General features: G+C 66.7%; 50 protein-coding genes and 4 pseudogenes (1 of these 54 only partly in view). 27 read left to right on the top strand and 27 right to left on the bottom strand.

The window, feature by feature from the left end; all coding sequences use genetic code 11:
- The coding region (locus D571_RS0108715; protein ID WP_018935035.1) for a transposase at positions 1-191 on the bottom strand (191 nt) is incomplete at its 3' end.
- A 66-nt stretch (positions 192-257) separates the two neighbouring features.
- Here D571_RS0108715 and D571_RS13690 point away from each other — a divergent pair.
- From D571_RS13690 to D571_RS13930, 3 genes and pseudogenes are all read left to right on the top strand, one after another.
- Positions 258-860, top strand: a pseudogene (locus D571_RS13690) (transposase); the annotation flags it as partial.
- Between the two features lie 129 nt (positions 861-989).
- Positions 990-1652 (top strand): transposase, encoded by a 663-nt coding sequence (locus tag D571_RS13685; RefSeq protein WP_018936299.1) that lies wholly within the window; start codon positions 990-992, stop codon positions 1650-1652.
- A gap of 97 nt (positions 1653-1749) precedes the next feature.
- Positions 1750-2277 carry an ankyrin repeat domain-containing protein gene (locus D571_RS13930; RefSeq protein WP_198003801.1) on the top strand — a complete coding sequence of 176 codons (528 nt, stop codon included), beginning with the start codon at positions 1750-1752 and terminating at the stop codon, positions 2275-2277.
- Between the two features lie 137 nt (positions 2278-2414).
- Here the strand turns inward: D571_RS13930 and D571_RS13675 are convergent.
- A pseudogene (locus tag D571_RS13675) lies at positions 2415-2983 on the bottom strand (cytochrome c).
- Positions 2938-3378, bottom strand: a complete 441-nt coding sequence (locus tag D571_RS0108690; protein WP_018936296.1) for a LysR substrate-binding domain-containing protein — start codon at positions 3376-3378, stop codon at positions 2938-2940. Before D571_RS0108690 ends, D571_RS13675 begins: the two are co-directional and overlap by 46 nt.
- Positions 3379-3529: 151 nt before the next feature.
- On the opposite strand from D571_RS0108690, the gene D571_RS0108685 reads away from it, so the two are divergent.
- Positions 3530-4288 (top strand): NERD domain-containing protein, encoded by a 759-nt coding sequence (locus D571_RS0108685; RefSeq protein WP_369773859.1) that lies wholly within the window; start codon positions 3530-3532, stop codon positions 4286-4288.
- Between the two features lie 256 nt (positions 4289-4544).
- Positions 4545-5147, top strand: coding sequence for a GNAT family N-acetyltransferase (locus D571_RS0108680; RefSeq protein WP_018936294.1), 603 nt, complete (start codon positions 4545-4547; stop codon positions 5145-5147).
- On the opposite strand, the gene D571_RS0108675 is transcribed toward D571_RS0108680, so the two are convergent.
- Positions 5144-6181, bottom strand: coding sequence for an HDOD domain-containing protein (locus D571_RS0108675; protein ID WP_232196953.1), 1038 nt, complete (start codon positions 6179-6181; stop codon positions 5144-5146). The genes D571_RS0108680 and D571_RS0108675 overlap by 4 nt on opposite strands.
- Positions 6182-6803: 622 nt before the next feature.
- Here D571_RS0108675 and D571_RS0108670 point away from each other — a divergent pair.
- The gene (locus D571_RS0108670) at positions 6804-7928 is read left to right on the top strand and encodes a site-2 protease family protein (RefSeq protein ID WP_018936292.1); all 1125 of its coding nucleotides are present in this window, start codon (positions 6804-6806) and stop codon (positions 7926-7928) included.
- A gap of 121 nt (positions 7929-8049) precedes the next feature.
- Positions 8050-8766, top strand: a complete 717-nt coding sequence (locus D571_RS0108665; RefSeq protein WP_018936291.1) for a nuclease-related domain-containing protein — start codon at positions 8050-8052, stop codon at positions 8764-8766.
- A 68-nt stretch (positions 8767-8834) separates the two neighbouring features.
- Here the strand turns inward: D571_RS0108665 and D571_RS0108660 are convergent, their stop codons facing one another.
- The 4 genes and pseudogenes from D571_RS0108660 to D571_RS13670 all read right to left on the bottom strand — a co-directional run.
- Complete coding sequence (locus tag D571_RS0108660; RefSeq protein WP_198003799.1) at positions 8835-9458, bottom strand: PEP-CTERM sorting domain-containing protein; 624 nt, start codon at positions 9456-9458, stop codon at positions 8835-8837.
- A 304-nt stretch (positions 9459-9762) separates the two neighbouring features.
- Positions 9763-11274 (bottom strand): hypothetical protein, encoded by a 1512-nt coding sequence (locus D571_RS0108655; RefSeq protein ID WP_018936289.1) that lies wholly within the window; start codon positions 11272-11274, stop codon positions 9763-9765.
- Between the two features lie 115 nt (positions 11275-11389).
- Positions 11390-11779, bottom strand: coding sequence for a hypothetical protein (locus D571_RS0108650; RefSeq protein WP_018936288.1), 390 nt, complete (start codon positions 11777-11779; stop codon positions 11390-11392).
- Positions 11780-11987: 208 nt separating this feature from the next.
- Positions 11988-13106, bottom strand: a pseudogene (locus D571_RS13670) (alpha/beta hydrolase family protein); the annotation flags it as partial.
- 145 nt (positions 13107-13251) lie between these two features.
- Here D571_RS13670 and D571_RS0108640 point away from each other — a divergent pair.
- The gene (locus D571_RS0108640; protein WP_026287726.1) at positions 13252-13722 is read left to right on the top strand and encodes an aminoacyl-tRNA deacylase; all 471 of its coding nucleotides are present in this window, start codon (positions 13252-13254) and stop codon (positions 13720-13722) included.
- Positions 13723-13748: 26 nt separating this feature from the next.
- On the opposite strand, the gene D571_RS0108635 is transcribed toward D571_RS0108640, so the two are convergent.
- The 3 genes from D571_RS0108635 to D571_RS0108625 form a co-directional block, all read right to left on the bottom strand.
- On the bottom strand, positions 13749-14639 hold the full coding sequence (locus D571_RS0108635) for a patatin-like phospholipase family protein (protein ID WP_051076170.1): 891 nt from the start codon (positions 14637-14639) through the stop codon (positions 13749-13751).
- Positions 14640-14686: 47 nt separating this feature from the next.
- A complete protein-coding gene (locus tag D571_RS0108630) occupies positions 14687-15085 on the bottom strand; it encodes a globin (RefSeq protein ID WP_026287724.1) in 399 nt (132 codons plus the stop codon).
- Positions 15086-15199: 114 nt separating this feature from the next.
- The gene (locus tag D571_RS0108625) at positions 15200-15556 is read right to left on the bottom strand and encodes a hypothetical protein (RefSeq protein ID WP_018936283.1); all 357 of its coding nucleotides are present in this window, start codon (positions 15554-15556) and stop codon (positions 15200-15202) included.
- Between the two features lie 354 nt (positions 15557-15910).
- Between D571_RS0108625 and D571_RS0108620 the strand changes: the two genes are divergently transcribed.
- Positions 15911-16321 carry a CBS domain-containing protein gene (locus tag D571_RS0108620; protein ID WP_018936282.1) on the top strand — a complete coding sequence of 137 codons (411 nt, stop codon included), beginning with the start codon at positions 15911-15913 and terminating at the stop codon, positions 16319-16321.
- A 75-nt stretch (positions 16322-16396) separates the two neighbouring features.
- Here the strand turns inward: D571_RS0108620 and D571_RS0108615 are convergent, their stop codons facing one another.
- A complete protein-coding gene (locus D571_RS0108615; RefSeq protein WP_018936281.1) occupies positions 16397-17407 on the bottom strand; it encodes an MBL fold metallo-hydrolase in 1011 nt (336 codons plus the stop codon).
- A 203-nt stretch (positions 17408-17610) separates the two neighbouring features.
- Here D571_RS0108615 and D571_RS0108610 point away from each other — a divergent pair, with 203 nt between their 5' ends.
- Complete coding sequence (locus D571_RS0108610) at positions 17611-18810, top strand: methionine adenosyltransferase (protein ID WP_018936280.1); 1200 nt, start codon at positions 17611-17613, stop codon at positions 18808-18810.
- A gap of 6 nt (positions 18811-18816) precedes the next feature.
- On the opposite strand, the gene D571_RS0108605 is transcribed toward D571_RS0108610, so the two are convergent.
- On the bottom strand, positions 18817-19728 hold the full coding sequence (locus D571_RS0108605) for a complex I NDUFA9 subunit family protein (protein WP_018936279.1): 912 nt from the start codon (positions 19726-19728) through the stop codon (positions 18817-18819).
- Positions 19729-19805: 77 nt separating this feature from the next.
- Here D571_RS0108605 and D571_RS0108600 point away from each other — a divergent pair, with 77 nt between their 5' ends.
- Positions 19806-20372, top strand: a complete 567-nt coding sequence (locus D571_RS0108600; protein WP_026287723.1) for a DUF99 family protein — start codon at positions 19806-19808, stop codon at positions 20370-20372.
- Between the two features lie 21 nt (positions 20373-20393).
- Here the strand turns inward: D571_RS0108600 and D571_RS0108595 are convergent, their stop codons facing one another.
- Positions 20394-20627, bottom strand: a complete 234-nt coding sequence (locus tag D571_RS0108595; RefSeq protein WP_018936277.1) for a hypothetical protein — start codon at positions 20625-20627, stop codon at positions 20394-20396.
- A gap of 101 nt (positions 20628-20728) precedes the next feature.
- Positions 20729-21967 (bottom strand): MFS transporter, encoded by a 1239-nt coding sequence (locus D571_RS0108590; RefSeq protein ID WP_018936276.1) that lies wholly within the window; start codon positions 21965-21967, stop codon positions 20729-20731.
- A 98-nt stretch (positions 21968-22065) separates the two neighbouring features.
- On the opposite strand from D571_RS0108590, the gene D571_RS0108585 reads away from it, so the two are divergent.
- The 3 genes from D571_RS0108585 (at position 22066) to D571_RS0108575 (ending at position 23997) form a co-directional block, all read left to right on the top strand.
- Complete coding sequence (locus D571_RS0108585; RefSeq protein WP_018936275.1) at positions 22066-22416, top strand: rhodanese-like domain-containing protein; 351 nt, start codon at positions 22066-22068, stop codon at positions 22414-22416.
- Between the two features lie 508 nt (positions 22417-22924).
- Positions 22925-23413 carry a hypothetical protein gene (locus tag D571_RS0108580; RefSeq protein ID WP_051076168.1) on the top strand — a complete coding sequence of 163 codons (489 nt, stop codon included), beginning with the start codon at positions 22925-22927 and terminating at the stop codon, positions 23411-23413.
- 80 nt (positions 23414-23493) lie between these two features.
- On the top strand, positions 23494-23997 hold the full coding sequence (locus tag D571_RS0108575; protein ID WP_018936273.1) for a heme-binding protein: 504 nt from the start codon (positions 23494-23496) through the stop codon (positions 23995-23997).
- Between the two features lie 30 nt (positions 23998-24027).
- Here the strand turns inward: D571_RS0108575 and D571_RS0108570 are convergent, their stop codons facing one another.
- Together D571_RS0108570 and D571_RS0108565 are read right to left on the bottom strand one after the other, a co-directional pair.
- Positions 24028-24366 (bottom strand): DUF3634 family protein, encoded by a 339-nt coding sequence (locus tag D571_RS0108570; RefSeq protein WP_018936272.1) that lies wholly within the window; start codon positions 24364-24366, stop codon positions 24028-24030.
- Positions 24366-24785 carry a universal stress protein gene (locus tag D571_RS0108565; RefSeq protein ID WP_018936271.1) on the bottom strand — a complete coding sequence of 140 codons (420 nt, stop codon included), beginning with the start codon at positions 24783-24785 and terminating at the stop codon, positions 24366-24368. The genes D571_RS0108570 and D571_RS0108565 overlap by 1 nt, the downstream gene beginning before the upstream one ends.
- 129 nt (positions 24786-24914) lie before the next feature.
- On the opposite strand from D571_RS0108565, the gene D571_RS0108560 reads away from it, so the two are divergent.
- On the top strand, positions 24915-27080 hold the full coding sequence (locus D571_RS0108560; protein WP_018936270.1) for a hypothetical protein: 2166 nt from the start codon (positions 24915-24917) through the stop codon (positions 27078-27080).
- Positions 27081-27513: 433 nt separating this feature from the next.
- Here D571_RS0108560 and D571_RS13665 read toward each other — a convergent pair.
- Both D571_RS13665 and D571_RS0108550 read right to left on the bottom strand, forming a co-directional pair.
- Positions 27514-28542: pseudogene (locus D571_RS13665) on the bottom strand (esterase/lipase family protein); the annotation flags it as partial.
- 45 nt (positions 28543-28587) lie between these two features.
- Positions 28588-29241 carry a rhodanese-like domain-containing protein gene (locus D571_RS0108550; protein WP_018936268.1) on the bottom strand — a complete coding sequence of 218 codons (654 nt, stop codon included), beginning with the start codon at positions 29239-29241 and terminating at the stop codon, positions 28588-28590.
- Between the two features lie 180 nt (positions 29242-29421).
- Between D571_RS0108550 and D571_RS0108545 the strand changes: the two genes are divergently transcribed.
- The 3 genes from D571_RS0108545 (at position 29422) to D571_RS0108535 (ending at position 33800) form a co-directional block, all read left to right on the top strand.
- The gene (locus D571_RS0108545; protein ID WP_018936267.1) at positions 29422-30705 is read left to right on the top strand and encodes a FimV family protein; all 1284 of its coding nucleotides are present in this window, start codon (positions 29422-29424) and stop codon (positions 30703-30705) included.
- 135 nt (positions 30706-30840) lie between these two features.
- A complete protein-coding gene (locus D571_RS0108540) occupies positions 30841-32952 on the top strand; it encodes a molybdopterin-dependent oxidoreductase (RefSeq protein WP_018936266.1) in 2112 nt (703 codons plus the stop codon).
- 2 nt (positions 32953-32954) lie between these two features.
- Positions 32955-33800: a hypothetical protein gene (locus D571_RS0108535; RefSeq protein ID WP_018936265.1), complete on the top strand. Its 846-nt coding sequence runs from the start codon at positions 32955-32957 to the stop codon at positions 33798-33800.
- A 29-nt stretch (positions 33801-33829) separates the two neighbouring features.
- Here D571_RS0108535 and D571_RS0108530 read toward each other — a convergent pair whose 3' ends face one another.
- Both D571_RS0108530 and D571_RS0108525 read right to left on the bottom strand, forming a co-directional pair.
- A complete protein-coding gene (locus tag D571_RS0108530; RefSeq protein WP_019571070.1) occupies positions 33830-34252 on the bottom strand; it encodes a type II toxin-antitoxin system VapC family toxin in 423 nt (140 codons plus the stop codon).
- A complete protein-coding gene (locus D571_RS0108525; protein WP_018936263.1) occupies positions 34252-34494 on the bottom strand; it encodes a type II toxin-antitoxin system Phd/YefM family antitoxin in 243 nt (80 codons plus the stop codon). Before D571_RS0108525 ends, D571_RS0108530 begins: the two co-directional genes overlap by 1 nt.
- Positions 34495-34848: 354 nt before the next feature.
- On the opposite strand from D571_RS0108525, the gene D571_RS0108520 reads away from it, so the two are divergent.
- Positions 34849-35793: a LysR family transcriptional regulator gene (locus D571_RS0108520; protein ID WP_018936262.1), complete on the top strand. Its 945-nt coding sequence runs from the start codon at positions 34849-34851 to the stop codon at positions 35791-35793.
- An 11-nt stretch (positions 35794-35804) separates the two neighbouring features.
- On the opposite strand, the gene D571_RS0108515 is transcribed toward D571_RS0108520, so the two are convergent.
- Positions 35805-36563, bottom strand: a complete 759-nt coding sequence (locus D571_RS0108515) for a hypothetical protein (protein WP_018936261.1) — start codon at positions 36561-36563, stop codon at positions 35805-35807.
- Between the two features lie 166 nt (positions 36564-36729).
- On the opposite strand from D571_RS0108515, the gene D571_RS0108510 reads away from it, so the two are divergent.
- Positions 36730-38607, top strand: a complete 1878-nt coding sequence (locus D571_RS0108510) for a diguanylate cyclase (RefSeq protein WP_018936260.1) — start codon at positions 36730-36732, stop codon at positions 38605-38607.
- Between the two features lie 111 nt (positions 38608-38718).
- Positions 38719-39624, top strand: a complete 906-nt coding sequence (locus tag D571_RS0108505; protein ID WP_018936259.1) for a YgcG family protein — start codon at positions 38719-38721, stop codon at positions 39622-39624.
- Between the two features lie 139 nt (positions 39625-39763).
- Here the strand turns inward: D571_RS0108505 and D571_RS0108500 are convergent, their stop codons facing one another.
- The 3 genes from D571_RS0108500 to D571_RS0108490 all read right to left on the bottom strand — a co-directional run bounded on the left by D571_RS0108500 (position 39764) and on the right by D571_RS0108490 (position 43207).
- Entirely contained in the window at positions 39764-40342 is a 579-nt protein-coding gene (locus D571_RS0108500) for a Spy/CpxP family protein refolding chaperone (protein WP_018936258.1), read from the bottom strand.
- A 70-nt stretch (positions 40343-40412) separates the two neighbouring features.
- On the bottom strand, positions 40413-42821 hold the full coding sequence (locus D571_RS0108495) for a DNA/RNA helicase domain-containing protein (protein ID WP_018936257.1): 2409 nt from the start codon (positions 42819-42821) through the stop codon (positions 40413-40415).
- Between the two features lie 17 nt (positions 42822-42838).
- Positions 42839-43207, bottom strand: coding sequence for a nucleotide pyrophosphohydrolase (locus tag D571_RS0108490; protein ID WP_018936256.1), 369 nt, complete (start codon positions 43205-43207; stop codon positions 42839-42841).
- Between the two features lie 362 nt (positions 43208-43569).
- On the opposite strand from D571_RS0108490, the gene D571_RS14620 reads away from it, so the two are divergent.
- The 5 genes from D571_RS14620 (at position 43570) to D571_RS0108465 (ending at position 48048) form a co-directional block, all read left to right on the top strand.
- The gene (locus D571_RS14620; RefSeq protein WP_369773858.1) at positions 43570-43929 is read left to right on the top strand and encodes a YlcI/YnfO family protein; all 360 of its coding nucleotides are present in this window, start codon (positions 43570-43572) and stop codon (positions 43927-43929) included.
- 190 nt (positions 43930-44119) lie between these two features.
- Positions 44120-45961, top strand: a complete 1842-nt coding sequence (locus tag D571_RS0108480; protein ID WP_083916882.1) for a bifunctional diguanylate cyclase/phosphodiesterase — start codon at positions 44120-44122, stop codon at positions 45959-45961.
- Between the two features lie 131 nt (positions 45962-46092).
- Positions 46093-46626, top strand: a complete 534-nt coding sequence (locus tag D571_RS0108475) for a hypothetical protein (protein ID WP_018936253.1) — start codon at positions 46093-46095, stop codon at positions 46624-46626.
- A gap of 145 nt (positions 46627-46771) precedes the next feature.
- Positions 46772-47605, top strand: a complete 834-nt coding sequence (locus D571_RS0108470; protein WP_018936252.1) for an NYN domain-containing protein — start codon at positions 46772-46774, stop codon at positions 47603-47605.
- Positions 47606-47715: 110 nt separating this feature from the next.
- Entirely contained in the window at positions 47716-48048 is a 333-nt protein-coding gene (locus tag D571_RS0108465) for a DUF3634 family protein (protein ID WP_018936251.1), read from the top strand.
- A 9-nt stretch (positions 48049-48057) separates the two neighbouring features.
- Here D571_RS0108465 and D571_RS0108460 read toward each other — a convergent pair whose 3' ends face one another.
- Both D571_RS0108460 and D571_RS14445 read right to left on the bottom strand, forming a co-directional pair.
- On the bottom strand, positions 48058-48822 hold the full coding sequence (locus D571_RS0108460) for an SDR family NAD(P)-dependent oxidoreductase (protein ID WP_018936250.1): 765 nt from the start codon (positions 48820-48822) through the stop codon (positions 48058-48060).
- A gap of 51 nt (positions 48823-48873) precedes the next feature.
- Entirely contained in the window at positions 48874-49026 is a 153-nt protein-coding gene (locus D571_RS14445; protein ID WP_018936249.1) for a hypothetical protein, read from the bottom strand.
- 183 nt (positions 49027-49209) lie between these two features.
- Between D571_RS14445 and D571_RS13660 the strand changes: the two genes are divergently transcribed.
- Positions 49210-49327: the beginning of a diguanylate cyclase gene (locus tag D571_RS13660; protein WP_018936248.1), read on the top strand. The gene runs 1574 nt beyond the window's last position; only the first 118 of its 1692 coding nucleotides appear in the window; its start codon is at positions 49210-49212; the stop codon falls past the right edge of the window.

Raw genomic sequence — 49327 nt, 5'->3', positions numbered from 1 at the left:
CGGTTCTCCTCCTCCAGCTCCTTGAGGCGCTTGAGGTCCGAGGCGGCCATGCCGCCGTACTTCGACTTCCAGTTGTAGAACGTCGGCTGGCTGATCCCGTGCTTGCGGCAGATCTCCTTAACGGACTGCCCGGCATCCGCCTCCTTCAGGATCGACAGGATCTGGTTCTCGCTGAAGCGTGACTTCCGCATGGCTCCCCTCCCGGCGGCTCGACCTCGATTGTGCCAGAGCACTCTAATAACCACTGGTCCTCGTGGATGGGAAGCTTACGTTACCACTGCATTTGTCGCTGTGTTCGCCGCGCGTTTCTGTGCGGCGAGGATTTCTATTCGGGCAAGAATTACGAGCACCGGCGCGGCTGGGTGCTCGATCGTCTGCGCGAGCTGCAGGGGGTGTTCGCGGTGGACGTGTGCGCGTACGCGGTGATGTCGAACCAATATCACCTGGTGGTGCGGCTGGATTCGGAGCGGGCGGCGGCATGGAGCGAAGGCGAGGTGATGGAACGCTGGGCGCGGCTGTTCTCGCTGCCGGTTCTGGTCGCCCGGTATCGGTCGGGGCAGACGAAGACGGTGGCGGAGCGCGAGCGGGCGCAGCAGCAGATTGCCGAGTGGCAGGCGCGCCTGCAGGACCTGTCCTGGTTCTTGCGCAGCCTGAACGAACATCTGGCGCGGCGGGCGAATGCGGAGGATGGCTGCAAGGGGCGCTTCTGGGAAGGCCGCTACAAGAGCCAGGCGCTGCTGGACGACGCGGCGGTGCTGACCTGTATGAGCTACGTGGATCTGAACCCGGTGCGCGCCGGCATGGCGGATACGCCCGAGGCCTCCGATTTCACGTCGATCCAGCAGCGTATCCGGGCTCTGTAAGGAAAATAAAGGGGTCGGACTACGGTAAGTCCCGGAAAGATCCGAGGAAAATGGTCTATAAAGGGTGTAATTCGAGCTTATCGCGGCCATTTTGGTCAGGAAATGGGCCTTCCAGGGAGGGAAGCCATGCCACGGGCGCATCGCCATCACTTGCCGAGCCATGTCTGGCATATCACGCACCGGTGCCACAAGCAGGAGTTTCTGCTGAAGTTCGCGTGTGACCGCCGGTTGTGGCGGTACTGGTTGTATCAAGCGCGGCGACGCTACGGGCTGTGTGTGTTGAATTACATCGTCACGTCCAACCAAGTGCACCTGCTGGTGCGTGATGAGGGCCGTGGCGAGATCCCGCGGGGCATGCAGTTGATCGCGGGGCGGGTCGGACAGGCGTACAACCGGCGCGTGGGCCGTAAGGACGCGTTCTGGGAGGACCGCTACCACGCTACGGCGGTGGAGACAGGCACCCATCTGGCGCGTTGTTTGGTGTACATCGACCTGAATATGGTCCGGGCAGGGGTGGTGCAGCATCCGCGCGAGTGGGAAGCCAGTGGGTATCGAGAGATCCAGGACCCTCCGGGTGGGTACCGCGTGATTGAACAGCAGGCGCTGAAGGAATCACTGGAGATCGGTTCATTCCCAGAGCTGAGGAGATGCCATCGAATGTGGGTAGACGACGCGCTTGGGTCGGATCGTGCCAGCCGGGATGATCGCTGGACGACGTCCGTGGCCGTGGGCAGTCGGCCGTATGTGGACGAAGTGCAGAGGGCATTGGGGATACGCTCGGAGATTTGAAACCGTCAGGTAGCGAGGTCCGACCCCGCTTTTCATGAGGAGGCACCTGAAGGCAGGCTTTGTGATAGCGGTAAGGATCTCAGTAGTAGAGGAGCTGATGATGAACAAGCGAATGTCTGACGAGCACGGGAACGGTGCCAGCGGACTGCTTATGGCCGTAGCGATCATTATGGGTGGAATTATTCTGTCCGGCCTGTTCTCGGGGCCGGATGTTTCCCCCGAAGGACTGGATGACGCGGCCATACGGGGGGACCTGGACGATGTTGTGTATATCCTCGAACAGGGGGTGGATCCTAACGAACGGCTGGAGTTCGGCCAGACGCCGCTCCACAGCGCCGCCTGGCGTGGGCATGCTGACCTAGTGCAGACCATGATAGACCATGGGGGTGATGTAAATCGCCGCGACGGAGACAATGGCGAAACGCCCTTAATCGCTGCGGCCCGGGGGGATCGTCCGGAGACTGTGGATTTGTTGATGCAGGCAGGGGCCGATCCGGGTAAAGGTATTGAGAGTGCCAGTGTGCCGTGCGCCGGTGGAAACCGGTATACGGCGGGCTCCACGGCCGGGGATATCGCGGTGCAGTCCGGCTTCGAGGAGGTGGCCAACGTTCTTGAGTCATACTGACCGGGATTCGGTAACCCGACTGGGTTCCTCTTCGCTCCGCCCAGCACGTGAGCGATACGTTCTACGTTGGTTGTGGCGGTGTGCAGTCGGTGTGGCCCTGAGGTGCCCGGTTATTCGTCGCTGGCCGGCAGGGAGGCCTAGTAGGCCGCGAGGGCGGCCTGTTCTTCGTCTTCGACTTCGCTGACGATACCCTGCATCAGTCCGGCCAGGGACGTTTCGCGCTCACCTTCGGCATAGGCCTGTAGCTGTGCTATCAGGTACCGGGGCGGGTGGTCGGCGAGCGGGCGAGGCTGGGATTCCGTTCGCGTCCTTTCTCCCCGTGGCAGGGAATACAGGACTGAATGTTGCGGTTGGGTAGCCGTTCGAGGGCGATTTCGCGGCCTCGGCTGACCAGATCCTCCGGTACGTTGTGCGGGCCGCCCGCGGGTTCCATCTCGGCGTAATGCCGGCTGACGGCTTCGAATTCGTCATCGTCGAGATACTGCGCGATCTGCGCCATCGTGGCGTTCGGACGTCGGCTGTCCTGGTAGGCCTCCATCTGTTCGATCAGGTATTGCTCCGGGAGCCCGGCCAGGCGCGGGAACGGTGGCTGTGCCTGGCCCTCGCCCTGCGCTCCATGGCACTGGATGCAGGCGGTGGCACTGCGGTCGGTCGTTGCCCTCAGCTGACCCGCGTCAGGTAGGCCTCCAGCTGGTTGGCCAGCCAGGTCACCACGGGGCCGCCATGGGCCTGTTCGGATTCCAGCACGCAGAAGGTCTTCCACCAGTTGGCGTCCGGGTGCGGGATGGTGCGGAGCTGTTCCTGGCGCAGGGCGTGGCGGATGAGGGGGAAGGGCAGGTCGGCCCAGCCGGCGCCTTCGATCACGGCGTCGCGGATCAGTTTGTACTGGGTGAAGGCGAGGTAGTTGTCGGTCTCGGGGGACTCGGGGACCAGGCCGTCCCGGTCGAGGTAGGCCATGACGATCTCGGTGTGTCCGACCAGATCGTCCTGCGTGACGCGGGGGAGGGTCGCCAGCGGGTGGTCGGTGCCGGCGACCGTCAGCATGCGCACGTCCGCGAGTTCGCGGAACCACTGGTAGCCGGTGCGCCCGGTGGTCGTCATCCACCCCGAGGGCCGAGTGCCGAGGGCCGAGGCCCGGGGCGGCCCGTGGAGGCGTCGGGCAAGGGGTCGGCGTTACTCTGACCTTTTGGGGCGGGTGGCTACTGTCTCCGACATCGACAGGGAGGACGTAGTGGAGATCAATCTGGTTGAGATGCTCCTGGCGGCCGCGTCGCAGTTCTGGTGGGCGTGGCTGTTGCTGGCGCTGGTCGCGATTGCCCGCCTTCCACAGGTAAAGGGCTGGCTCGGCGAGCTGTGGATTCGGCTGGTTCTGGCGGTTGGCCTGGACGGCAAGTCCGGCCGGGTGGTACATGACCTGACGCTGCCGACCGCGGACGGCACCACGCAGATCGATCATGTGCTGGTGTCGCGGTTCGGGATCTTCGTCATCGAGACGAAGAACATGCGGGGCTGGATCTTCGGCGGTGAGCGTCAGGCCCAGTGGACCCAGAAGATCTACCGGCGGTCCTTCCGGTTTCAGAACCCGTTGCGCCAGAACTATCGCCACGAACGGGCGGTGGCCGAGGTGCTGGGTGTGGACCCGGAAATGATTCACTCGGTGGTCGTGTTCGTCGGCGGCAGCACGTTCAAGACGCCGATGCCGGACAACGTGGTCCGTGGCCTGGGGCTCCTGAGTTATATCCGCTCGTTCCGGGAAGAGGTGTGGAGCGAAGACGAGGTCGAGGACATGGTGGCCACGCTGGAGCATGGCGGCCTCGAGCGTTCGCGCCACACCCGCCGGGCGCATGTGGAGGGTTTGCGGGAGCGCCACTCGGCGCCCGCGGCACCCGGTTGTCCGAAATGTGGCAGTGCGATGGTGAAACGAAAGGCGCGCAAGGGTGTCAGCGCCGGCCAGGAGTTCTGGGGCTGCTCGCAGTATCCCGCGTGCCGCGGGACCAGGGCCCTGCAATAGGGCCGACGCGTCAAGGTGCGCGGTTCATCTCGGGCGGGTGGGGGCGCCCGTCTGTGGGCTATCCTCCAGTTAAGAGAACGGGTCACGGCCGGCATGCCACGCGTCGGTGTCGCAGGCAGAGGGTTATGTTGGAGTCCGGTCCGCCGACTTTGCGGGGCCGGGTGTATCGGGGGCGTCGCCGTTGCAGCCCTGCATGCTGAGCGACGTCGTTCTGTCGCGGGGAAGGGATCTCTGGGGCGCAGGGAGGGGATGCGAGATGGATCTGAAGATACGTGCGGCAGAGATCGGGGATGCGCGGCGACTGGCGGAGCTCATGGACTTCGCAGGCGAGGGGATTCCGATGTATCTGTGGCGGGAGTCCGCCGGTCCGGATGGGGATCCCCTGGAGTTCGGGGCGCGCACCGTAAGCGGGACAGACGGCGGCTTCAGTTACGTGAATGCCCATGTGGCCGAGATCGGGGACGAGGTCGTCGGGATGCTGCTCGGGTACCGTCTGCCCGATCCGCATGACGTCGAGCCGTTGAGCGAGGCCCCGGTCGTGGTGCGTCCGCTGCTGGAGCTGGAGGCTCTGGCCCCGGGGTCCTGGTACGTGAACGCCGTGGCGGCCGATCCGGCCTGGCGCGGCCGCGGCGTGGGAAGCGCATTGATGCAGCGCGCGGAGGAGGTGGCGGCCGGGAGCGGCGCGGAGGTGCTCAGCCTGATCGTGGCGGAAGAAAACCGGGGTGCACGGCGGCTTTACGAGCGGCTCGGTTATGCCGACGTGGCGCGCAGGCCGCTGTTGCCCTGGCCCGGTTGTCGGCATTCCGGCCACTGGGTCCTGATGACGAAGCCGGTCCCGGGAAGTGCCGGGCCTGTCTAGCCGGGCTCCGAGGGGGAGGTTTTCCACTCGTTCGCGAAGCGCGGCAGGGCGTCGAGGTAGGCCTGACAGGAGCTGGATTCCAGCTCACCGCGCCTGCAGAGGTTGTTGATCCGGGTGAAACCGATGGCATCGATCAGCAGCGCGGTTTCGAGGGTCGAGCGATCGGAATTGGCCCAGCCCTGCAGCATGCGGACGCTGTCTTCGTCGAAATCCCAGTGCTGCGCGATGGCGACGGAGGCGTTTCGTGCGAGGCTTTCCAGCTCGTCGATGAACCCGGATGACACGGTGGGAACCTCGAGGGTGTCCAGGTTGCGCAGCAGAACCATGAGTCCGCTGCTGTGAGTCAGGGCCGAGAGATGGAGCGCGAACCCTTCGACCCCGCCGCCGATTTGCCGGGCGCCGACCTTCACGTTCATGGCGGTTTGCAGCGTCTCCGGCCAGATCTGCCGCAGGCCTTCCGAGTTCAGGCGACGATCCTGCCCGAATTGAGCGATGGGACTGATGATGGCGGCGGCGACCACTTCGCGCATGCCCCGGTTGCCCAGAATCGTCACGGCCTGCTCGATGCTCACAATCTCCTTGCGGTTCGGTCGTACGGACGGACTGTTGACGACCTTGAGCATGTTGCCGGCCAGAACGGGATCGCTTTCGACCATGTTCGCGATCTCTTTCGATCCGTATTGCTCGGGGTCGCGCAGGGTGGCCATGAGTCGGGGCGCAATCCGGGGAAGCCGCGGCACCCTGGCGGTGAATGCGGTGGGATCCTCCATGAGCCGTTCTCGATGCTCGCGCAGCCAGGCGCGCTCCTCGGGGCCGGGCGAGCCTCCGGACTGGTGTCGGGTGGCGAACAGTCCGGCGCAGTACCGTGAGGAGAGTTCCCGTTCCGAGAGGAGCGGTTCCGTGCCGTCGCTTCCTCGCACTGCGTCGCTGCTGGCAGTGCCTTCGCGGGCATCCGAGTTCGGTGCGCGGCCGGGGGCCGGTTGGCTGTTGTCTCGCGCGCGAGCGAACCATCGCCGAAGCCGGGAGAGCATCATGGGTGGGGCGTCCTTGTATGCGGTGTATGGCTTGCGACGACCGGGCCAGGGGTGGGCCCGCGGCTGCCGTTGCGTGACCGCTGTTCGGCCATGACGGGGGTGAAAGGTAACCTGCGGAAAAGGTGAAGTAAACGGCGCGCGGAACGTGTGGCCGGCGAGGACACCTGCCGAAGGTGTCGGATCATCGGCCGATGCCCACCGCGTGCAAGAGAAGCAGCGCATCCGGGTTGCCGAACTGAGGCAATCCCCGGGCGCACGATGTGTATCGATCACTTTGCCGTTCAGCCCCGACAAGACAGGCGGACCGCGAAACCGGGCAGGTGTCCCTTAGCAACCGCCATGAGGGTCCTCCAACGCCCAGCGTCTGCACCAGCGGCATGGCCGGCATAATCAACCCGACAGACCCCGATGTGGCAGGGTCCCCGTCAAAGTCGGGATGCCACCGGCTGCGAGTGCGGAGGACAGGCACGGGGTAGTGCCGGCGGATGCAGTCGGTTGTCTTGCTCCACCCCGGGCCTGCGTCGAGTTTCCCTGTCCGGGAGGTGCTGCGGGGCCACATAATGGGCGTCAGGTGGTTCCGGCAGTTCGACACGGGGCCGCGCCCACTGCAAGGAGTGGAAGTATGTTCAAGAGGGTCCTGGTCCTCGGCCACATCAGCGGCATCCGCATCCAGATCCACGTGAGCTGGGTGTTCATCCTGCTGTTGCTGCTGACGGCCATGAGCACCGGCTTCCACTACCAGTTTCCGGAGTGGACCCTGCCGATGGTGGTGGGCACCGCGGCGGTGACGGCCCTGCTGTTCTTCGTGTCCATCCTGGCTCATGAGCTGGGCCACAGCGTGGTGGCCATCCGGCGGGGCGTGCCGGTGGAGTCCATCACCTTGTTCATCTTCGGCGGTCTGGCCCAGATGGGCGGGGACACCGAGCGCGCGGACGACGAGTTCTGGATCGCGATCGCCGGGCCGGCGGTCAGTGTGGGCCTGGCGCTGATCTTCGGGGGGCTCGCGCTGGTCACCGCCGGCTGGTACGAACCGGTGTCGGTGGTCATGGGCTGGCTGGCGTTCATCAATCTGGTGGTGGCGATATTCAATCTCATCCCCGGTTTTCCGCTGGACGGGGGGCGGGTGTTCCGCGCGCTGGTGTGGAAGTTCACCGGCGACCCGCGCAGGGCGGTGGATGCCGCCGTCCGGGGCGGTCGGATGGTGGCGTATCTCCTGTTCGGCTTCGGCTTCTGGAACCTCCTGGTGATCGGCAACCTGATCGGCGGCGTCTGGATCATGCTGATCGCCTGGTTCCTGCTGACCATGGCCGAAGGGCAGGGGCGGATGTACGAGATGCGCGAGCGGCTGGTGGATGTGCAGGCGCGGGATCTGGCCGATCCGGAGCCGCCTTTCGTCAGTCCGGATGCATCCATCCAGGAGTGGATCGACCAGGGCGTTCTACCGGGCGGGTGCCGTTCGTTTCTGGTCGGCGAGCCGGAGCGGGTGCAGGGGCTGGTGACCCTGAGTGACAGCCGCAAGGTGCCGCGGGAGCAGTGGGTGACCACCCGGATCGCCGATATCATGACCCCTGCGGATTCGCTGAGCCATGTCGGGCCGGATACGCAGGCCGAGGACATCCTGCGGCTCATGAGTGAGCACAACCTCAACCAGATCCCGGTGCTGGAGGAATCCGGCCGGGCCATCGGATGGATCGACCGCCAGAAGCTCCTGCGCACCATCGAGATCCACATGGAGGTCAAGCGCTAGCAACCCGCGCGGCACGGAGTAGCCATAGGGGTCTACTGCAAAGGGGTACGCCACGCCCTGTTACAGGGCCGACGGGTTAAAGTGCGCGGTTGATCCCGGACGTTGGCAGGCTAGGGCATCCATGGCAGACACTCGCTACGTCACTGCAAACCGGCTGACTGAAGAGTCGCAGGCGATCCAGAGGCGCGGGCGCAACCTGGCGCTGTTTCTGGGGTTGCCGGTGGCGCTGGGGGCGTTCTTCGTGCATCCGCTGGTGGGGCTGGTGACGCTGGCGGGGGTGGTCGTGCTGGTGGGCCTGGTGGGCGGCAGCGCGGTGATCGAGGCGGGCGCGCGCGGCGAGGATGCGGCGCTGGAGTATCTGGCGGAGCTGCCGGACTCATTTACGATCTTCAACCAGGTGGACCTGCCGGACGAGCGTTCGCGCACGGGTGTGGCGGAGGCGGATCTGGTGGTGGCGGGGCCGGAGGCGCTGTTCGTGATCGAGGTGAAGCACAACAGCGGGGCCATCGACTGCGACGAGCAGGCCGCGCAGTGGACCGTGAGCAAGACCGGGCGGCGCGGCAGCCGCTACACCAAGCAGATGCGCAACCCGGTGCGGCAGGTGAAGAAGCAGGTGTGGCTGCTGAGCGAGTACCTCAAGGGCCGTAAGGCCAAGCGCTGGATCCAGCCGATCGTGCTTTTTACTCACCCGGAGGTGTCGCTGGGGCATTCGGACGACCTGTCGGTGCCGGTACTGACGGGGCCGGAGCTGGTGGAGTACATCCGCCGCTTCCGCCCGGAGCGCCCGCGCCCGGTGAGGGAAAACACGGTCCGGGCTATCGCGTCGCTGAAGGGCTGAAAGTGCCGTTGATTTACGCGTGTGGCCCGCACCCGCAGGGGCATCCTGCGAGCGCGGGCATCCGCTTTTCAGGGCTTCAGCCGCCGGTTTCGCCAGATCAGGAAGCTGAGGATCGCGACTCCTGTGCCGAAGAGCGGGAGTGTTGCAGGCACAGGCACTTCGGCAACCTCCCTTTCAGCCGTAGCAGTTCCCGTAAGGCTGGCGAAACTCGTTGTTTCCCTGGAGGCATCCCAGTGCAGAAACCTGCTCTCGTCAACTACGCCGGGACCAAAGTCCGTCGTGTCGCCATCGGCCAGGGTCCCGAGGTCCGCGTCGAACCAGAGCGCCAGCAGGGACGGGGACTCCGAAGCTTGAAGAATCAGGCGGTCTTCAGCGCTTTCGTCGTGCTCACTTGTCAGCAGGGATTCGATGTCGTCCGAGATATCTTCGGAACCCGTGACCAGATCCGCGCTCTGCTCCGTAAAGCGCACCGCCGGCAGGTTACCGCCTCTGTCTTCGTTCCCCGAGAAATCCAGGTCCCATGTACCGTAATCACCACTGCCGGCGTACTCGAATGACCCTGTCAGCGTAGCTCGCTGAAAACTATCCGTGTCTTGTCCCCCCTCGACCTCGTAGGTGATTGGCGCAGCCTGAGCCATGGGCACCATGGCCAGCACAAGGCCAGTCACGCCTAGAACGCGCTTCACACTCATCGCTAACCCCCATCTTTGCACGTGAACGGTGGTAGCTCGCTCATCATCGAGCAACAGGTATGGAGCAACCACCATTCCACCTCGCGCAAGATTCTTTTGATCAGTGGCTTATGATCTGGACGGTGAGCTGGCCAGACAGCGACGGCACCAACCGTCAAATTTCTCGACGGTTTGAAAAGTCCATGACCAGAAAGCCCGCATTCGACCGGGGACAGGGGAAAGGGAGGCGGGACCGGGCCGGGCTGTCCGATCCCGCGCGGGCGGTTATTCCTCGGCCGGTTCTTGCAGGTGAACGTCCGGGGCCTCAGCGGGCGACCGGTACGCGGTCCCAGTACTGCATGGCCGAGAACTCGCCCTCGAGGCGGAACCCGTCGCTGGCACCCAGGTCGTCCAGCGGGGTGGCCGTGCCCTCGACGTCCAGATGGCCGTGGAACGCGCCGTCCGGGGTGGAGGAATCCAGCCGGACCTCTCCGCTCAGGCCCTGGCCGACGGTCAGGAAGGTGATGTCGCCGGGGTCGCTGACATCCCCCACCAGCAGGTGCGCGGCCAGCTGGCCCTCGGCCTCGGCGCTGTGCGGATCGGCGGCGACCTCCAGAGTGTCAGTGTCATCGGGGATGCCCGCACCCACCCGGGTGAAGATCATGCAGGCGGTGGTCTCCAGCTCCGGCAGGAGGCCCTCCACCACCAGGACGAATCCGTCGCCCTGCTGCGGGTCCTCCTGGCCGCCCCAGGCCGCCTGCCCGAGCAGTGGACCCGAGTGGGCCCCTTCCACCATGGCGCCGTCGAAGGTCGTGTTCTCGTCCAGCATCGAAGCCAGCTCATCGCGGGGAATGTCGTCGGGCAGAGGGGGGCAGGCATCCAGCATCTCCGCCAGCACTGGCGGGGTGCGGAGGTATTCGAAGGCGGCTGCGCCGGCGCGCGGGTACTCCCGGAGGGTGGCGTAGTCCGGCGCGTCGGCGTCGTCGCTGAACTCGGTGACCTCGATCTGGTAGGCGATGCCCGACGCCTGGCCGGGCGACTGGTCTTCTTCCAGTGCCCAGTCCTGCGCCTCCATGGTTTCCAGCTTGTCAGCGGAGGTGTGGAAGGCCTGAAGCTGCAGGCCGACGGGCATGCCCAGAGGTTCCAGGGCCTCGCCGAGGGTGTGGAGGTAATGGAGCTCGAGGCCGTCCGGGACGTTGGGCCCGATGGCCATGCGGAACATGCCGGGGCTCAGCTGCAGCAGCGCCGGCGAGAACGTCACGTCTTCGTACACCCACACCGTGCCGTGGTTCACCGAGAACAGGGTCTCTTCGGCGTCACTGTCGAGGTTGGTGGTCTCGGTGACCGCGGCCAGGCGGTAGCCCTGTGCCGTCTCCCCGGCGATCTCGCGCGTCTCGCCGGTTTCGGCCACGTGTACGCGGTATTCTTCTACCCGCCGCTGGTTGTCGAACATGTCCTGGAACGTGTGCGGCGGCTCCACCTGTTCGCTCTCGAACGTCGGCAGCAGCACCCCCAGCTCCTGCTCCTTGCGATACACCTCGCCATCCAGGGCCGGCCCGGTGAACAGGTCCTCCTGCCCGCCGAGGCCGGAACGGTAGTCCTTGTCGGGATGGATGCGGGTGATCTCCGGGCCCTGGGTCACCGTCCAGCGGATCTCGTCGCCCTGGATGTCGGTCAGTACGCTGTAGCGGAAGTGATCGCCCCCGCCGTCCAGGGCGAGGGGTTCGAGCTGGATCGGCGATTCATCCGCCGAAGCGGTGAACGCGGGGATCGCCAGTGCGGGCAGGCCGAGGGCCAGCACCAGCGAATGGCTGTGGAAACGGGTCTTCGCGGACATCGAACATCTCCTTGCTCGGGGCGGTCCTGTTGCATTCTCAACAGGCTCAATATGGCACCGTCCGCGGAGATGCACCCCCTCCAAACGAGGGGGATGCCGGTATCACTTGCCGGTATCAGTTGCTGAAGACGGCCTCCAGCTCGTCCTCGCGGCCGCGCACCGCCTCCACATCCTGCTCGGGCACGTCGGGCGCGGCGTCGCGCAGGATCTCGCGCTGCTGCTCTAGGGCGTCGCGCATGGTCGCCTTCTGTTCCGCCGGCATGTCCGGATCGTCCTCGATGCGCTGCAGGCTTTCGTCCAGCTCGCGCTCCATTTCCGGGAGCCGGCGCTCCATCTCCAGCGCATGCCGGGCGTTGAAGATCTGCGAGCCGATCTCGGTCAGTTCGTGGCTGCTGTCGAAGCCGTGACGCGCGGCGATCTCCTCGACCTCTTCCTCCATGCGCGCGACCTCTTCGATGGCCTGACGGACCTCCGCCATCGAGGCCTCGTCATCCTGCGCGTCCATCTCCGGTTCCTGCACGTCGGGCTGCTGCGCGCTCCACTCGTTGAGTTCCTCGGTCGCCGCCAGCCAGCGGTCGATCGTGTCGCCGTCCAGCGCGTGGGCGGGCGCAGCCAGCAGTGGCAGGAACAGGGAGAGCATCAGCAACGGTTTCGTGAAGCCCTTCATGGCAACTCCTCGGTTCGCGGGGTTGGGTTTCAGAGTGTACGGCGCCATCGTCGCGCCATGCCAGCAGGTCCCTCATCGCGCGCAGGAGCTGCCACTGGCCCATGAGCCCGACGCCATGCGGGTCGATGTGGGAGAAGCCGTCGATCCGGTGCAGGTCGGTTTCGCCGATGGCACGGGCGAGGCGCGTGCTTTCGGTATGCGGGATCATCGTGTCGTCCCGCCCGTGGATGAGCAGGGCGCGGCCGGAAAGATGCGAGAGGTCACGTTCGGCGAGCGAGTGAGCCTCGATGGCGTCCCGCGCGTCGGTCGGCAGGTCGTCCAGCAGCTGCGGTACGCGCTCGTGGTCGTCGTTCAGGATGAGCGCCAGCAGGCTTTGGCCCTCCGCGCCGAGTGGGTCGCTCAGGTCGTCGATGGGGGCCTCGGGGTCGGCGGCGCGCCGGCGGGCGATTTCTTCGAGTAGCGCGCGGTCCGCGCGGTCATCGAGCACGTGCAGGTTGCCCCACAGGAAGAACCACTTCGCCAGCGGGTCGGGCGTGCGTGTCTGCCACCGGCTGGAGCCGGGTTCCCGGTAGGCCCCGGTGGTGGCGAAGGTGACGACGTTTTTGGTGTCGTAGTAGCCGCCGATCCCGACCAGGAAGTCGATGGCTTCCTTCCCCTCCGGCTCGAGTGTGGCCAGCACGGCCAGGCCCACGGCGTAGGAGATGGCGGCGACCCCCACGTTCTGGTCGTCGGGAGCGTTTTCCGGCTCCAGGCGGGCGAGCAGGGCGGCGGCATCACCGATGGCCGCGGCATCCTCGCTGCGCACGCGGAGCGCCCGCGAGCCCTGCAGGTCGGGCACCAGTACCAGAAAACGCGCCCGCGCCAGCGTATGGGCGAGTTGCACCAGCCGCGGGTCGTCCTTGCCCTGCGGCGTAAAGCCCGGTACCAGGACGATGCGCGCGCCCACCTCCTGTCGGGGATGGTACAGGTCGGCCGCGATGTCACCTTCGTCCGTCGTGAGGGCCAGCGTTTCGCGCGCGGGCTCGGGCGTGCGCTCCTTCAACGCGCTCGGTCCCGCGCCGGCCTCGATGTCCTGGAGCACGCGCATGGCCTCCCAGCTCTGCGCGGCGACCCAGCCCGCAAACATCACCAGGCCCAGCAACAGCACAGCCGCGATGCGAAGCATGCCTTCCTCCTGCCAGTCCGGGGGCGCCCCCTCGGGAGTATGGCGTAAACAAAATCGGGACCTCGGCCAGATGCCTGTCTATCCTCGGGTTGAAGGCATGGATCCGCGTTTGCGTGACCCGGCCGTGGCGAGAGGGGGCAGAACGATGACGATCAGCCGTACATTGCAGGAATTTCTCGACGAGCGGGACGTGAATTATGAGCTTGTGGGCCATCCGCGTGCGGATTCCGCCAGCCGGGCAGCCGAAGCTGCCCACGTACCCGGCGATGAACTGACCAAGGGCGTGCTGGTGGAGGATGCCGGCCATTACATGCTGGCGGTTTTGCCGGCCACGCGGCGGCTGCAGTTTGGCAAGCTGCACTACATGCTCGGCGAGCATGTGGGGCTGGCGACCGAAGAGGAAGTGCGGTCGGTGTTTCCGGACTGCGAACACGGGGCGGTTCCGGCGCTGGGTACCGCCTGGGGTCTCGAGGTCCTGCTGGACGAATCGCTGGCCGCGCAGGAAACGGTCTATGTGGAGGGGGGTGACCACGTGTCGCTGATTCGGATGGATGGCCCGGCGTTTCGCAACCTGCTCGGCGATTGCCGCCACGGTGATTTTTCCCGGCATGTGTGAGCCGGCCTGCCCGCGCGCCTTGTGGCCTAGGGGCCGGTTTGCGCGGGGGAATTGAGCCGGGTTTCGAGTTCCTCGCGGAGCTTTTCGGCACTGGGCTGCGCCTGCTCCACGATCTCGTCGACCCGGTTGAAGTCGAGCAGGCGGATGTCCGCGGAGCCGGCCTCGAGGAAGAGATCGGGCGGATCGTAGTCGCGCATGTGGCGGATCTGCGAGCTCTGCATGATGCTGAAGGTGGTGAACAGCAGGTCGGTCAGTCCCGGTGGGTCGTTGGGATCTTTCTGGCGGCTGCCGGAGACGTCGACGGCAATCACGAAGTCGTACTCGTCCTGCAGCAGGTTCCAGGGGAGGGGGTTGGACGTGCCGCCATCGATCAGCAGCTGGTCGTCGCGATGCGGAACCGGTGCGAAGAGGCCGGGCACGGACATGCTCGCCTCGATCGCGGTGAACAGCTCACCCTCACGCAGGACGACGGTTTCGCCGCTCCAGTAGTCGGTGGCCACCACCGACAGCGGCATGCGCAGATCCTCGAAGGTTTCGGCCTCGGTGTGTTCGCCGAGGAAATCGAGGAATTCGGTCGAATCGAGCACGGCCTCGCGTTCGAAGCTCAGCTCGATCAGTTCGGTCAGTTGCAGGTCCGCGCCGACCAGGCCCGACAGCGCATCGATGCGCGAGCCTCCGAAATCGTCGAAGACGTCGAGGATCTCCTCGGCGCTGAGGCCGGCTGCGTACAGCCCCCCGATTACCGCACCAATGCTGGTCCCGCTGATATGGTCGGGCTCGACCCCGAGGTCGTCGAAGACCTGCAGGATGGCGATGTGGGCCAGCCCGCCGGCGCCGCCGGAGCCGAGCGCGAGGCCGATGGTCGGCTGCTCCGGCTGCATCTCCTCGGCCTGCAGAGCGGGCGCGGCGAGGAACATGGCACCGGCCAGGCCGGCGGCGATCAGATGGTCTGCGGCGAGCCGGGTCAATAGTGCTCGATGAACAGGTCGATCGCGGGACTCAGGGCCCCGTGCCAGCGGCTGGCGAGTTCGTCGGTCCATTTGGGGTCGGTCTCGCTGGCAGTCTGGATCATGCAGTTGAGCCACACGTCGTACAGTTCCGGCTCGATCGGAACGGCCCCGCGGCGACTGTGCACCTGGGCCATCCGTTCCAGGGTGGAGCGCATGAATGTCTCCCCCTCAGCGTAGCTCAGTGCGGCGGAGATGGCCTGCCCCAGCGCCCGCTTTTGCCGGGTCCAGTCGGTGCTGGCAAAGACGCTGGCCACCCGCGGGTCGGCCTCAAGGAACCGTTCATAGAAACGTTCGGCGAAATCCCCCTCGCGGCGACAACGCCCGTAACTCTGTTGAACGTCCGAATAGCTCACCGTGCTCACTGCCTCCGTGTCGCAAAAAGTGGCGTAGCCTACGCCACGGCGCGCTCTGGTGAAACAGCCTGCGGGGGAAAACTTGAGGCAGGTCGCACGGCGGCATGGTCGAACTCAGGCAGTCGCCCCGCTGGCCAGGGCCTGGCTTGTGGGGCCCCGGGGCCGGGAGGCCGCGGCCTCCTGGTGGACCAGGCGTTGAAAATGCGGGACGAAGGTTTGCAGCGCCGCGAGTCCATCCCCCGTGAGGCAGTATCCATCGGCGGTGACCCGAATCCAGCCGCGCCCGATCGCTCCCGCCAGGGCCTCGTGCTGGCTGCTGGGCTCACCGCGTCTGGCCCAGGCATGGACCACGGACGCCGGGAGTATGTGCCCGGGCGCATCGGCGGGGTCGTTCAGCCAGTGGTGCAGGGCGGTGAGCCGGGCCACCGCGGAGGTGGCGGCGATGACCTTCTGTTCCGTAGTGGTGTTCATGGCGAATCTCCCGAATTCGAACGCGTGTATTTCGGAAGATAGTAGAGCGGCCGGGATTTTCCATCCGGCGAATGGCCGACTGCGCTGCGCACCTCCGGAATTGCGGCCCATTCACGGTCCGGGGGGCGACAAAAAACGCCCCGACCTCCGGAGAGGGCGGGGCGCCGAGCACACAGGGGGATGAGTGCTCACTTACCAACGATAGTCACTAGCCGCGGAATTTGCGAACCGATTCTGGGTATTTACCGGTGCCTCCTGCGCGCGCGGCCTCGGGGCGTGGGGCGGGGCACGGAGGCCCGCGACCACACAACGTATCTGGTAGATTGGGGTGCAACAACTTCAGGAGATGTGGACATGATGTCGCAGAATCTAGCCGTGGAAGAATTCACCACCCCCGATCCCGTGACGGCCAGCGAAGAAGCGGGTGTCGAGGAGCTCAGGGCATTGATGGAGCAGCATGGCGTGCGTCATGTTCCGGTCCTGCGCGGGAATTCCGTGGTCGGGGTGGTCAGCGAGCGTGATGTCCGCATCGTTCTCGGTTTGCCGGTGGAAGACATCCGGCAGGTGCGGGCCTCCGACCTGATGGCGGCCGACCCGTTGACGGTGACCGCGGCGACGCCGCTGGACCAGGTGGCCCATGCGATGTCCGAGAGCAAGGTGGGGAGCGCGATCGTCAATGACGAAGAGGGCCGGTTGCTGGGCATCTTTACCGCCAGCGATGCCCTCAACGCCCTGATCGAGGTCGTCCGCGGCGAGCAGGGGTAGGGGCAGCCCCCCGGTAGTCGTCTCCCGAATCGAGAGCGTACATCGAGGCGGCGATCCGCGGTCCTTCGGGCCGGGTCATCGGCCCTCGAACGTGGCGAGGACCTCGGCCTCCAGGAGGGACTCGTCGCCGCTATGGCGCGGCGAGAAATGGAACGGGATGACCCGCCGCGCCCCGGCCTCGCGCGCCAGCCGTCCGGCCTGGCGTGCGGTCAGATGGGCGGTGTCCGCCGCGCGCTCCGCAGCGGCGTGGAGAAACGGCGCCTCGATATAGAACAGGTCGGCGTCACGGGCCAGGTCCACGATCGCGTGGCGGTTGGCCTCGTGGAAGGCTACATCGGTGACATACGCGATCTTCTGCCCGCGCGATTCCTGCAGCACCTCGCGGCGCAGGTACCCGAGCGGCAGTTCGCGGCGGTGCTCGCCGTGGCGGTCGTGCCAGGCGATCTCCACCGGGGTGTCGTCCGCCGCCTCCTCCCGCACCAGCTGCTTCAGGTGGGCCAGCCACGGCCCGGTGGGCAGGCCGAGGGCGTCCAACCGGTTGCGCCAGACATTGAGGTGGGTCTTTTCCTCCAGGGCAAAGCCGAGGCAGGGGATGCCGTGATCCAGGGCCACCGTGCGGATGCGGAAGTCGGGCTCGTCGAGCAGCACGCCGTCGACCGGCGTCGGCGGGGTGGCTTCCTGGCGGCGGAAGTGGTCCCCGGAACGGAACAGCGCGCGAGCGTGGTGGCCGTCGCCGGCGAACTCGCTGACCTCGAACACCAGTTCGGTGGTGTAGTTGTGCAGCAGGTTCCAGGTGTAGCCCTGCAGGTGATGGCCGGTGCGTTCGATCAGCCCCGGCGGCCCGTACAGGCGCAGGTGTGCATCGCGTCCGAGCAGCAGCCGCAGCAGGGTGTCGAAGCCGATGAAATGGTCCATGTGGACATGCGAGATGAAGACGTCCGACAGCCGCAATGCCCGGCGTGGCGGCAGGCGGGACAGTTCGCCCAGGTCGAACAGCAGTGCACGGCGCCGGAACAGGCAGTCGATATACAGCGCCGGGTCGCCGCGGGGTCCGTTGATCAGATGGGGATGGAACAGTGGAGTCACTGGCGGTTCCGCTTCGCTGGGCGGCCCCGGAGTGGCCTGCGGGGCGTCGTGTTCCGGCCTTCAAGCCTGCCATGGACAAACACGCAAGGCGAGGCGCGTGCGCATGCCGAGACCGGGTGGTGGCGACGGCCGGTCACGAGTGAGAAGATCGGGCAGCGGCCTGGCCGGAGTGCGGCGCGGAGCGCGCGGCGACAGGAGGAAGCGTGAAGATCATGGTCGGTGAACTCGAGGGCAGGCCGGTGGGCCTCCAGCCCGTCGAGGTGGTGGAGCGCAAGGGTCTGGGCCATCCGGACACGCTGTGCGATGCGCTGGCGGAGGAGGTGAGCCTGGCGCTGTCGCGGGAATACCGCGAGCGCTTCGGCTTCGTGCTGCATCACAACGTGGACAAGGTCCTGCTGCGCGGCGGCGCCGCCCGCCCGGCCTTCGGCGGCGGTGAAGTGGACGAGCCGATCGAACTGTACATCGCCGGGCGGGCCACGCGCGAATATCGCGGCGTGACCGTGGCGGTGGACGAGCTGGCGGTGGAGGCCTGCCGTGCATGGCTGGCCGCGCACATGCCCGTGCTGGATGTCGAACGCCACGTGCGGGTGCACTCGCTGATCCGTCCCGGATCGCAGGACCTGGTGGAACTGTTCGAGCGCCAGCGTCGGGAGGGCGTGCCGCAGCTGGCGAACGACACCTCGCTGGGGGTGGGCTACGCGCCCCTGAGTCCGCTGGAGCGCGCGGTGTTCGCGGCGGACATGAGCCTGTGGTCGGAGACGCCGCCGGCGCGTGGCCAGGACGTCAAGGTGATGGGCGTGCGCAGCGGCGAGGACGTGTCCCTGACGGTGGCCTGCGCTTTCATCGGGGTGCCGCTGGCGGACGCGGACGCCTATCTGGCCGCGCGTTCCGATGCGACCCGGCAGGTGCGGCGCGAGGCCACCGAGGCCCTCGGCCGCGAGCCGGATGTGGCGGTGAACACCGCCGACGACCCCGACGCGGACAGCCTGTACCTGACGGTGACCGGCACCTCGGCCGAGGCCGGTGACGACGGCCAGACCGGGCGCGGCAATCGGGCGAACGGGCTGATCACCCCGTCACGCCCGATGACCATCGAATCCTTCGCCGGCAAGAACCCGATCACCCATGTCGGCAAGCTGTACAACGTGACGGCCACCCATATCGCCGAGGCGATCGTGGCGGAGATCGACGCAGTGTCGGATGCGCAGGTGGTGCTGGTCAGCCAGATCGGCATGCCGGTGGAGCAGCCGCAGATCGTCGATGTCCGCCTGCGCGCCGAATCCGCGGAACAGGCCGCGGCCCTGGCGCCCCGCGCCGAGGCGATCGCCCGCCACCATCTCGCGCAGGCCGGTTCCCTGTGGGAACGCCTGATCTCGCAGAACCTTGCGACCCGAACCCTGTAGCTGCGGTTAGTTCGCCTGGTTCGTCGGCAGGCATTCGGGCAGGGAGGCCTCCAGCGAGCGCGGGGTGATGCCGAGATCGTCGAAGGTCGCGCAGGTACCGCTGGTAACGGTGTCCTGCTGCATGAGATAGACCTGGTCCCGGGTCAGGGGTGCGCCGGGCAGCCATGAGGCCAGACCGGCGGCGAGGTGCCAGAGGAGAAACGGTACCGGCACGAGCACTCGCGGCTGTCCCAGGTGCTCCAGCACCCGGTTCACGATCTGGCGGTAAGTCAGGATGTCCGGACCGCCGAGCTCGAACACCCGGTGTCCGGCCGGCGGCTCGTTGAACAGGGTGGCCACGGCCTGCGCGACATCCGCCACGTGTACCGGTTGCAGGCGGGTGTCGCCGCGGCCGAACAGCGGCACCATCGGCAGCCGCGCGAGGGTCGCGAGGTTGCGCAGGAACGCATCTCCCGGGCCGAACAGCACGCTGGGCCGGACCATCAGCGCGTCGCGGAACTCGGTGGTCACCGCGGCCTCGCCTTCGCCCCGCGCGCGGATATAGGCGGAACGCGACCCGGCGTCGGCGCCGATCCCGGAGATGTGCACCAGGCGTTCCAGACCAGCCTCGCTCGCCGCCCGGGCGAGCCGGGCGGCGCCCTCCACGTGGATGGTGGTGAAGTGCAGATCGCCCTGCTCCACGTACAGGCTGACGGCGTTCACCACACCACGCGAACCCGCCACGGCCCTGGCCACGTCGTCATTGTTGCGGATGTCGGCGCTGCAGTGTTCCACCCGGTCATGCCGTTGCAGGTCGGCCGGTAGTGCGGGGCGGCGGGAGGCGATGCGCACGGCGTGCCCGGCATCGAGCAGCTGGTACACGATCATGCGGCCGAGAAAGCCGGTGCCGCCAAATACCGTGACCCGATCCTCGTCCATGGGGAGCCTCCTTCTGCTGGGCTTCGGGTGTATGAGAACGTGGAGCTCTACGACCGCGCGGGCAAACGGGGATACGCATGCCGGGACATCTATCGCACGTGGCGGGTTTTGATGATGCGCCGTTCGCGCGGGCGCATCGTGGCGATGTGCTGGTGGTGGGCGCGGTGTTCGCCGGCACGCGGCTGGATGGCGTGGTGTCGACCCGGGTGCGGCGCGACGGCGCCAACGCAACCAAACGTCTGGCCGCATGCGTGCTGGACAGCCCGTTCGCTCCGCAGCTGCACGCGATCCTGCTGCAGGGGATCGCCTTTGCCGGCTTCAACGTGGTGGACCTGCGGGCCCTGCATGAACGGACCGGCTTGCCCGTGATGGTCGTGGCACGCCGGGAACCCGACATGGAGGCCGTTCGACGGGCGTTGCTCGACCATGTCCCCGGAGGGGCCCGCAAGTGGCGGCTGATCGAGGCCGCCGGCGCGATGGAACCGCTGGCGGGGGTCCATGTCCAGCGCTGCGGGATCGAGCCCGCAGCGGCGCGGCAGCTGCTGGAGGACCAGCACGTCCACAGCCACCTGCCGGAAGCCCTGCGCGTCGCGCACATGATCGCCGGCGGGGTGACCGACGGGGCGAGCCGCCACCGGCCGTGAGCCTGAAAGGCTCGCCGCCGACTACAGACCAATCAGCTGGGCGTGGACGCCGCTGGCGGTGACGGTGTCGAGCAGTCGGTGGCTGTTGACCCGCTCCGGGTCGTATTCGACCACGACCAGGTGTGGCTTCTCCTCGTGGCTGGATGCCGCCATCACCCCGCTCATCCCGCGCAGTTGGTCCTGGATGCGTTCGCGGGCCTCGGCGTCGATGGTTTCATCGATATGAATGGTCACATCGGCCATGTTGTCGCTCATGATGGCCTCCCGGGTTCGCCCCTCTGGCAAGTTCTTCCTTCGAAGATAGACGTTCGTGCCGGGTGGTGCGGGCCAGACGTGCGGCCGGGGCCTTTGGGGGGTCAGGCATCCGCCTCCGTACGGTGGCGGCGGTACAGGCGCAGGGCCGCGAGTCCGACCAGCAGCGAGGCGGCTCCGCCGATGATGAACACCTGGCCGGGACTGGCCCCGGCCGGGCCGGTGAGCCCCCAGAACAGCACCGGTGCCAGCAGCATCGCCCCGAACGACAGGAAGTTGCTGGCGGCGATGAAGCGCCCGCGCCGTTCCTCCGGGCTGTGACCCTGCAGGTAGGCGGTGATCGGCACGATGAAGAACCCGGAGGCGATGCCGAGCAGCACCATCAGCACCAGGGTGGCCGGGTAACTGTCGGTCGTGAAAAACAGCAACGCGCTGATCAGGGCGGCCGCGATCATGCCGGCCGGGGCGTGGTGCATGGCGATGCCGCCGCGCGACAGATAGCCGGCGAGGATGCTGCCGGTGCCGATGCCCAGGGCCAGGGTCGTCAGGATGATGCCGGTGGCCAGCTCGCCCAGGCCCAGGTGCAGCTCGGCGAACAGCGGGACGTTCAGCTGATACAGCGTTCCCAGCGCCCAGAACCAGGCGATGCCGAGGACCACCAGGAACAGCACCCGCTGCGGCCGGATCTCGGCGATCGACTGCACCACGGTGGCGAACGGGTTCAGCCGGAACGGCGCCGGGTTGTTGATCGCACGGGTGGGGGTGACGAAGAAGCTGGTGATCAGGCCGGTGAGCGACAGCGCCACGATCACCACCGCCGGGATCCACAGCGCCTCGCCGGCGAACTCCATCACGAAGCCGGCCAGCGCGGTGCCAAGGATGATCGCCAGGAAGGTCCACAGCTGGATGTGCCCGTTCGCGCGGGACAGCTGCGCGTAGCGCACGATCTCCGGCAGGATGCCGAACTTCACCGGGCTGAAGAACGTGCTCTGCAGGCCCATCAGGAACACCGTCACCAGCAGTCCGGGGAAGTAATCGATGATCAGCATGAGTGCGGCGGTCAGCAGCACCACGGCCTCGGCCGAGCGAGTGGCGACGATCACCGCCTTCTTGCTGTAGCGGTCGGCGATGTAGCCGGCCCACGGCGAGAACAGCACGAACGGCAGCAGGAACACGAACCCGACCAGGCTGTAGTAGAACGTGCCTTCGCCCTCGGCAACGAACTCGCGCAGGGCGATGAAGATGACGACCAGGCGGAAGAAGTTGTCGTTGAGGGCGTTGATGAAGACCGTCGCCATGTGGGCGACGAAGCCCGGCCTGCGGACGTCGGAGGTGTCGGTCATGGGTGCATCCCGGAGGTTTCGCGCACGCGTGTCGTCGCAGATTGCAGGCACGGCCGATCGCCCCGCAAGTTCGAACCACCCACATCCGAGGAGTTGCCATGAGCCGTTTCGAACAACGTATTGCCCACCTGGAACAGAGCCTGCCGCACGTGGAGCCGGCGGAGCTGGCGCGCTGGCGGGAGGCCGGGGAACCGCTGCTGCTGGTGGACGTGCGCCAGCCGGAAGAGGTGGAGGCCGGCTCCATCGAGGGGGCCGTGAACATCCCCCGGCCCAGGCTGGAGGCCAGCATCGAATCCCATCTGGAGGATCCGGCGCAGCCCGTGGTGGTGTTCTGTGGCGGGCGCGGGCGCTCCCATCTGGTGGCCGAGAGCCTGCGCGCGATGGATATCGACGCCCGGGTACTGCGCGGCGGATTTGCGGGCTGGCAGGACTATCGGCGGGAGTCGTAACGGCTTACGGCATGCAGTGAAGTCACAGACCCCAAGGATCCGTGCGTGGCACGACCTTTGCTCATCTCCATTGCTGGTTTGCCAGAAGGTCTTGCTGAGCCTCTCCGACCGGATGGATCGAAAAAGGACCGCCGGGTCGGTGCGGGGGGCACCGAGAGCCGACGGCAAAATCCAGAAGAGATGGAGGAGAGAAGGGGCCAGGAGGCCCCTGCATGGCGAACCGACGCTGAGCTGCCGTCGACTCGACAATGGGAATTATACACGGGCGCAAATTAGAATCAATCCATATTCGAAAATTTTCGCTACAGATTTTCCCCTTCTGACAGTGACTTGCGATCCATCGGGTGACAGTTCTGGCATTTCTATACATTAGCGGGTGCCAATATTCGCAGTTTCCAGCGTTACCTGGCTGGTGGTATCGACACCGGGTCGCGTCATGGCGGGAAACAGGAGTTGGCAGACGGATTGCATCGATGGGGCAGGACCATCAGCGAGAGGCCAACAGAGCATGACGATGCACCTGAGAATGATCGATTGCGGCGATGATCTGGACGCCGAAGCCCGGAAGCAGCAAGAGCGCGAACAGGCGGTGGTTCAGCGCCTGCTCGCATCCCACGACGCGATCCGCAGGGAGCTGGAGTTCATTGAAGGCGGCAGCCGTACGGTGACCACCACAAGGGACCCGGAACTGGCGGCCCTGCTGCGAGTGCATGTGCCGGAGCTGCATCGTCGGCTGCGCGAGAGTGCCCACCTGCGCGATCGCGATCCGCTGTATTGCACCCTTTTCGAGCAGCGCGAGCACATCGTGGTGCGCGTGGAGGAACGCCCGGATGGTGTGGTCGTGGAAGAGGTCAGCGAGGATCCGGATCTGGCGGACAGGCTGCGCGAACACGCCCGGCAGGTGGATACCTTCATTCAGGCGGCGCGCAACGTGGCCGGTGAACTCACGCAGGCGGTTGAGGCGGCGGTGACGGGGCCGGTGGGCCGCGTGGCCTGAGCCGAGTCGGGCACAGTTGCCAAATTCCCCGATAAGTTCTAAAAGAGTCAATGGAGCCAGCACAACCCGGGAGGTTGATCATGTTCCATTCGATTCGTTTTGCATTTGGGGCCGGCGCCCTGATGGCGCTGGCCGCGGGGCCGGTCCACGCGGATTCGGCGACCTTCAATATCCCGAGCCTGACACCCGAACTGGCAACCAAGGCGGTCGAGGTCGCGGTGGATGCCTGCCGTGACCGCAACGCCCAGGTGACCGCGGCGGTGGTGGATCGCTTCGGTACCACCCAGGCCCTCAAGCGCGACCGCTTTGCCGGGCCGCACACCGTTGATACCGCGCAGAGCAAGGCCTGGACCGCCGTCAGTTTCCGCACGGATACTCTGGAGCTGCGCGATTCGACCGACCCCGGCGAGATCAGCTACGGCGTCCAGCATCTGCCGAACGTGACCATCCTCGGCGGGGGCGTGCAGATCACCGATGACGGCCGGATCATCGGCGGCATCGGAGTGTCCGGCGCACCCAGCGGGGAGGTCGACCACGAGTGCGCGATGGAGGCCATCGACGTTCTGCAGGATGACCTGCTCTGACCTGCTGGGGGCGGACTGAACCGGGCCGGCTCAGCGGCGTTTCTTGCGCCCGCGCCGCCGCCGGCCCACCTTGACCCGTTCGGCCGCGGCCTGCAGATGCGTGCGAGCCTCTTCCGGGATATCGCGCGAGCAGCGCACCCGTACTCCGTCACGGCCACGCACGGCCGTCACCCGGCCTGCGCGCAGCCCATGGCGGCTGACCACATCGCGCACCGCGTGCAGGAAGTTGCGCGAAGGATCGCCGCGGGTCACCCGCAGGCTGCCGTCATTCTCGATCACCACGCTGAACAGGATGCTTACCTGCCACACCAGCAGGATGGCGGCGATGATCAGAAACGCGATCATCAGCAGGAAGGTGACGAACATCATCAGCGCAGTACGAAGACCGAGACCGGCAGGCGCCGGGCGAGTTCGCCGGCATTGGAGCTGATCAGATGGAGGCGGTCGGCTACACCCGGGATATGCGAGGCCATCACCACCAGATTGGCATCCAGTTCCTTCTGCGCCTGGATGAGCTTGTCGTCGAGTTCCACTGCCACATCGTTGCTGTGCATCAGCTTCGAATCGGTACGAATGCCGTGTTTCTCGCCCTGTTCGCGGGCGAATTGCGCCAGGTGCTTCTCCATTTCCTCGGGGGTGCGGGCGGCGCGATTGGCCAGACTCCCTGATACGGTGACGTAATACACCGTGGCGTCGTATTCCCGGGCCATGCTGGCAGCGATCTCGAGGCTGTTCTGCAGCTTGTCGGCGTGTTCCAGATCCACCGGGATCATGATCCTTTCAAACATGTGTACTCCCTGAAGGGTTGGGGCGGCCTGCGCGTCCTTCCAGCCATATAGCAGATTCCCGTGGGCAAGGGCAGTCGGCCGCGGGCTACGGTGCTATGGTTTCATAGTTTTCGTCCCGGAGGATATGCATTGGCAGCGGAAACAGGGGGCGGGGAGGATCCGTACAAGGTCCGACTGACGCCGGCGTTCTCCGTGCTGGTCGGAGGACACCGGGGCGGGCGGCTGGAGCGCACCTGGTTCTCGCACGGGGATGTCGCGGCCCGGCGTGCCAGTCTGCAGGCAACCCTGGAACAGGTGCTGCGGCGGCTGTACGGGGCCGCCTCCGAGCATTTCGCGGGTACCGACGCGGTGTATGCCGACGTTCCTCCGGTGATGCGCCTGCTGACCGGTCGCGCCTCGGGTACCGACGAGATGGCGCGCCGAGTCGCGGGAAGGCTGGACTGCGATCTGCACCTGATCTCCACCGACGAGGAGATGGCCGGGGAGCCGGGCGTGAAGCCGCGGCGGGGCGTGGTCCTGGGGGCGCAGCCGGCGATCGGGGAGGAGACCATGCGCGAATCGGTCTATCACCTGCGGGACGACCTGGCGCTGACGTTCTCCGACATGCTGGTGGCGGTATGGGATGGCCACGAACCGCACGAGGTAGCCAGCGGCGTCGGGCACATGATCCGCGACGCGGTGAGGCGCCGCCAGGGCGTGATCCTGCTTTACCTGCATCCGGAGCGGGATACCCCGCAGCTGTTGATGCTGACCGCGGCGCGGGTCACCGATGCCGCGCTGGGCCGGCTCGAGGTGATGGAGGTGACGCCGGCGGCGCTGCTGTCGCTGTTCGATCCGCTGGAGCTGGATTCGCGGCGGATCGACCAGTGGATGGAGCGCATCCTGTGCCCGTTCACCCCCGCGCTGGACGAAGACAGTACCGAAAACCGCCTGATCCGGCGGATCGACGATCAGGTGGGCGTGGCTCACTACATGGTCTGGTGGGCGTTGTGGCTGCTGGGAGTGCTGCGGCTCACCCGCCGGCGACGACGCCCGCCGGGCCTGTGGAACTGGATCCGTGGCAGCTGGATGTGGCTGCAGGCGATGCTGGAGCCCCCGGCGCGCAGTCAGCCCTCCCGGGTGGTGGAGCTCCTGTGTACCGATGTGCGCCCCGAGATGCGTCGGCACTGGCTGCTCAACCGCATCCATGCGATGTTCTCGGCGCTGGCCATGCTGGACGTGCCCGGCGCCCTGCGCGCCCTGCGCCCGCCGCCGGCGCGCGGCAGCCGCTACAACGCGGTGCGGCCGCGCCCGGAACGCGAGGCCGGACACCCGATCCGCGAGCCGGCGTTCGAGCACTTTTTCAACTGGTCGGACGAGCAGGCGAGCATCTTCGACGCGCGCCGCAAGGACGACACCTGGATGATCTACTACGCGGCGGCCCTGGCCGTGTTCGCCGCAGTCGCCGGGGCCCTGCAGGTGTGGCCGGCGGCGCCCGGCGAGGTGCCGTATTTCTGGATTGCGGTGGAATTCGTGCTGCTGCATTTCATCGTCCGCCGGGTACTCAAGGCGCGCTACCGCGATCATCACGGACGCTGGATCCGCTTTCGTTTCCTCGCCGAGCAGCTGCGTTACCTGCGCCTGGGGTATCCGTTGCTGGTCATCCCGGAGACCTTCTCCGCGCCGTACTGGCGCCCGGAGAACCGCCGCCCCGAAGGGCGCCCGATGGAGCTTCATTCGGAACTGGAGAGCGCCGAGCTGTGGGTGCTGCAGCGCCTGCTGGTGGCCGAAGGCATGCCGCAGGACCGCCGCGGCCACGTGCCGTACCGGATGAGCGAGCACAACGAGGCGGCGCTGGAATACATCCAGGACGTGCTGGGCGAACACCGCGACTACTATCGCCGGTCGGCCCACAACCTCGAGATGAACCACAAGTACCTGCACCGCCTGGCGTTCATCCTGTTCTTCTCGACCTTCCTGGTGGTCACGCTGCACTTCTTTTTCCACCTTCCGTGGAGCCTGTTCTTCACCGCGTTCTTCCCCGCCTGGGGCGCGGCCATCCACGGCATCCTCGCGCAGAACGAGGTGGTGCGGATCTCGGCGATGTCGGGGCAGGTGTGGCGCCAGCTGAGCGTGCTGGAGGAGTCCTTCGCCCTGCACAAGCAGGTTCAGGCGGACTACGAGGTGGAGCAGACGCGCTGGATGCGCACCGAGGAACTGCGCGAGCTGGTGGGCGCGGCCACCCACATCCTGTCCGACGCCAACCGCTACTGGCGTTCCCTGCTGCGCCACAACCAGGCCGATCTGCCGGCCTAGGTGTGATCTCTCAGTAGGTCGCGTCGAGGACGGTGTAGCCCTCGGTACGCCAGCGCAGCATCGCGATCGGCGCCCGATTGACCGGCCGGATGAAGTCCGGCAGATCCTCGGGGTCCAGGTCCCGGTCGCGCAGGCTGGCGGCATCCGCCTTCACGCGCACGCCGCTCTGCGCGGCCAGGCGCTCGAGGCGGTCGCGCACGTGGCCGGCGGCGGTGGCGTCCTCCAGCGGGAGGTGGTCGTCGCCCGTTACCAGCAGCGCGGTGGCCGCATCGCGAAAGCTCACGATCATGTCCGGCTTCACCCCCTGCGCGTCCAGCGATTCCAGGGTCTTCTCGATGATGCTGATGCGCGCGATCAGGTGCTCGGGGCGTTCGTTGGTGATGTCCCACACCAGCCGCGCCCGGTCCAGTCCCGCCAGCGCGCGGGCATTGTCGGGTGCGCCGCGCCAGTCATCGAGGATCTCCAGCACCGGTTCGATCGCCGGGGGCTCGTCGGTCACCGGCGTGGGCACCAGCAGGCCGCGGTGGGAGCCCTCGAGGATCAGCGGGTCCGGCTGGCCTTCCAGACGCAGGGATTCCACCGGCACCACACCGTCGCCCAGGCCCTCGCCGGTCTCTTCCAGCCAGCGGGCGATGCGCCGGGGTACCTCCGGGGCGTCGACCTGCCGGCCCAGCTCGATCAGGCCCTCCTCCATCTCCGGTGGGGGCTCGGCCAGCACCCCGCCGATCAGGCGTACGGGGAGGTCGTCGGGCCAGGGGCGCTCGTTCAGGTCGGCCAGGAACCGACTGTCGGGCCGCAGGTCGATCTTGGCCGCGCCGGTCCCGTCGCGCAGGCCGGCGAACACCGAGAAGCGTTCCTCGCGGATGTCGGCGAACCATTCGCGCAGCTCCAGCCACATGCGCAGACGCGCCCATTCCGAGCCGTGGTTGGGCGTGGCGATCAGGATCACGCCGGCCACCGGCGGCCCCTCGACCCGGGGTTCGCCCTCCGCCGGGTGCCGCCAGCGGGTGACGAAGTCGCGGATCACCAGCCCGCCCATGCTGTGCCCGACCAGCACCACCGGGCGGTCGAACTCGAGGGTTTCCCAGTATTCCGCCAGCAGGTCGGTGCTGCGATCGATCGCCTGATCGTTGGGGTAGCGGAACTCCCAGGGGTTGAAGGCCGCCCCGTCCAGTGCCACCACCAGTTCGTCCCAGATGTTGCCGGGCTCGTCCAGTCCGTGCAGCAGGATGGCATCCGGCGGGGCTCCCTCCGGGTAGCGCTGCGAGCGCGGGAAGAAGCCCCGCAGCTCGTCCGGCAGCTCCATCGCCTCGGGGAACCATTCCTCCAGACGGTCGTGCGCCTGCACGCGAAGCTCGCGCTCGCGCTCGGGCTGAAATTCGCCCCAGAGCGCCCAGACCCCCAGAGCGAACAGGGGCAGGGCGATGAGAATGAGCAGGCTCCGCCGGAGACGGCGTTGCATGGTTGCCTCCTCCGGACGTGACGAGGCGGTGTCCGGACGGGACGTTTACTGGCCTTCGACGACTGTCAGGCCGAGGTTGTGCCACATCTGCATGCCGCCGCGGTACCACTTGATCTTGTGGCCCGGGTAGCCGAGGTTGGTCAGCGTGCGGATGTTGGTGGGCGACTGGCCGCACCACGGGCCGTTGCAGAACAGCACGAGGGTCTTGGCGTCGGAGAAGTCCAGCAGGTCCCACTGATCCATCACGTTGAACTCGTCCACGAGCCGGTCACGCACGTCCGCCGGGTCCGCGTCGCCGTCCATGTGCAACTCCTGCCAGGGGATGTTGATGGCGCCGGGGATGGTGCCGGCGGCGTAGTCGTGGGGCTCGCGGGAATCGATGATCATCAGGTCGTCACGCTCGCCGAGCTGGGCGAGGTAGTCCAGGAATTCGATCTCGCCCAGGGTCTCGACCCCGCGGCCCAGTTCCATCGGCTGCACGCAGAATGGCGGGCAGGGGCGCGAGGTCATCGCGAACTCGTTGTCCAGCCAGTTCTCGGTGTCCTGGTTGCGCTTGATGGTGACGGTCTCGTCACCATGCGGCACCTCCAGCTTGTCCAGATCCGAGGTGATGCCGACCTCCAGGGCCGAGGCGGGGCCGGCCAGCCCCAGCGTAAACAGACCGGCCAGGGCCAGTCCGGGGGTGAAACGTTTCCGCATGTCATCCTCCATTGTGTTCTTGTGAAGCGGCCCTCTGATTGTGCTCCAAACGCGGTTTTCTTGCATCGGACCCTGGTGGCCCCGGTCCCGGCGTGACACGGCTTACCCTTCAGGGTTGCCGACCCGGGCCGTTACTGTTCACGGGGCCGGCGGAAACGGCCCGGCATTTCGGGAGAGGACATGGGAACGAAACAGCGGGGCAAGCAGGAGCGCGCGGGCCGGCGGGCCGGACTGCTGCTGGCGGGCGCGCTGGGCGTGTCCGCCGCCGTGCCCGGGCTTGCGGATGACGCCGAACGCCCGACCCACGAGGTCCAGCGCGGCGACACCCTGTACAGCGTGGTGCAGACCTTCGACCTCCCCGAAGGCGTGTCGGTCAACGAGGCCATGCTGGTCTTTCTCGAAACCAATCCGGAGGCCTTCGCCGGCGACAACGTCAACACGCTGAAGGCCGGCACCGTGCTGCGCATGCCGCCGGCCTCCGCGTTCGAGGGCCGCGACCCGGACAGCGCCCGCGCCGAGGTCCTGCGTCATATCGAGAACTGGGATCCCGGTGCGGTGCGGGCGGCCGACCGCTTCGAGGCGCTGCCCGAGGATCCGGAAGGGATGTCGCGCGCTGCGATCGAGGAACGCCTGGCCTCGCGCGATGCCGAGATCGAGGAGCTGCGGGAGATCGTCGAGGAGCTGCGCTTCCTGGTGGAGTCCGAGCGCCTGGAGGCGGCGACCGATGCCGCGGTGGAAGAACTGCGCCAGCAGATGGAAGACCGCCTCGACAGCCTGCGCACCGAACGCGATCAGCTGCGCGAACAGCTGGTCGAGGTCGAGGATCGCCTGGTCGAAGTGGAAAGCCGGCCGGCTCCCGACGAGGTCCCGATCACCGAGCAGCTGACCCGCCCGGCGGTGATGGTCGCCCTCGGGGCGATGGCGCTGGGGCTGGGCCTGTTCCTGGTCGCCGGTATCCTGCTGGGTCGGCGTGGTGGTGGCAGCGGTACCGCTCAGGGCGGCAAGGCCGGTGGCAAGGGCCAGAGAAAGGGCAAGGGGCGCGGGCGGGCGAACGCCGAAGAGGCTCATGATGACGGCACCACCGGTCCCGCGGCCGCCGGGGCCGGCGTCGTGGCAGGTGCCGCTGGCACGGCAAACGCCGCCGACGAGCTCGACCGTCGACAGGACCCCAGTTTCGGTCCGGAACCCGAGCCAGAGCCAGAGCCGGAGCCGGAGCCAGAATCGGAGCCGGAGCCAGAACCGGAGCCGGAGCCAGAACCGGAGCCAGAGCCAGAGCCAGAGCCAGAGCCGGAGCCAGAGCCAGAGCCGGAGCCAGAGCCGGAGCCGGAGCCAGAGCCGGAGCCAGAGCCGGAGCCAGAGCCGGAGCCGGAGCCGGAACCGGAACCGGAACCGCAGAGCACGGGCGACAGCGAGGACGACGACTGGACTTTCGATTTCCCGGACCCCGACGACGAATCCCGGTAACCTGCCCTGTAGGGCGCCGGCCTCCTGCGGCCGGGGGCAATGCCCCGGGCCGCATGGCGTTGTTCGGTCCCATCGGCGTGCGGTCGCATAATCGGGGAGATAAGAATGAACGCCCGCGCGAGGTAAGCCGACCCCATGGCGACCGTGAAAAGCACCTGCTACGAATGCGACGCCAACTGCGCGATCGACGTGACCCTGGACAACGCCGGCGAGCCGGTGAAGATCGACGGCCCCGACTGTCCGCGCTGCTACGTCCAGCTCGATCGCCGCAACCATCCCGAACGCCTGCTGTACCCGCTGCGGCGCACCGGACCGCGCGGCAGCGGCGAGTTCGAGCGCATCTCCTGGGACGAGGCGCTGGACACCATCGCCGAGCGCCTGCGCGCGACCCGCGACGAGCACGGCGCCCCGGCGGCGGCCTTCTTCGCCGGCTACACCAAGGAGGCGCGGCCGCAGCTGCAGCGCCTGGCGCATGCCTTCGGCTCGCCGAATTACCTGACCGAGAGCGGCTGCTGCTTCTCCTCGACCAAGGTGGCGGAGGAAGTGACCTTCGGCACCAAGATCAAGACCTCCTCCACCGTGGCCTCGGATGCGACCCGCTGCGTGCTGGTGTGGTCCACCAACCCGCGCGGCTCCATCCCGCCGTTCCATCAGCATGCGCTGGCCGCGGCACGACCCGGCTGCGCCACCGTGGTGGTGGACCCGCGCGTGACCCCGCTGGCGAAGCAGGCCGAGGTGCACCTGCAGATCCGCCCGGGCACCGACGGGGCGCTGGCGCTGGGCATGCACTACCTGATCTTCGAGAACGGCTGGCAGGACCAGGCCTTCCTCGACGACTGGGGCAACGGGGTGGAGGCCTTCCGCGAATACGTGGCCGAATTCCCGCCGGAGCGGGTGGCGGCGATCTGCGGCATCGAGGAGGCCGATCTGCAGCGCGCAGCCGAGCTCTACGCGACCCGCGCGCCGGCGCAGATCATGCTCTCGCCCACCGCCACCGTGCAGCATTCCAACGGCTTTCAGAATCACCGCGCGGTGACCCTGCTGGCGGCGGTCACCGGCAACATCGATCGCGAGGGTGGCAACCGCTTCTTCAACGACAAGGTCACGCCGAAGCCGATCGACCTGTTCGACCATTGCAAGGAAAACCTGCCGCCGCGCATCGGCGACGAGATCTTCCCGGTGTGGACGGCCCACTGGCCGGCGGCGCAGAGCATGCTGCTGCCGGACGCGATCCTCGACGGCCGGCCGCAGCAGGTTCGCTCGCTGCTGGCGATGGGCATCAACACCGCCATGTGGCCGAACTCGAAGCGCATGGAACAGGCGCTGGGCGCGCTGGATTTCTTCGCCGTGTCGGACTTCTTCCACAACCCGGCCACGCGCATGGCGGACATCGTGCTGCCGGCCGCCACCAGTCTGGAGCGCCCGGCGCTGATCGCCTATCCCGGCTGCAACTTCCGCGGCGAACTGCGCTACCGGCATCAGGCGGTGGCCCCCCGCGGCGAGGCACGCGCCGACGCCGAGGTGTTCCTCGAGCTGGGCGTGCGCCTGGGCATGGGCGAGCAGTTCTGGAACGGCGACCTGGAGGCCAGCTGGGCTGAGGCCGCCGAGGGCATCCCCGAGACCATCCGCGAGCAGGTGTACAACGACCCGGACGGGGTGACCGTGTTCGCGAAGGCGCTGGACGACATGGTCGAGCACGGCTTCGATGAGGGCGACCGCCAGTACCGCCTGCACGGTTTTCGCACCGTCAGCGGCAAGGTGGAATTCGACGCCGCCGAGCTGCGCGAGGCCGGGCACGACGGCCTGCCGGTCTGGCGTGAACCGGCCGAGAGCCCGGTTTCCACGCCGGAGCTGGCGCGCGACTATCCGCTGGTGCTGACCAGCGGCGCGCGCCACAAGCACGCGACCCACTCGCAGCACCAGTACCTGGAGCGCATGCGCCGGGCGATGCCGGAGCCGCTGGTCGAGCTGCACCCGCAGGACGCCGCAGCGCGCGGCATCGCCGACGGCGACACCGTGGAGGTGCGCTCGCCGCGCGGGCGGGTGGCCTTCGTGGCGAAGGTCACCGACCGCATCAAGCCCGGCGTGGCGCACTGCCAGCACGGCTGGAACCACGCCAACATCAACGAGCTGACCGACGACCGCAACCTCGACCCGATCAGCGGCTTCCCCGCGTTCAAGTCGCTGCTGTGCGAGGTGGAACGCCTGCGTGCCGGGCACGAACAACGCATGCCGGAGGCGGGCTGACCTTGCCGTTCGTTGGCGTCCTCCCCGAGCGTCGGCACATCTTCCGGCCCGAGCCGCGCCGCGAGGTGGCGGTGTCCGATGCCGCCGCCTGGCGTCTGAACCCCGGGCATCGTCACGTGTACGACAAGCTGCGCCTGGCCCTGGATGCGGGTCTGATGGCCGCCCCCTGCGGGGTCGCGCCCACGGATCTGGGCCTGGCGGCGGAGGACACGGTGTTCGTGAAGCCGATCACCAACCTGGCGGGCATGGGGCTGGATGCGCGTGCCCTTCCCGCCGGCGAGGTGCCGGCCGAGCCCGGCAGCTTCTGGTGCCAGCGTCTGGAGGGTGCCCACACCAGCACCGACTGCCTGGTGGAGGACGGCGAGGTGCGCTGGTTCGCCCACACCCGCGGCTCGAACGAAAAGGACGCCGCGCGCCCGATCTACTGGGAGGTGGGCGCCGCCGTGCCCGAGGTGGAGCCGTGGATCGCCGACTGGGTGCGGCGCAACCTGGCCGGTTACAGCGGCATCTGCAACATCGAGCTGATCGGCGGGCGGCCGATCGAGGCCCATCTGCGCGGCTCCAACGGCTTCTTCGACTTCTACGGCCCGCAGTTCATCCCCGCCTGGGTCTCGTTGGCGGACGGCGAACCGTTCACGCCACCGCCGCCGATCCCCGGCGGCTACATCATCTCGGTCTTCGGCGAGGTCGAACTGACCGACGCCGATTTCCGCGCCGCCGAAGATACCGGCGTCGACCTGAAGCCCGATCCCTCGACCCCTGGCCGGTCCGCCATCCTGCGCAGCGCCGACCGCGACGCCGGCTTTGCCCTCTACCGCCGCCTCACCGGCCGGCCCGCCCCCGAATAGAGACGCCGGATTGCGCAAGGGGTGTGTTTTCAGAGCAACCGGGCGTTGACGCCGAGGGGCTCGGCGGCGGCCACCAGAACTTTGTCGAGGGAGCAGAGTTCGAGGCCATGGTTGTATGCGATGGCGAGATGCAGGGCATCACCTGCGCGTAACCCGGAGTCGTGTTGGTCGGCGAAATGTGCCGCAATGGCGTAGTCGGCCGCCGCGACGGACAGGCTGCTCAGCGAGGCTTCGCGCAGGCCGGCAAAGGCCGCGAGCACCGTTGCCCGCTCCCCGGTCGTCAGAATCTGTCTGCGAACCTTCATCGACAGGGCCGCCGAGAACTCGGTCACCGTCCAGTCACTGATATGCAGCGTTTCGACCGGCTGCGCCGCGAGCCAGGTCTGCATGTCGCCTGTGCGCGGCTCGCGGGTCAGTGCGGCCACCAGCAAGCTCGTATCCAGATAGCGCATCAATAGCGCGCGTCGTCGCGCAGGGAGCGTACAAGATCCTGTTCCGAGCAGCTGCTCTGGGCGTCGGTCAACGCGCGCAAGGCGCGGGCATCGATCGGTTGCCTGGCCGGAGTTGCACGGCTCAGTCTCACCACCGCCTTGCCCCGCCTGGTGATGATGATGTTTTCGCCCGAGGCCGCGCGCTCGGCCAGCTCGCTGAGGCGAGCCTTGGCGTCGGCGAGGTTGATGGTGGAATCCGACATTTCGTGCTTCCTGACTATCTTGATGGTCACATTATAGACGCCCGACCCTCCGTGTGTGCCGGGGGAATAGCGCGCACAAAAAAGCCGCATCGACACCCAGCCAAGAAAAGGCGTCGATGCGGCGGGGGACTCCCTTCCCGCGGCGTGTCGGGACACCACCCCAACGTGCCGGTCCAACGGAGATGTCACGCAGATACAGCAGCATGTCAGTCGCGTGGCAGGCTCGCCGCCCCGGTGCCCCGATGAAGGCGCCACGGCGGGTGAGCACGAGGGCTAGTTTCCACCCTGTCCACGCATGAGTAAAACAAGTTTTTGTCACGTAGTATGTGAATCGGACTCATGAAGGAGGGCGACATGCTGGAGATCCGGCATTTGCGGGCACTGCACGAGATCGTGCGGCTGGGCAGTGTGACGGCGGCGGCCGAGTCGCTGTGCGTCACCCAGTCGGCGCTGTCGCACCAGCTGCGGCAGCTGGAAGAGCGCATGGACGTGGTGCTGTTCGAACGGCGCAGCTCGCCGGTGCGGCTGTCGCCGGCGGGCACGCGCCTGGTGCAGGCCGCCGAGCGCGTGCTGCCGGAGGTGGCCGCGGCCGAGCGTGACATCGCCCGCATCCGCGACGGCCGCGGCGGGCGGCTGTACCTCGCGCTGGAATGCCACAGCTGCTTCCAGTGGCTGATGCCGTCGCTGGCGGCCTTCCGCGAACACTGGCCCGAGGTGGAGCTGGACCTGAGTCTGAGCCATGGCTTCGATGCCCTGAATGCCCTGCGCGAACGCGAGGTCGACGCGGCAGTGTCACCGGATCCGGTGGAAGACCCGGAGCTGATCGCGCTGGACCTGCTGGAGTACGAGAACCTGCTGATCGTGCCGCGCGGCCATCGTCTGGAGGGGGCGAGCTACGTGGAGCCCGCCGACCTCGAGGGCGAAACCCTGATCACCTACCCGGTGGAGGAGGAGCGCCTGGATATCTGCCGGCATTTCCTGCACCCGGCGGGCATCTCGCTGCCCCGGCGCACGACCGAGGTGACCGCCATGCTGCTGCAGCTGGTCGCCAGCGGGCGGGGCGTGGCCTCGCTGCCGGAATGGGCCCTGCCGGAACTGGAGGCGCAGATGCAGGGCGCGGCCAGTGGCGCGCGCGGCTCCGGACGATCCGCCATCGCGCGTCTGCGCATGGGCCCCGAGGGCCTGTGGAGCACCCTGCGCCTGGCCATCCGCCGCGAGGACGAAGGCCTCGCCTTCATGCAGGACTTCGTCGGCATCGCCCGCGACGAACTCCACCAGGCCTCCGTGCGCCGCGGCTGATCGGCACGGGGTCAGCAGCCGCCGCCACCGCCACCACCGCCTCCGGCGGCCCCTCCGGCGGCGACGCTCGAGTCGCCGGTGCTTTGTTCCAGCCACATGGCCATATGGCAGGCAATGGCGATGGCCCCGACCGGGCGCGGATGGATGACCTCCACGAACCAGCCGCCGGTCAGGCCGGTTTCCTGCTTGGGCCGAAGTGTGGCGACCATGTCGCGGTTGTCGCGCAGGGTATAGCTGAACAGCCCGCGCCGGTCGGTGCGTTCGCCGTTGAGCTGGTAGTGATCGTCGCGATAGCTGAACAGCCCGCTGAGCGTCTTGCGGTCGGTGCTGGTCTCCTCGATCTGCGTGACCGTACCCGCGCCGGCACGCCAGACCTCCTGGCGCTGCGGCATCCCGAAGAAGCCGACATTGCGCTGCAGCTGCTGGAAGAACCCCGCGTCCGGCGGGTCGGCCAGGCGCATGCGCGTGGTGGCGAAATGCAGCTCCGGCCTGCCGAACCAGGCCGCGAGCCCGCCCGAGGGCCGACGCAGCCGGGCGATCGGCGTGCCGGCCTGGCGCAGTTCCGCGACGCTGCTGGTCTTTTTGCCGAAAAACGGCAGCCGCTTGAGCGGCGAGATCTTCACGAACTCCAGTTGCCCTTCCACCGGGCTGTCTTCGCCCGGCGGCGGGGAGCCGGAGCCCGAGGGGGCCTCGACAGCCCCTCCGGTGGCGTTCGGGGAGGGCTCGTTCGGTTGCCATCGGGCCGCCGGCCCGTAACCACGCCTGGCCATGCCGGTCTCCTTGCGCGATCGCGCATCTCCGTGGATCTGGTCCGAGTATAGGTCGATGGATCCTGACCGGCCCCGCATCCGGGCACAGTCCAGCCTGAGCTCAATATAAGAAAATTGTGATATAGTTCCGCGCCTTTCCGCAGGTCTCCCGTCAGGTATTTGCTGCATGGACGAGCAACGAGGCACAAGCAAACCCCCGGAATGGCTGGTCGGGCTGGGCATCATGGCGCTGGTCGGGCTGGGCTATTTCGCCGGGGCCTGGCTGGGAGTTACGCAGACGGTGTCGCCGGACGGCAAGGCCATCATCTGGCCCCCCAACGCCGTCGTGCTGGCGGCCCTGCTGTTGCTGCCCGTGCGGCGCTGGGCCTGGGTGGTGCCGGCGGTGATGGCGGCGGAGCTCGCCGCCGACCTCCCGACCTTCCCGCTGTGGGCCGCGCTCTCCTTCGGCATGGTGAACCTGTTCGAGGTGTTCCTCGCCGCGTCGCTCATCCGCTGGTTCACCGGTCCGCGTTTCGATTTCGACAGTCTCGCCCGGGGCGGCTATTTCCTGCTGTTCGGGCCGCTGCTGGCGGCCGGAGTGGCCGCCCTGTTCGGCGCCGGGATCTACCGCGGGCTGCTGGGCGAGGAGGGCGGTTACCTCGCGCACTGGCAGATGTGGTGGTTCGGCGATGCGCTGGGCCTGCTGGTGTTGACGCCGCTGCTCGTCATCCTGATCCGCCAGCACCGCGAGCTGCTTCGCGGGTGGACCGGTGGTCGGGTGCTGGAGGCGGGTGCCCTGCTGGTGCTGCTGGCGGCCATGGCCACAGTGCTGCTGACCACCGGGCGAGCCGAGGACGGTGGGCATCCGCTGGCCCTGGTCCTGTTGCTGCCGCCGGTGCTGTGGGCCGCGGCCCGGTTCGGGGTGGCCGGTGCGGCGCTGCTGGTGGCGCTGGTGGCGGCCACCGCTGTCGTCTGGATGGTGCACGTATCCTGGCCGATGTACGGCGTGGATCCCGAAGGGGCGATCCTCGCGATGCAGGAATTCCTTGCCGTCACCGCGATCACCGGGATCGGGGTCGGCCTGTTCATGCGCGAGATCGAGTCCCAGCGCATGCGGCTCAGGTTGTTCGAACGGGCCATGAAGGCCATCAATGATGCGGTCATCATCACCGATGCCCGGCGCCGGGATAACCCGATCATCTGGGTGAACGACACCTTCGAAAAGCTGTTCGGGTACTCGCGCGAGGAGGTCATGGGCCGTAACTGCCGGTTCCTGCAGCACGGCAATAACGAGCAGCCGGGCGTGCAGGAGGTCCGCGAGGCGTTGCGGCGCGAGGAGCCGGTGCAGACGCTGGTGCGCAACTACCGCCGCGACGGCGAACCCCTGTGGATCCAGCTGAGCCTGGCGCCGGTATGCGATGCACACAACCGGGTGACGCACTACGTGGGCGTGCAGCGCGACCTGACCGAATTCAAGCGCTCGGAAGAGGATCTGGAGCAGCGCGTGGCCGAGCGTACCGCCGCGCTGCAGGAGGCCAACCAGCGGCTGGAGCGGATCGCGTCCACCGATCCGCTCACCGGTATCGCCAACCGCTGGTACTTCCTGGAGGTGGCCGAACGCGAACTGCTTCGGCGTGCCAGGAATTCCAGTCCGGTGTCGTTGCTGATGCTGGATCTGGACCACTTCAAACAGGTCAACGATACCTGGGGGCATCCGGTGGGCGACCGGGTGCTGCATGCAGTGGCCGATACCCTGCGCGATTCCCTGCGGCCGCTGGACCTAAGCGGGCGCTTTGGCGGCGAGGAATTCCTGGTCCTGTTACCCGGGACCCATGCCGAAGAGGCCCGCGAGATCGCCGAACGACTGCGTCGGGCCGTGGCCGCGATGGCCATCGAGCACGAGGGCGAGAGCGTCCGCGTGACCGTCAGCATCGGCGTGGCCATCAGCGACGGCGAGCGGGACATCGACGGACTCATCTGCAAGGCCGACAACGCCCTCTATCGGGCCAAGAGCGAAGGCCGCGACCGCGTCGTCATCGATCATCCGGGTGCGGCCCCCGAATGATCGGAATCCGGGACTGACGCCGGGCTCGGGATCCCTTTGGCATGCCGTGCATTGAGCGGGGGTGACCTGCATCACACCACCATATGGCATGGCCATATTAGATATGGGGCCATGAGCCTGCGTACATGCCTTCACGGGTTCCTGTTCCTCGCCCTGTTGCTGGTGGTGCCGGCACCGGCGTCTGCGGTGGAAATCCCCGATCCGCCGGAGCAGCAGCCCTTTCTCGATGACCGTGCCGAGTTGTTGAGCGCTTCCGGGCGCGAGGCCGTGGAGGATTTGCAGGAGCGGGCACTGCGCCGCCACGGGACCCACATCGCGGTGGTGACGGTGGAATCCATGGCGCACTACGAGGCCCGCGATTCGCTGGGCATCGAAGGTTTTACCCGGTTGTGGCTCGCCATCTGGCGCCCGGCGCTGCACCCCGACCGGCGTACCGAAGGCCGGGACATGCTGCTGATGGTCAGCCGGGACGATCGCAAGGCCTGGGTTCAGGCCGACCGCGCCTGGAACGACGACCTCTGGAGCCCCCATCTGCAGCAGATCATGGACGTGCGCGTCCTCCCGGAATTCGCCCGCGGGGCCTTTGAGACAGGCCTGCGCGCCGGTCTGGAAGAACTCATCGCCACGGCCGCCATCGGCCCCGAAGGCGAACCGCCGCGGGCCGTGGGCGTCTGGCATGAACGCCTGCACGTGTCCCCCTGGGTCACCACGCCGTTCGCGCTGGGTACCGTCCTGTGGTTCGTGGTGCCCGGTGTGCTGTGTCTGCTGCTGGCAGCATTGCTGCCACGCAATCGGGCCGCACTGAGCAAGATCGGGGCGGGCCTGATCGTGGTGGGAGCGCTTTTCTGGGTCGCGCTCGCTCTGCTCGCCGCCTGGGGCGTCTATCGGTACATGCCACCTCCCGCGGCCCCGCCACCCGGAGCGCGCTCGGGATCGGCCGGTGGTGGCTTCGGCGGCGGATTCGGCGGTGGTGGTGGCGGAGGCGGCGGAGGCGCCGGCGGAGGAGGCGGCTTCTGACGCCGAACCGGCGGGCGCCGGGTGCGCGGGTGCCGAATCGGCGGGAGGGCTCGCCTCTCACCTGGAGCGGATGGCAGGGAGGCCCAGCACCGCGTAGGAGACCGGCCGTCCGGCTGATGGCTGCCGGTGCCGGGTCGTCTCAGTGGCCGTGATGGTGCCCGTGGCCGTGATCATGGCCATGATGCCCGCGGTGGTGATGCCCCTGGTCGGAGCCTTCGTAGCCGCGGGCGCGTGCATAGGCCGCCTTCTGGTCCTCGTTCATCAGCGCATCCATCTTCAGGTGATACGCCAGATGCGTGGAGCGCAGCTGGCCGCGCAGCTTGCCGATCTCCACGGACAGCGCCTCGATCCGGTCTTCGGTGATCTCCCGGGAGGCAAACCCTTCATCCAGCTCGCGTTCAAGTTCCACGATGCGTTCGCCCAGCTCGATCGCCTCCGCCCGCATCTCCTCGTACAGCCGTTCGGTCTCCGCGCGCTGATCCGACGTGAGATCGAGATGATCGACGACCTCCAGCACGTGCATCGGGCCGGGGTAGCCATGCAGTTCGGCGGGCAGGGCGGTGCCCAGGCCCTGACCCTCGAGCAGGCCCTGCTTTTCGTCCGCGGAAAGCGCCTTGATCTCGCGTTCCTGCAGATCCGCATACGGGTTGGCCGCAGCCGTACCGGCGCAAGCTACAAGGGCCAGTCCAAAAATCCAGCGGGTAGTGCGGTGCGGCATGTCTCTCTCCCTGTGGGTGTCGGAAACCGGGGGTTGGATTCTGCCACGTGCTGGTGGTTCCGGCGCTCCCTCAATGTTCCAGTTGGGCGACGTACTCGCCGACCACGACCAGTTCGGACGCGCTGTCCTCTTCCAGGATGATGGGCTCGTAGCCGGGGACGCTGGAATCCGGTTTCAGCATGATCCGCTGGTGGCGCCACTCAGTGTCCGGGTCCACCGTCTTCTCGCTGTGATAGCGCTTGATGGTAAAGCTGGCGCCGGTGTCCGGGTCATTGATGTCGCGGTGCTGCACCAGCACGATCTTGCCTTCGCGCGTTCCGCCGCCCGGCGCCCGGAACAGACACCATGCCCCGTTCGCGATACGGCGGTTCATTGACTCGCCGAACACCTGGGCGATGAACATCCCCGGTTGGGGTGTAATGAAGTCCGGGGGCATGACCCAGTCGAATGCATCCGGGTTCTGGTCCACGGTCTGCAGGTCACTGAAACTGCCCGCCGCCGCCTTGATCGGCACCACCGGCAACGCATTCACGAATGGCTCGACCTCCTCCGGCGCCATCTTCTCGAACGGCAGGACATCCGCCGGTGCAGCCTCCGTCGGGGCAGATTGTGGCTCGGGCGTGTGCTGGCCGATCAGCGCGCGGAAATAGGCGCGCGTCTCCGCATCCGCCGACCAGATGAGGCACCCCTTCATCCCGCGGCTCATCAGCGTGCGATAGGTGTTCTTGATGATTCTGTCGGCCTTGGTTCGGGCCGCATCGGGATCCTCCTTCAGGGCCTTCTTGTAGCCCTTGATGGAGGCGTCATTCTTCGAACGTGCTTCCGGCACCGTGATCACTTTGCCGTCCCGCACGATCAGGTCGGGCCCGATGATTACGCCCACATAGTCCAGCTCCAGCCCCTGACTGGTATGGATACAGCCGATCTGGTGGACCGAGTCCGGCTGGATCATCCAGGTGTGACCGTCCTTGTCGAGGTTCCACTGCATGGCGAAATTGTGCTCGGGAAAGCGGATGTCCATGACCTGCGCGTCCTTCTTGCTATCCCAGTCCCAGCAGTAGCCCGCGAGCATCCGCGCACGGTTGGCGTGGACGTTCAGCGCGAAGATCCGGTCGCGCATGGCGGTTGGTGAGTCGACGACCTCGACCGAATAGTCCAGTTCATCCAGATCCTCGTTTGCCGTCTCGCGAATCTGGAGCGCCTGATCCAGCCAGGCCAGGTAGCCGTCAGACCCGGCGCAACGGAACTGCGAGCGAAGCTCGGCGTAGTGCACGGTAGCGCCCTCTGCCTGTGCCCAGCGCTCGATCTCCTCCCGCGATCCAATGTCCTTCCAGTGAATCCGCTGATCTTCGTCCAGGAAGAACACCGCCGTGCGCGCCGCGTTGATGATCTCCTTGGTCTGGCTCTCTCCCAGGTTCTGGAAAAGCCCCGACTTCTCGTTCAGGCGGTGTGCCTCGTCCACCAGCAGGGTGTCGAAGGTGTCCGTGTCGGTTTCGTGAAATGCACCGGAGCTACGGAACAGGTTGCTGATGCGACTCTTCTTCATCGTCCCGGTCAATTTCGCCTCATAGACCTCCCGCGGGGCCGCATTGCGGGTCACATACTGTGCAACCTTTCCGCGGCGGGTCAGCTCTCCAAGCAGGTTCACGGCCACCACCGATTTCCCGGTTCCCGGCCCGCCCTCCACGATCAGCACCTGCTTGCCGTGTCCCTCGGCCATGTCGGAGAGCTCCAGCGCGCTTTCGAAGACCAGTTTCTGGTCGTCGACCATCACGAACTCGGCGTTCCCCTCGAGCAGCGACGCCAGATGGTCCGCGAGCGACTTCGAGGGGCGAATCCGGCCATGCTCGACCCGGTAGAGGATGTCGTTGGTATCCCCCTTGCGCACATGCTGGCCGAGAAAACGGGCGAGTTTCTCGGCGTCCGCCTTCAGGAAGGCCGGCGCGCGCTCCAGGTGCTCGTGGTAGCGCGCATCGGAAATCGCGCCCGACACGCTGTTGTGGAGATAGGCACAGGGATGCAGCCCGATACCGTCGGTCTGCACGGTCTCGTTGTAGTCCTCCAGCAGCGCCGCATACGACCACGCCTGGTAGGAAGGATGCGTCACCTCGCGTTCCTTGCCGCCTACGAACGTACGCACGATCGCATCCTTCTCGGTCGCCTCGACCTGCTCCCACTGTTTCAGTTCGACGATCACCGCCGTATCCCGGCCATCGTCGTTGCGTCCGGTCAGGATGAAGTCCACCCGCTTGGAGGTCTGCGGGATCATGTACTCGATGGCGACGCCGGCGTCATCCGGGATCCCCGATGCGCTGAGCACGTTCTCCATGTACTGCATCGAGTTGCGCCAGGAAGTGATCTCGTTGGGCGAGGGCTTGCCCTTGCCGGCGCCCAGCATCCCGGCGAGGATCCGATCCTCGATCTGGTTGTGCCGGACATGCTCGACGAAATGGCGCTTGTCAGCGGTATAGATCAGCATCGTGACTTGCCTTTCGGCTACAGATCCGTGTACTTGCGCGCACTGCCCCGCGCCTTGTCGACCGGATACTTCTGCTCGTTCACGTTCAGCTTTTCGTTCGCTGCCTGAACCACGTCGATTCCCAGCCCCCGCGCCAGCAACAGCAGATAGATCTGCACGTCCGCGATTTCTGCCTGAACGGCCTCCCGCTCCGCATCCGACAGCTCACGAGACCGTTCCTCCGTCAGCCACTGGAAGTGCTCGATCAACTCTCCCACCTCGCCCGCAAGCGCCATCGACAGGTTCTTCGGCGAATGAAACTGCTCCCAGTCGCGCTCCCGAACGAACGCCTCCAGGCGGCCCGCCAGATCGTCCAGCTCCGTTGAGGTGCGTGACTCCTTACTCATCGATCCCCCGCCTGTTCCGTTCTTGCCTGCCGGCATCGTACCGGACTCGGTCAGCCCCAAATACCGGCACAACGCCGGTCAAGGCCGCAGGATACGTGTCAGATCTCGATCGAACGGTACAGCCAACCGTTAACAGGTCGATCAAATCGGGAGCCAAGCCCTCTGGGCGATGGGGTGTTGGACGCGTCTGATCGGCCAGGAGGCTGGTCTCCTGCAGTGGGTAGGCCACGGCGTGGCATCGGGGACATGCCCTGCAGGGTAAGCCCAGTGGACTATGGAGACGAGCGGCGCGGACGGGTCCACTGATGGGCGCTGTATTCCATTTGCGATGCAGTCCGAGAAGGTCCTTCTGGAGACGCGGCATGAAAAACACGACGTTACCGGCCCTGCGGGTCAGTGATGGTTTTCGGCATCAGGTGGAGCAGGCCCTTGGCGAGGGAGAAACGCTGTCGGCCTTTATCGAGGATGCCGTTCGCCACGAGATTGACCGCCGACAGGCCCGGGCCGAGTGCCTGGCGCGCGGTCTGGCGTCCGCGGCCCATGCGCGAACCGCCATCGGCGACGCGGTGTCGCTACTGGAGCGCTTTCCACCGAGCTGCCGCATGCCCGACGCCTCCCACCCCCGTATCCGCGAGGGTCTTGATCATGGCACGGACGTCTCGCATCACGTGACACGTGTCAATGTGCGAGCGAGCGGAGCGAGATCGGGGTGTGCAGAATGACTGCACGGCGGCCGAGCTTGTCCCCTTGCCAAGTCCGGGAATGGGGGTGCGTTTCAGCCTTTGCTATAACTGGAGGAGGGCGTGCCGGCGGAATCCGTGTCCAGGCAATCTATTGGATGCGACTGAGAGGGACGTTCCTGCGGCGCGGAGGGAACAGTGCCCGGTGGCGCAGGCATCTGCAGGAGAGCGAATGAATGGCGGAGCCCCCAGTGTGACGCGGCGTCTGAGGCAGCGACTGCACCGCCTGATCAGTCGACTGGCCGAGCGCGTCGCCCCACCGAAACGCCCTTCGGCCGGGTCCCGTGACGCTGATCTTGTCCGTACCCAATATCGGGAGAGCGAGCGGCAATTTCGTGCCCTGCTGGAAAGCCTGCCGATGGTCGCGATCCAGGGGTACGACCGTGACTGGCGGGTCATCTACTGGAACGATGCCAGTACCCGCCTGTACGGTTACACGCCGGAGGAGGCCCACGGTCGCCCGTTGCAGGACCTGATCATCCCGCCGGAGATGCGGGAATGGACGGATGAGGCCCACCGCGCCTGGCTCGAGCACGACCGTGGGATCCCGTCCGGGGAACTGGAGCTGCGGCACCGCAACGGTGATCCGGTGGCGGTTTATTCGCATCACGTCATGCTCAACGAGCACACGGACGACCCCGTGATGTTCTGTGTGGACGTGGATCTCTCCGAGCAGAAACGCGCCTATCGACAGCTCGACTTTGCCACTCGTTTCGACCGGCTGACCCACCTCCTGAACCGGCATGGCTTCGAGGAAGATCTGGATGGGGCGTTGGCGGAGTGTCGCCGCCAGGGTACCAGCCTGGTGCTGGTTTACCTCGACATTGATCACTTTTCCGAGGTCAACGAGGCCCTGGGCTATAACCAGGGGGACCGGTTGCTGGTCGAGCTGGCGCATCGGTTGAGCAGCAATCGCCGCGCCGGCGATCTCCTGGCCCGGATCTCCAGCGATGAGTTCGTGATGGCTTTCCCCGGCATCCGCGACCGGGACAGTATTCAGCGGCTGGTGCAGAAGGTGGAGGAGGCCATGCGGGCTCCGTTTCCCCTGGGGGGCCGCAGCATGAGGCTGACCGCCTGTCTCGGGGTGGCTACCTTTCCCGACAACGGGGAGACCGGCAGGGAACTGATCCGCAACGCCGATCTGGCCAAGGGCCGTGCCAAGCTCGACGAGGAGGCGCGCGTCGTCTATTTCAGCCAGCAGCTCCACGACGAGATGATCCATCGGCACCGGTTGATGGACCGTCTGGAGCGGGGACTGGAGGAAGGCGAGTTCGTCCTGTACTACCAGCCCCAGGTGTCGGCCAGCACCGGTCGGATCCCCAATCTCGAGGCCCTGCTGCGCTGGATTCCGGCGGACGGCTCGTCCATGTCGCCCAGCGAGTTCATCCCCCTGGCCGAACGCTCGGACCTGATCCACCGCATCGGTGACTGGGTGATCGAGGAGGCCTGCCGACAGCGCGCGGCCTGGCGGGATGCCGGTCTGGGGCTCCAGCGCATCGACATCAACTTCTCCGGTCGCCAGATGCGCAAGGCCGATCTCCTTCCGCGCTTCCGGGCCAGTGTGGAACGCCATGGGCTGAACCCCGAGGACATCGGCATTGAGCTGACCGAGAACGTGCTGATCGATTCCGACGAGGAGACCCTGGCGGCACTTCGGGACCTTCGCCACCGGGGGTTCCACATCGGCATCGACGACTTCGGTACCGGTTACTCCTCGCTGAGTTACCTCAAGCACTTTCCCGTGACCTCCCTCAAGATCGATCAGAGCTTCGTGAGCGACGCGCCGCGCTGGCCCGAGGATCGGGCGATCATGGAGGCCGCGGTGTTCATCGGCCACCGGCTGGGGCTCGAGGTGGTGGCCGAGGGCGTGGAGACTCGCGAACACCTGGACCTGGTGCGCGAGATGCAAATCGATCTGGTACAGGGCTTCCACTTCTTCCGGCCCATGCCGGCGGCAGAGGTCGAAAGCCTGCTAACCGCCACGGGCCGGCGCATCGGGGGCCTCTCCAGCTGAGTCGTTGCCCGACGCGCGAGGGCCGCGACGCAGGTGCCGGTCGTGGCGCTCATGTCACGCCTTCGCCATAATCCCGCCCGCGAAACGGGGTGCATATGCGGCCCCGCGGCATTCACAGGCGAGGAGAGGACATGAAGACGGCTTTCACCACGGCAGTGCTGTGCGCGGGACTGGTGGGCACGGCGCAGGCCGGAGAATGGACGACCAGCCCCTATCAGGACCCGGAGTGGTCTCCGGACTTCACCCTGGCGGCGACCGCCGGGCCCATGGATGTGGATGTCTCCGGGGTGGGCTCGGACACGGCCGTGGGCGCGCAGTTTTCGATGAACTGTCCGTGGTTCTCGCCGCCGGCGGGCAACATCCGCCAGCAGTTCAATTACAACCGCTTCGATAACGACGGCCTGAAGCTGCAGACCTTCGAGATGAATCCACGCTGGTTTGGCGGCAGTGGCCGGCTTACCTATGGCGCCGGCCCCGGGATCGGGTACGTCCGGACCAACCCGGATGACGAGTCGTCCGACAGCATGTGGGCGTTCCAGGTGGGGGCGGACGTGGAGTATCGCCATGGTGCCCTGTTTGCGGGCGCGGGCGTGCGCCAGCAGTTCACCAGCGGCGGCGATGCCGACAACCTGCTGGGCCAGGTGAAGGTGGGCGTCAACTTCTGAACTAGCGGTTGAATCGTCGCCAGATTGACAACCGCTAACCGTTGGTCGACGATGATGGTTATCCGCCTCCTGCGAGTACGCCCGCTCCCCCATCCTGAGCGTGTGCCGAAAGCCGGAGGCTTTTTTCGTTCTGAGGGACAAGAACATGACTCGAGTGCGACGGATCGCAATCCTCATTGACGGTGGCTTCTTCATCAAACGGCTACCAAGGCTGGTCGGTTTGCAGTTCTGTGATTCCCCGGAAGCGGTTGCTGACAGTGCGCGCCATCTCTGCAAACGTCATGTCCAGAAACTGATCCATTCCGATGAGAATGAGGCTGACGGCGTGTGGCTGGATCAGGTCTACCGCCTTTTTTTCTACGATGCAGAGCCTTACGACGGCACAAGTCACCATCCGCTGGCCAATCGGCGCATTGATTACGGAAAGACGGAAACCGCGACCTTTCGCCGTGAGCTGTTCTCCCAGCTACGCAAGAAACGGAAATTCGCGTTGAGGCTGGGGACAGTACAGAAGACATCCGATTGGCAGATCAGCCCTGCCCTGACTAAAAAGCTCCTGAAGACTCAGAAGTGGATGAAGGTCCTGGAGGAAACGGTTATCGAGGGCGATGCCCCTCCACAGCTCTCTGCAGACGAGCTCGCGCAGCTCAACAGGGTGCTCGCGACGTGGAATGAGCTGGAAGAAAGGCATATTGGCCTTGAGCTTCGACAGAAGGGCGTTGATATGCGCATCGGGCTGGATATCGCCAGCCTGGCTTTGAAAAAACAGGCGGATACCATCGTGCTGGTGACTGGGGACAGCGATTTCGTTCCGGCAGCGAAACTGGCCCGCCGAGAGGGTATCGAATTTCTCGTGGATCCGATGTGGCAGTCTGTCTCCGATGACCTGAATGAGCATGTGGATGGAATCGTCTCTGCGTTTCCTCCTCCCGACAAATCGGCATCATCCAGGGCCGAAGATCAGGGAGCCACTGAATGAAGCCACCCTTGCTTTGTCGGCGCAGGGGGTGATGCAGCGCCCTGGAATACGAGACAGGTGCGCCGGCCCGGACCAATACGCCGATCCCTTTCCTCTCCGCGGGACCCGCTATGCTGCTGACGTTGCTCATCATGTTCGCCGTGCTGGCCCTGGGGGTCGCGCTGATGCTGTGGCACGCACGGCTGGTGTTCACGGTGGAGCTGCGTGACGGCACGGCCCGGGTGCGGCGCGGCAAGCCGCCGAGGGCGTTCCTGCGCGGATGCGAGGACGTGGCACGCCAGTACCGCCTCAAGCGCGGGCGGATCCACGCGGTGCGCGCGGACGGGGGCGTTCAGCTGCGCTTCTCGCGCGATCTGCCCAAGAACACCCACCAGGCGTTTCGCAACGTCTGGACCCCGCCACCGGGGGGTGGCGGGGGCGGCGGCATGCGCGCGACGGGGTAGGGCCCAGGATTACTGCGCGCAGAGGCCGCCGTCGACGACGTAGGTGTTGCCGGTGCAGCCGGAGGCGGCGTCGGACAGCAGGAAAGCGGCCATGCCGGCGCATTCCTCGTTGTTGACGTAGCGACCCAGCGGGATGCGCGCCTCGAAGGACTGGTGCACCTCGTCGGCGTGGCCGGGGTTCGCCTGTTCCTCGATGGATTCCATCATGCGGTTGGCGACCGGGCCCGGGTTAAGGGTGTTGACGCGGATGTTCTCCGGCCCGAGTTCGGCGGCCAGGCATTTCATCATGCCCACCACCGCGTGCTTGCTGGATACGTACGGCGAGAGGCCGCCGAACCCGCGCAGGCCGGCCACGCTGGAGGTGATGACGATGCTGCCGCCGTTGCCCCGGCGCAGTGCCGGCAGGGCCGCTTCCGCGCCAAGGCGCACGCCCTGCACGTTGACGGCAAAGACCTTGTCCCAGGCGGCATCGGTGCGGCTGTCGAACGGGCCGATCTCGCCCTCGATCCCGGCGTTGAGGAACACGCCATCGAGGCGGCCGAAGCGATCCATGGCGGTGGCGACCATGCGTTCGTTGTCCTCTCGCCGGGTCACGTCGACTGCCAGACCGACCGCGCACTCGCCGAGCGAGCGGGCGATCTCTTCCACCGGGCCCGCCTCGCGGTCGGTGATGACCAGGCTGGCGCCCTGTTCGTACAGCTTGCGCGCCGTGCTCTCGCCGATCCCGCCGGCGCCGCCGGTGATGGCGATGACCTTGCCTTCCAGACCACTCATGTCGCTTCTCCGTGTCGTTAACCGTGTGGTGAATTCGATGGGAACAACGTATCAGTTTCCGCCACGGGTTCGCAGGTGCAGCAGCCGGCCGAGGAATGCGATGCCGAGGATGATCCAGCCGACGGGATACGGCAGCACGCCGGCGAAAAAGGCGGCGAGGGTGGCGAGCAGCAGCAGGCCGATGATCAGCAGCGGGATGTCCATGTACGTTCGAGCCGTTGGTGAGGCGAAGGTTCGTTGTCCGGGCAGGGCGCCTGACGGCCGGGGTGTCGGTATCGCGTGAATCCTGCTACAGATTAGGTATGGGACCTAGTTCAGGCCGCAGCGTGTGGCGGCCCTGCTGCAAGGCATGGCCGGGGGCAGACGGGCGCGTGGAGGCTTTCAGACATGACAGAGCAAACGGCCCCGAAAACCTCGGTTCGGGAAGCGCGGCGGCAATACCGCAAGTACCGGCTGGCCTTCGAGCAGACGCGCGACGCGATCATCTTTCTTGAGCGCGACCGCA

This window comes from Thioalkalivibrio sp. ALJ24 (genome assembly GCF_000377785.1).
Taxonomy (GTDB): domain Bacteria; phylum Pseudomonadota; class Gammaproteobacteria; order Ectothiorhodospirales; family Ectothiorhodospiraceae; genus Thioalkalivibrio.
This window is presented reverse-complemented; position numbering and strand designations above follow the sequence as displayed.

Excerpts from the sequence above, each read along its gene's own strand:
- D571_RS14445 (WP_018936249.1), bottom strand. The coding sequence starts at position 49,026 with ATGGACATCCCGCTGCTGATCATCGGCCTGCTGCTGCTCGCCACCCTC.
- D571_RS0108500 (WP_018936258.1), bottom strand. The coding sequence starts at position 40,342 with ATGCCGCACCGCACTACCCGCTGGATTTTTGGACTGGCCCTTGTAGCT.
- D571_RS14620 (WP_369773858.1), top strand. The coding sequence starts at position 43,570 with ATGAAAAACACGACGTTACCGGCCCTGCGGGTCAGTGATGGTTTTCGG.
- D571_RS13930 (WP_198003801.1), top strand. The coding sequence starts at position 1,750 with ATGATGAACAAGCGAATGTCTGACGAGCACGGGAACGGTGCCAGCGGA.
- D571_RS0108460 (WP_018936250.1), bottom strand. The coding sequence starts at position 48,822 with ATGAGTGGTCTGGAAGGCAAGGTCATCGCCATCACCGGCGGCGCCGGC.
- D571_RS0108495 (WP_018936257.1), bottom strand. The coding sequence starts at position 42,821 with ATGCTGATCTATACCGCTGACAAGCGCCATTTCGTCGAGCATGTCCGG.
- D571_RS0108670 (WP_018936292.1), top strand. The coding sequence starts at position 6,804 with ATGTTCAAGAGGGTCCTGGTCCTCGGCCACATCAGCGGCATCCGCATC.
- D571_RS0108530 (WP_019571070.1), bottom strand. The coding sequence starts at position 34,252 with ATGCGCTATCTGGATACGAGCTTGCTGGTGGCCGCACTGACCCGCGAG.
- D571_RS0108650 (WP_018936288.1), bottom strand. The coding sequence starts at position 11,779 with ATGGACGCGCAGGATGACGAGGCCTCGATGGCGGAGGTCCGTCAGGCC.
- D571_RS0108685 (WP_369773859.1), top strand. The coding sequence starts at position 3,530 with ATGCTCCTGGCGGCCGCGTCGCAGTTCTGGTGGGCGTGGCTGTTGCTG.
- D571_RS0108540 (WP_018936266.1), top strand. The coding sequence starts at position 30,841 with ATGGCGACCGTGAAAAGCACCTGCTACGAATGCGACGCCAACTGCGCG.
- D571_RS0108620 (WP_018936282.1), top strand. The coding sequence starts at position 15,911 with ATGATGTCGCAGAATCTAGCCGTGGAAGAATTCACCACCCCCGATCCC.
- D571_RS0108545 (WP_018936267.1), top strand. The coding sequence starts at position 29,422 with ATGGGAACGAAACAGCGGGGCAAGCAGGAGCGCGCGGGCCGGCGGGCC.
- D571_RS0108510 (WP_018936260.1), top strand. The coding sequence starts at position 36,730 with ATGGACGAGCAACGAGGCACAAGCAAACCCCCGGAATGGCTGGTCGGG.
- D571_RS0108585 (WP_018936275.1), top strand. The coding sequence starts at position 22,066 with ATGAGCCGTTTCGAACAACGTATTGCCCACCTGGAACAGAGCCTGCCG.
- D571_RS0108465 (WP_018936251.1), top strand. The coding sequence starts at position 47,716 with ATGCTGCTGACGTTGCTCATCATGTTCGCCGTGCTGGCCCTGGGGGTC.
- D571_RS0108475 (WP_018936253.1), top strand. The coding sequence starts at position 46,093 with ATGAAGACGGCTTTCACCACGGCAGTGCTGTGCGCGGGACTGGTGGGC.
- D571_RS0108635 (WP_051076170.1), bottom strand. The coding sequence starts at position 14,639 with ATGTTCCTCGCCGCGCCCGCTCTGCAGGCCGAGGAGATGCAGCCGGAG.
- D571_RS0108590 (WP_018936276.1), bottom strand. The coding sequence starts at position 21,967 with ATGACCGACACCTCCGACGTCCGCAGGCCGGGCTTCGTCGCCCACATG.
- D571_RS0108515 (WP_018936261.1), bottom strand. The coding sequence starts at position 36,563 with ATGGCCAGGCGTGGTTACGGGCCGGCGGCCCGATGGCAACCGAACGAG.
- D571_RS0108470 (WP_018936252.1), top strand. The coding sequence starts at position 46,772 with ATGACTCGAGTGCGACGGATCGCAATCCTCATTGACGGTGGCTTCTTC.
- D571_RS0108625 (WP_018936283.1), bottom strand. The coding sequence starts at position 15,556 with ATGAACACCACTACGGAACAGAAGGTCATCGCCGCCACCTCCGCGGTG.
- D571_RS0108595 (WP_018936277.1), bottom strand. The coding sequence starts at position 20,627 with ATGAGCGACAACATGGCCGATGTGACCATTCATATCGATGAAACCATC.
- D571_RS0108680 (WP_018936294.1), top strand. The coding sequence starts at position 4,545 with ATGGATCTGAAGATACGTGCGGCAGAGATCGGGGATGCGCGGCGACTG.
- D571_RS0108580 (WP_051076168.1), top strand. The coding sequence starts at position 22,925 with ATGACGATGCACCTGAGAATGATCGATTGCGGCGATGATCTGGACGCC.
- D571_RS0108525 (WP_018936263.1), bottom strand. The coding sequence starts at position 34,494 with ATGTCGGATTCCACCATCAACCTCGCCGACGCCAAGGCTCGCCTCAGC.
- D571_RS0108490 (WP_018936256.1), bottom strand. The coding sequence starts at position 43,207 with ATGAGTAAGGAGTCACGCACCTCAACGGAGCTGGACGATCTGGCGGGC.
- D571_RS0108575 (WP_018936273.1), top strand. The coding sequence starts at position 23,494 with ATGTTCCATTCGATTCGTTTTGCATTTGGGGCCGGCGCCCTGATGGCG.
- D571_RS0108570 (WP_018936272.1), bottom strand. The coding sequence starts at position 24,366 with ATGATGTTCGTCACCTTCCTGCTGATGATCGCGTTTCTGATCATCGCC.
- D571_RS0108550 (WP_018936268.1), bottom strand. The coding sequence starts at position 29,241 with ATGCGGAAACGTTTCACCCCCGGACTGGCCCTGGCCGGTCTGTTTACG.
- D571_RS0108605 (WP_018936279.1), bottom strand. The coding sequence starts at position 19,728 with ATGGACGAGGATCGGGTCACGGTATTTGGCGGCACCGGCTTTCTCGGC.
- D571_RS0108565 (WP_018936271.1), bottom strand. The coding sequence starts at position 24,785 with ATGTTTGAAAGGATCATGATCCCGGTGGATCTGGAACACGCCGACAAG.
- D571_RS0108480 (WP_083916882.1), top strand. The coding sequence starts at position 44,120 with ATGAATGGCGGAGCCCCCAGTGTGACGCGGCGTCTGAGGCAGCGACTG.
- D571_RS0108665 (WP_018936291.1), top strand. The coding sequence starts at position 8,050 with ATGGCAGACACTCGCTACGTCACTGCAAACCGGCTGACTGAAGAGTCG.
- D571_RS0108640 (WP_026287726.1), top strand. The coding sequence starts at position 13,252 with ATGACGATCAGCCGTACATTGCAGGAATTTCTCGACGAGCGGGACGTG.
- D571_RS0108520 (WP_018936262.1), top strand. The coding sequence starts at position 34,849 with ATGCTGGAGATCCGGCATTTGCGGGCACTGCACGAGATCGTGCGGCTG.
- D571_RS0108655 (WP_018936289.1), bottom strand. The coding sequence starts at position 11,274 with ATGTCCGCGAAGACCCGTTTCCACAGCCATTCGCTGGTGCTGGCCCTC.
- D571_RS0108600 (WP_026287723.1), top strand. The coding sequence starts at position 19,806 with ATGCCGGGACATCTATCGCACGTGGCGGGTTTTGATGATGCGCCGTTC.
- D571_RS0108690 (WP_018936296.1), bottom strand. The coding sequence starts at position 3,378 with ATGACGACCACCGGGCGCACCGGCTACCAGTGGTTCCGCGAACTCGCG.
- D571_RS0108675 (WP_232196953.1), bottom strand. The coding sequence starts at position 6,181 with ATGATGCTCTCCCGGCTTCGGCGATGGTTCGCTCGCGCGCGAGACAAC.
- D571_RS0108505 (WP_018936259.1), top strand. The coding sequence starts at position 38,719 with ATGAGCCTGCGTACATGCCTTCACGGGTTCCTGTTCCTCGCCCTGTTG.
- D571_RS0108660 (WP_198003799.1), bottom strand. The coding sequence starts at position 9,458 with ATGAGTGTGAAGCGCGTTCTAGGCGTGACTGGCCTTGTGCTGGCCATG.
- D571_RS13685 (WP_018936299.1), top strand. The coding sequence starts at position 990 with ATGCCACGGGCGCATCGCCATCACTTGCCGAGCCATGTCTGGCATATC.